We start from the raw sequence: 57,671 nt of genomic DNA, 5'->3' as shown, positions 1-57,671 counted from the left end.
TGCAACTTTAGAAGATGGTAAGTTTATAACAAAATTAGGAGTTAGTGAGGATAGATTAAATAAAGATTTTGATTTTATAAATTTAACTGATGATCAAAAAATTATAGCAACAAACAATTTAGACAAAATTTTGATTGATAAAATAGAGATTACAACTTCAAATCCAGTTGTTGCAGCTAGTTTAGTTGAAGATAAATTAGCAATTTTATACTCAAATAATAGTATTGAACTAGTTGATGTTAATACAAATAAAACACTATTTAAAGAGTATTTTCCTTTATCTTTAGCAAATGATACAAGAGTTACAAACCCTTATTTTATGGGAAGTTTGGTTCTTTTTCCGACTTTAAATGGAAGATTGGTAATAGTATCTTTAGTATCAAATGAGATTGTAAGAAATATAGCAATAGATCCAGATAATGAGTTTAATAATATTATAGCTTTAGGATTTGTTGATGGTGGAGAGAGTTTAGTAGTTGCAAGTTCAAATAAAATTGTATCTATATCTCCAAGAGAGGTATTTACAAAAGATTATAATATTAGAGATGTGATTTTTAAAGATAAATTTATTTATTTAGCAAATATTGAGGGTGAAATTTTTAAATTAAATAGTTCACTTGAGGAGTTATCAAGTGTTAAATTTAAGTATGCTAAATTTTTTACTTTAGCATTTGGAACATCTTTATATGCTCTTGAATCTCAAGGTTATTTAATTAAACTTGATGAGAATTTAGATAAAAATGAAGTTTATAAGTTTAAGTTTGATAATGAACAAAGAGTTATAGCTATTGAAAATAGACTATACTACGAAGATAGATATATAACTCTTCCTTAGTGTTTAGCCAAAATTTCTATTGGCTAAAGCTTCAATTAAAACTGTAGCATAAGAGCCTTTTGGAAGGATAAAATCCAAAAGAGCCTCTTTTCTCTCTTTATTATATTTTGTAGATAAAATTTCTGGAAATACAATAGCCTCTCTTCTATAACCTTTTTCTCTAATATCGCTATTATCATATTTTTGCTCTATTTTTAAAGCTTCGTCTCTTGCTCTAAAAACATCATTTCCAGGTAGAAGTCCTGTTGGAGTTATCTTTTTATCTTTAAAGTCATTTATAATCTTTTCATTTATAGATTTTGGTGTAAAAAGTTTAGAGCTTTCTATATCATAAAATATATCACCATTTAGAAGTTTAAACTCACTTTTGTTTAGTTTTAATCTTTCAACTAACCAAGCATTAAAATATGTGCTTTGGTAAGCACTAATAAGCATTTTAGCTACTTTTTTATCTTTTACTTTATAATCATCAAAAAGTAGTTGTTTTGCTTTTTCTAAATTCTCTTCAACCTCTTTTCCAAATCTTTGAAATCCAAAATAGTTTGGCATACCATATTTACTAATCTCTTTTAAAACTTTATCTATAGTGTAAAGCTCTTCAAGTTCAACATCTTTTAGATTTATCTTAAATCGATTCCCTTTTAGATCACCAATATTTAGTTTTTTATTGTGCAAACCAATTTCAAAAATCTCTATTTTTTTAGATTTATAATTTTTTATATCTTTTTGATATTTTTTAGGTATTGAAATATATTGAGTTGTTGTTGCATTTTTATCTTTTAATCCAGCATAACCAATCTCATTTGAAAATACTCTAAGATGTTTTGCAATTTTATCTATAAGTTCCCAAGTATCACAATTTTGTTTTACTATTTTTAGTATTAAAAAGTTTCCAAAACCTGAAAACTCTATGGGTTCTTCTTCAACTATAAAGTCTTCAATATTTTGGAAAAAATTGAAATTTAATTTTGTATCGTGTAAAAAATACTCTCTTTTTATCAAGCTTTTGCTCTTTTTTGTTCTTCTTGTTCAAAAACTGTTCTGCACTCTGTACAAAATCTAGCAAATGGTTTTGCTTTTAATCTTCCAATTGGAATATTAACTCCACACATATCACAAATTCCGTAGCTTCCATCTGATATTTTTTTTAGAGCAGTTTCAATCTGTTTTAACTCTTCTAGTTGATGATTAGCAATCATACCTTGTGTAAATGAATCACTAACAAAATCCGCATAATCTAAATCGTCGTTTAAGTCTTGATCTTTTAGTTGTTCTATACTATCTCTGCTATTTTTTACATTTGTAAAAATAGTATCTTTTCTTTGTAGCAATATCTCTTTTAACTCTTCAATTTGGCTTTTGTTTGCCATATTCCCCTCCAAAATTTTAAAAATAGTAGTATATCAAAAAAAATAGGAATAAAGCTTAAAATATTTATTTGAATTTTAAAGTAGTTTTGGAGGAGGTAGTCGGACTCGAACCAACGCATGTCGGATTTGCAATCCGAGGCATTACCAACTTTGCTATACCTCCAACAGTAAGTTATAAATTGGATTTATTTATTTGTATGTAAGCAAATGGAGGAGAGCGAGGGATTCGAACCCTCGGAGGCTTTCACCTCGCCGGTTTTCAAAACCGGTACATTCGACCAACTCTGTCAGCTCTCCATCATTTAAAAAAATGGTGCGAATGGTGAGAATCGAACTCACACTCCGAAACCGGAACGGGATTTTAAGTCCCGCGCGTCTACCTATTCCGCCACACTCGCATAATTTTAAGAACTCTATTTTAAGTTACTTCTTAAAATGGACTGGAATTATAGTAGCTTTTTTTTTATTTGTCAAGAGTTTTTAAAAAAAATTTAAAATATTTTTTATTTAATAAAATATGAAAAGTAATATATGTATAATCTATTAAATTTTTAAAATAATTCACAAAAGGATAGTTATGAGAAGTGATGAGATAAAAAAGGGTCATAATAGAACTCCACATAGATCTTTATTAAGAGCAACTGGATTAAAAGATGAAGATTTTAATAAACCATTTATTGGAGTTGCAAACTCATTTATTGAGATTATTCCAGGGCACTTTTTTTTAGATAAGGTTTCAAAGATTATAAAAGATGAGATAAGAGCAAATGGTTGTGTACCTTTTGAGTTTAATACAATTGGTGTTGATGATGGAATTGCTATGGGACATGATGGAATGTTATTTTCTCTTCCTAGTCGTGAGTTAATTGCAAACTCAATAGAAACTGTGATGAATGCACATAAACTAGATGCCATGATTGCTATTCCAAACTGCGATAAAATAGTACCTGGAATGATAATGGGAGCTTTAAGAGTAAATGTTCCAACTGTTTTTGTAAGTGGTGGAGCTATGCAAAAAGGTTATACAAAAGATGGAACACCAATAGATTTGGCAACTGCATTTGAAGCTGTTGGAAAGTTTGAAGCTGGAGAGATTAGTGAAGAGGAGCTAAAAGATATTGAGTGTAATGCATGTCCAGATGGAGGAAGCTGTTCGGGGATGTTTACTGCAAACTCTATGAATACTTTAATGGAAGCCATGGGAATTGCACTACCTGGAAATGGAACAATCTTAGCACTTACAAAAGAGAGAGAAGAGTTATACAAAAAAGCAGCAAGAAGAGTTTGTGAAATTGCTCTTGATAAAGCAAATATTGAAAAATTTAGATTAAAAAATATTTTAAACGAAAAAGCTGTAAGAAATGCTTTTGCTGTTGATATGGCAATGGGTGGAAGCTCAAACACTGTTTTACACATGCTTGCAATTGCAAAAGAAGCAGGTGTTGATTTTGAATTAAAAGATATAAATGCTATTTCAAAAAGAGTTTCACATATTGCAAAAATCTCTCCATCTTTAAGCACTGTTCATATGGAAGATATAAATAAAGCTGGTGGTGTAAATGCTGTTATGAAAGAGATGAGCAAAAGAGGAGATGATATTTTATTAGATAACCTTACAATTACAGGTGAAACAATACTAGAAAGAATTAAGGATGCAGATATAAAAGATACAAATATAATTCACACTATTGATAATCCTTATTCACAAGTTGGTGGATTGGCTATTCTTTATGGAAATCTGGCTCAACAAGGTGCTGTTATTAAAACAGCTGGAATTACAGGAGCTAGAGCTTTAAAAGGAAAAGCTGTTTGTTTTGATGGACAAGCTGAAGCTATTAAAGGAATAGTTGAAGGAAAGGTAAAAGCTGGTGATGTTGTAGTAATTAGATATGAAGGTCCAAAAGGAGGACCAGGTATGCAAGAGATGCTAGCACCAACTAGCCTTATTATGGGAATGGGACTTGGAGATAAGGTTGCGCTTATTACTGATGGAAGATTTAGTGGTGCTACAAGAGGAGCTTCTATTGGACATGTTAGTCCAGAAGCTGCTGAGGGTGGAATGATTGGATTATTAAAAGATGGAGATATTATAAATATTGATGTTGATAAATATATTTTAGAAGTTGAATTAAGCGACGAAGAGATTGCGAAAAGAAAAGCTGAATTTATACCTTTAAAAAAACCAATTAAATCGTCATGGTTGGGGCAATATAGAGCTTTAGTAACAAATGCAAGTAGTGGAGCTGTTTTAAGAACAGATTTATAACAAAATAATTAACTATATGTTAATTATTTATTGGAAAACAGTTTACATAGTAGCACTATAATTTTCTAATAATTTATCAAATAAGGATTAAAATGATTAAGAAGATAGTTGTTGTTTCTTTGGTTTTGTCAACTCTACTATTATCAAAAAACATAGAGTTTGAAGAGATGGATAAAAATCCAAATAGAGTAGCACCAAATTCACAAAGCGAGATTTTATCTTTTAATAGCAGTATAAACTCTTCTTTAAATTCAGTAGTTAATATATCTACAAAAAGAAGTGTAAATGCAGCTGTTAATGTTCCATTTCAGATGCTTGATGATCCATTTTTTAGGAAATTTTTTGGAGATGATTTTTCAAATCAATTTAAACAAAATCAAGTACAAAGATCTTTAGGTTCGGGTGTAATTGTTACAAAAGATGGTTATATTATTACAAATAATCATGTAATTGAAAATGCAGAAGAGATATCTGTAACTATTGCTAATGATCCAATTGAATATAGTGCAACTTTAATAGGAAGAGATAAAGATAGTGATATTGCAGTTATTAAAATTGATACAAAAAAGAGTTTAACACCAATAAAACTTGGTGATTCAAGCTCTTTATTGGTTGGTGATGTAACTTTTGCAATAGGCGATCCTTTTGGAGTTGGAACAACTGTTACAATGGGAATAATATCTGCTTTAAATAAAAACAAAGTAGGAATTAATAAATATGAAAACTATATTCAAACAGATGCATCTATAAATCCTGGGAATAGTGGAGGAGCTTTAGTTGATAGTAGAGGTGCTTTAATAGGAATTAATACAGCAATATTATCAAAAAGTGGTGGAAATGATGGAATAGGTTTTGCAATTCCTGTTGATATGGTAAGAGATGTTGTAACAAAACTTGTAACTGATGGTAAAGTAGTAAGAGGATATCTTGGAGTTATGATTGCTGATTTAGATAAGGATGCTCAGCAAGTTTATAAAAGAAAAGAGGGTGCTATTATTTTAGATATTTCAGCAGATACACCAGCTGCTCAATATGGTCTAAAAAGAGGAGATTTAATATACTCAATAGATGATAAAGTTATAAAAGATAGAACAACCTTACAAAATGTAATAGCATCTTTTAAACCAAATGAGAAAGTTGTATTTGGAGTAGAAAGAGATAGAAAAGATTTAAAAATAGAGGTTGTATTAGGCGATAGATCAACAATTGAAGGTGTATCTTCAAGCGATAGGAAAATATTAGATGGATTAAAAGTTAGCACAATAAATGCTGATATGATAAAAAAATATAGATTATCTTCAGATATAAATGGAATGCTAATAACTGAAGTTGAACCAAAATCAAAAGCTGAGAAAGTTGGATTTTTAGCTGGAGATATTATAATTCAAATAGAGGATATTGAAATTAAAAATTTTGAAAATATTCAAATAGCTTTAAAAAAGTATAAAAATGATTATAAAAGAGTTTATGTAAATAGATATGGTCAAACTTTAATGCTTGTAACTCAATAAAAAGGATAACACATAATAAAAGTACTTATGATAGAAGATGATTTAGAGTTAGCTCAAATCATCACAGATTATTTAAAATCGTTTGATATAGATGTTACAAACACAGATAGTCCATATATTGGACTATCTATGCTTGATATAAATAAAGATTTCCAGCTTATAATTTTGGATTTAACACTACCTGAAATTGATGGTTTGGAGCTTATTCCAAAAATTAGAGAAAAATCTCAAATTCCAATTATTATAAGTTCAGCTAGAGATGATATTTTGGATAAGGTTATGGGATTAGAAAGAGGTGCTGATGATTATTTGCCAAAACCTTATAATCCAAGAGAACTTCAAGCAAGAATTAAAACTATTTTAAAAAGAGTTGATGCTCAAGCAACTATAAAAAAAGATAAAAATGATTCACCTTTTGAGTTGAGAGAGAAAGATATGCAAATCAAATTTAAAGGTATCTCTCTCTCATTAACATTGGCAGAATATGATATTTTAAAACTGCTTATTCAAAGAAATAAAGGTGTTGTTTCAAGAGAAGATTTTATATATACAAGTGATAATATAGAAGATGATTCATCTTTAAAAAATATAGATGTAATTATCTCAAGAATTAGAACAAAGATATCAAAAATTGATGATTCTCAACAATATATTAAATCTGTTAGAGGTATTGGTTATCAACTAATATGATAAGAAATATCTCTATCTCTACATTTGTAAATATAATATTTGCATTTGCTTTTTTTGGAATTTTTATAACTTTTGCAATATTTATAAGATATGACAAACAAAGACACGATTTAAATTTACAAAATAGATATGAGCTAATAGCTGAAAACTTTTTGATTCTTTTTCAAGATCACCCAACTGCTTCAAAGTTAGATGAGCTATATAAAAAATTAAATGTAAAACCAATAAATAGTGTTGAGAGAAAACTTGAAATTATTAATAATGCTCAAGAGTTAACAATCAATAAGAACTATTCAGGAACTTATAGAGTCTATAAATTTGATAATATGTACTATATATATGTGCAACAGTATGGTTACAATGTGATGATAAAAGACTCCAAACAGTACAATTACAATGTTGCTTTTATAGTTGCTGGTTTGATACTCTCAATTGCTATTTTTTTACTTCTTTATGAGATTATAAATAGAAAACTAAGACCTTTAAAAGAGTTAAATAGAAAAATTATAGAGTTTTCAAATGGAAATAAAGATATTAAATTAGAGTATAAGAGTCGTGATGAGGTTGGAACTATTGCAAAAAACTTTAATGAAGCAATAAATATAATAAATAATCAATCAAAATCAAAAGATCTGTTTATGCGAAATATGATGCATGAGCTTAAAACTCCTATTACAAAAGCTATGTTTATTGCTGAAACTTTAGAAGATGATAAAACTAAAGAGAGTCTTCAAAAAGCTTTTAGAAGAATGGATGATATTATAAAAGAGTTAGCAACTGTTGAAAAATTAACTTCAAAAAATACAATGCTATATAAAGAGAGAATAAATTTTAATACAGTTTTTGAAAAATCAATTGAGCTTTTAATGATAAATCAAGATAAAATTGATAAAAAAATAGAGGATTTTGAGTTTGAAGTCGATATATATATGATATCAATTGCTCTTAAAAATTTAATTGATAATGCTATTAAATTTAGTACGGATAAAAAAGTTATAGTTGAAGCAGATTCAAATTCAATAAAAATTATTTCAAAAGGGGATGCTTTGAAAAATGATTTATCATTTTATACAGATGCTTTCTATCAAGAAGAGAAGAGAAGTAGTGGATTTGGATTGGGGCTTTATATTGTAAAAACAATTATAAACTTGCATAAATTTAAATTAGAGTATCTTCATAAAGATTCTTACAACTATTTTATAATAATCATATAAATTTTTAATAATTACTATCAATTTCAACTTATTTTAAGTTTTTCACAATATTATTCCACTTATCTTTTATTAATAATTAATAACGATTATTAATAATTATCTCAAATATAATTAGAATTAAAAGGAATAAATATGCGAATAAAATTAGCTCTAAGTGTCGCTACTTTAATTTTTGGTGGTGTTGCTTTAAATGCAAATGAGACAACAAAACTTGACTCTGTGCAAGTTGTAACAACGGCAAGTGGATATGAACAAAAAATAATAGATGCACCAGCATCTATTTCAGTTCTTACTCAGGAAGATTTAAAGCAAAAAAAATATTCTAATTTGGCTGAAGCTATAGAAGATGTAGAAGGTGTAGATGTTGATAGAACTTCAGTAGGAAAAACTGGTGGTTTAAACATCAGTATTAGGGGAATGGGTTCTGCTAATACTTTAATACTTATAGATGGAAGAAGACAAAATTCATCAGGTAATAATACTCCAAATGGTTTTGGCGAAACTAATAATAATTTTTTACCGCCACTATCTGCCATTGAAAGAATAGAAGTGATTCGTGGACCTATGAGTACACTTTATGGAAGTGATGCTATGGGAGGAGTTGTAAATATTATTACAAAAAAAGTATCAAATGAGTGGACTGGTTCTTTCAGTGTTGATAGAACATTTCAGGGAAATTCTGATTTTGGAAATAGCTATACAACAAATGGATATTTAAGTGGCCCATTAATAAAAGATAAATTAGGATTAGCTCTAAGAGGAAGTTATTACGATAGAAGTGCATCAAATATAAAATATGATGATGGAGATGATGTAAGTAAAAGAGGAAATTCGCCTGTTGAAGGAATAAATTGGTCTTTTGGAAGTAAATTGACATATACACCTACAGAATATCATGACATTTTTATTGATGCTTTTACATCTAAACAAAAATATAACAATGATAAAGCTCAATTAGGAACTCTTAATGCAGCAGCTAAATCTTCTGGTTATGATAAAGAGCTTAGATTTGAACGAAATCAAATTACTATAGGACATAGCTCAAGATTTGATATAGGTACTTTAGAATCAAGTATTATGAGAACTGAAACAGAAAAATTAGGAAGATTAATTCCAGGTAACTTAGGTGTTGCTTATAGTGGAATGCCAACAATTATAGGAGGAAATAAAAGAGAGTTAGAAAATATAGATACAGTTTTTGATACAAAATTTGTTACTGATATTTTAGATAAAAATATTATAACTATTGGTGGTCAACTTTGGAATTCAGAATTTAATGATGGTTTAGTAGAAGAGAAATTTAAGCAGGATATGTGGGCTTTGTTTTTGGAAGATGAAATATCTATAACAGATTCTTTTATTTTAACTTTAGGGGGAAGATATGATCATCATGATAAATTTGGTGGTAATTTTAGCCCTAGAGCTTATGCAGTATATACTGCAAATGATAATTGGACAATAAAAGGTGGAGTATCAAGAGGATTTAAAGCACCACAAGTTCAACAATTACATGATGGAATAAATGGAGCAACTGCTCAAGGTGCTACTTTGACAATAGGTAATCCTGAGTTAAAACCTGAAAAATCTACAAATTATGAAACAGGTATATATTATACTTCAGATAGTGGCTTTTCTGTAAATACAACAATTTTTTATAATCTATACGAAGATAAAATTGAACAAGATGGTAATGTTAATGTAACAGGGCATCCAACAATTCCAAATGGAATATATGCTAAAAATAGTAATATTGGAGAGGCTGAAACAAAAGGTTTAGAATTTGGAACAAAAATTCCATTTAATGATTATATAGATTTAAGTGCTAATTATACATATATGAAAACAGAGAAAAAAGAGGGTTCTGATAAAGGTGGAGCATTTGTTAATACTCCTGAGCATGCAGTTAATGCAAAATTAAATTGGAAAGCAACCAACAAATTAAATGTATGGTTAAAAGGTGAATACAAAGGTGAAAGAAAAAGATACACAAAATCATATGATAATTTAACTCCTTCTGAAAAAAATATTTATGATCAATTAGGAGATAAAAAAGCATATAGTTTATTTAGTTTAGGTGGAAATTATGAAGCTACTAAAAATTTAACTTTTAGTGCAACTATCTATAATCTATTTAATAAAGATTTTTATGAAAGAAGCTCTTATCAAGATGGTGGAGTTACAAAATATGTAGCAGATGAGCCTAACATTGAAGATAGAAGATTGTGGGTATCAATGAACTACACATTCTAAAACCTAAAAGACTCAAGAAGATTTTTCTTGAGTCTTTTAAAATCCTCTTAAAACAATCCCTAAATAAATCTCAATTAAACCTAAAAAGATATTAATAGGTATTAGATATTTTGAAATAGGTTCTAAAGTTTTTTTAGTTAAAACAAACTCATTTTTTTTAAAATATTTTTCTGCTTTTTCTCTTTTAATAAAAATAAATATAAAAATTAGAGTCATTGCTAGAAGTATAATCTCTTTAGTTATAGCAAAACCATTTGCTTTTAAATCAAAAGAGATATGCATAACAATAGCACTAAAATATATAAGTACAATTGAAGCAATAACCATATAAAAAAACTTTTTTAAGTTCTCTAAGGTTCTCTCTAACCTTACTTTTGCTTCATCAATTTTTAGGATAGAGTAGTGAACAGCAAATCTCATTACTATCATTCCACCAATCCAAATAGCAACAGAAATAAGATGTAAAAAGAGTATTAAAGATGGATATTTCCCAAAAAATTCAATCATAAATCTCCTTTTACTCTATTTTTATAATTTAGATTTTGCCCAAGAGATAGCTCTTTGTTTAGCCTCTTCAACTTTACTAACATCTTTTCCACCAGCAGTAGCAAAATCAGCTCTTCCACCACCATTTCCACCAAGGATTGTTGCAATCTCTTTTATCCAATCACCAGCTTTAATAGATGTATTTTTACTTCCAGCAACTATTGTTACCTTATCATCTTTTGTTTGAAGTAGTAAGATTGCTAATTTCTCATTTGCATTTTTACTATCATCAACAATTTTTTTCAAATCACCATTTTCAACTATGCTAACTATTAGTTTTACATCACCAATCAACTCTTCTTTTAAAGTTGTAGATGCTTGATTTTGTGAGTTTTTAAGCTCATTTTTAAGCTCTTTTATCTCATTTTTTAGTTTTTTTACACCAGCTATTAAATCGTTTGATTTAATCTCAGCTTGAAGCTCATTTAGTCTGTTTATCTGCTCTTTTGTGTATCTAAATGCACTAGCTCCAACAACAGCTTCAATTCTTCGTATCCCTGCACTAACACCTTGCTCTTTTACTATATAAAAGCTTCCAATTTCAGATGTATTTTTTACATGAGTTCCTCCACAAAACTCAATAGAAACATCCTCCCCAAAGCTTACAACTCTCACAACATCACCATATTTTTCACCAAACATAGCAATTGCACCTTTTTTCTTTGCTTCTTCAAGTGGAAGCTCTTCAACTTTTCCTTCTAATGCTCTTGTAATCATAGAGTTTACTAAATCTTCAACCTCATTTATCTGCTCACTTGTCATAGCTTTTGGGTATGTAAAGTCAAATCTTAGTTTTGATGAGTCATTAAATGAACCAGCTTGAGAAACGCTATCTGTTAAAACTATTTTTAAAGCAGCTTGAAGCAAGTGAGTAGCACTGTGATGTTTTGCAACTTCGTGTCTATTTATAACAACTGCTTCAATATTTTGGTTTTGAACTAGTTTTGCATCTTTAACATCAACTTTTGATAGGTTTAGATTATGGAATTTTGAAGTTTCTAAAACCATTGCATTTTTACCTTCAAACTCTATTGCTCCAATATCTCCATTTTGCCCACCACTTGTTGCATAAAATGGAGTTTTATCTAAAAGTACCCAACCGAGTTGATTCTCTAAACTATTTACCTCTTTAAAATTTTCATCTAATAAAGCTATGATTTTTGAGTTAAATGTTGTATTTGTATATCCTACAAACTCATTTTGTCCATATTTTTCAATTAAATCTTTAAAATCACCCTCATTTGCACTATCCCCACTACCTTTCCAAGCAGCTTTTGCCATAGCTTTTTGATTAGACATAAGTTCATCAAATTTTTCTAAATCAACTTTTAATTTCTTCTCTTTTAGCATATCTTGCGTTAAATCAAGTGGGAAACCATAAGTATCATATAGTTTAAATGCAACCTCTCCACTAAAAATATCTTTTGTATTTGCTAACTCATCATTAAATAGTGTAATTCCTGCATCAATAGTTTTGAAAAATCTCTCTTCTTCTAAAGTTAACTGCTCTTTAATATAATTTGAATTCTCTCTTAGCTCAATATAGTGTCCACCCATGATATCAACTAAAGTATCAACAAGTTTTCCCATAAATGGTTTTCTAAGACCTATTAAATATCCATGCCTAACTGCGCGTCTTAAAATTCTTCTTAAAACATAAGGTCTTCCTTCATTTCCAAATAAAATTCCTTGAGATAACATAAATGAAGTTGCTCTTAAGTGATCTGCAATAACCCTATAAGATCCAATATTCTCTTTAGTTGCTTTTTTATTTGCAACTTTTTCTAAAGTCTCAATAATTGGTTTGAAGTTTGAAGAGTCAAAGTTATTAAATACACCCTCTTTAATTGCAATAACTCTCTCTAAACCCATTCCTGTATCAATAGATGGTTTTGGAAGTGGAAGTAGTTCTCCATCTTTTGTTCTCTCATATTGCATAAATACAAGATTCCAAATCTCTAAAAATCTATCGCCATCTCCACCCATCTTATCTTCAGGGCTATTAAAATGCTCTTCACCTTGATCATAGAAAATTTCACTACAAGGACCACAAGCACCTGTATCTCCCATTGACCAGAAATTATCTTTATCTCCAAATCTCATAATTCTATTTGGATCTATATGTTTAGACCAAATCTCAAAAGCTTCATCATCGCTTTCGTGAACTGTAACCCAAAGTTTCTCTATTGGAAGATTTAAATTTACTGTTACAAACTCCCATGCATAAGCAATTGCTTCTTCTTTAAAATAATCCCCAAATGAGAAGTTCCCAAGCATTTCAAAAAGTGTATGATGACGCGCTGTATAACCTACATTTTCAAGGTCATTGTGTTTTCCACCAGCTCTTACGCAAAGCTGACAAGATGTTGCTTTTTTGTTTTGTGGAGCTGGAACACTTCCAGTAAAAATATCTTTAAATTGTACCATTCCAGCATTTGTAAACATAAGCGTTGGATCATCTGGAACCAGTGGCATTGAAGATACAACTTCGTGACCTTTACTTTTAAAAAACTCTAAATACTCTTTTCTTATATCCATTAATTTTTCCATATATTTAAATAAGTGCAAATATATCTAAATTTTGATTTAGCTTCTATTAGTAAAATAGAAAAATTATTAAAAAGCTTAGAATATAAAACAAAATTTAAGTTTTTTAAGGTTATAATCTTATGTTTTAGTTATAGGAATATAATTTTAACTTATGAATGAAATTAAAAATTAATAAAAAGGATAAAAAATGGCAAAATATATAGAATTAACAGCAGCAAATTTTGATGAAGTAACAAGTAAAGGTGTATCTATGGTAGATTTTTGGGCACCTTGGTGTGGACCTTGTAGAATGATTGCTCCAGTTATTGATGAATTAGCAGGAGATTTTGATGGAAAAGCAAATATCTGTAAAGTAAATACAGATGAAGAACAAGATTTAGCTGTAAAATACGGTGTTAGATCTATTCCTACAATTATATTTATGAAAGATGGAAAAGTTGTTGACCAATTAATTGGTGCATCTTCAAAACAAGCATTTACTGATAAAATTAACTCTTTATTATAATATTTAATTATATATTTGATAAAGAGAAAGGAAGGTGTTTTACATCTTCCTTTTTTTAATTCAAATCATTTAAGATGTATATAAAATATTAAATGATAAAATTTTTCCATTAAATTAAATAACAAAGGAGTTATCATGTTAGATTTAGCAATTATTGGTGGTGGACCAGCTGGACTTACAGCAGGATTATATGCAACAAGAGGTGGATTAAAAGATGTAGTTATGTTTGAAATGGGAATGCCTGGAGGACAAATTACAGGTTCATCTGAAATTGAAAACTATCCAGGACAAGGCTCTGTTATGACAGGTATGGATTTAATGGCAACTTGGCCAGAACAGTGCCAAAAGTTTGGATTAAAACATGAAATGGCAGAAGTTTCAAATGTAACAAAAATTGGAGATATCTTTAAAATTACAACTTCAGATAAAAAAGAGTTTGAAGCAAGAGCGGTTTTATTTGCAACTGGTTCAGTTCCAAGACGAGCTGGATTTAAAGGCGAAGATGAGTTTTTTGGAAGAGGAATTTCAACTTGTGCTACTTGTGATGGATTTTTTTACAAAGGAAAAGAGGTTGCAGTAATTGGTGGTGGAGATTCAGCTTTAGAAGAGGCTTACTTCTTATCAAAAATGTGTAAAAAAGTCTATTTAGTACACAGAAGAGATACATATAGAGCAGCTCCTAGCACAATAGCTCATGTTAAAAATGCTGAAAATATTGAAGAAGTTACAAATGTAAGCGTTGAAGAAGTTTATGGAGATATGAGTGGAGTTTTAGGATTAAAAGTAAAATCAAATGTTACAGGTGAAATTAGAGATTTACCAACTCCAGGTGTTTTTGTATTTGTTGGAAGAAATGTTTTAAATGCACCTTTAAAACAAGCTGATGGATCATTTTTATGTGAAATGAGCCAAAATGGTGAAGTTGTGGTAGATTTAAAAATGAGAACTAGTTTAAAAGGTCTTTGGGCAGCTGGAGATATAAGAATTGATGCAGCAAAACAAGTTGTTTGTGCAGCAGCAGATGGTGCAACTGCAGCTGTTGATATAATTGAATATTTAGGATAAATATATGGTTAAAATAGGTATTTTGGGAAGTTCAGGAAGAGTTGGAAGTTTATTAATCGATGATTTAAAAAATGATAAAGAGGCAAAATTAGCTTGTGTTCATGTTTTTAGTAAGATTGATAAGATTTTACCAGAAGATACAGTTGTAACAAATGATATAAATGTATTGTTTGATGAGAGTGATGTAATAATAGATTTTTCAATACCAATTGCAACTGAAGAGTTATTAAACGCTGTTGTAGAAGGTAAAAAAAGAAAACCTCTTGTAATTGCAACAACTGGATTAAATAAACACCAGCAAAACTTACTTCTTGAAGCTAGTAAGCTAGTACCTATTTTATATGCTACAAATATGAGTTTAGGAGTTGCTGTTTTAAATAAACTTGTAGCTCTTGCATCGAAAACTTTAAGAGATTTCGATATAGAAATAGTTGAACAACACCATAGAAATAAGATTGATTCACCATCAGGAACAGCCCTTACTCTAGGTGAATATGCAGCAAATGCTAGAGATTTAAATTTAGATGAAGTTAGAATTTCAGGGCGTGATGGACAAATTGGAGCTAGAACTAAAGATGAAATAGCAGTTATGGCTATAAGAGGTGGAGATATTGTTGGAAGACACACGGTTGGTTTTTATAATGATGGAGAGTTTTTAGAGTTAAATCATACAGCAACAGCTAGAAATACTTTTTCAAAAGGTGCATTAAAAGTTGCAAAATGGCTTGTGAATAAAGATGTAAATCTTTACTCTATAAATGATGCTTTAGGTTTATAAAAAGGATAATAAATGTGTGCGATAGTAGGAATTTATGGAAATGATAATGCTGCAAGATTAGCCTCAATGGCTCTTTTTGCAATGCAACATCGTGGTCAAGAGGCAACAGGTATTTCATCATCTTGTAATGGAAAGATATATACAAAAAAAGATAGAGGTTTGGTTTCTGAAGTATTTAATGATGAAGCTTTAGCATATTTAAAAGGTAATATGGCAATTGGTCACAATAGATATGCAACAGCTGGAAGTGATTCTGTTTTGGATGCACAGCCTGTTTATGCAAAATATAAATTGGGTCAAATATCAATTGTTCACAATGGAAATCTTATAAATAAAGATGAAGTTAGGCAAGATTTAATTGATAAGGGTGCAATATTTCAAACAGGAATGGATACTGAAAATCTTATTCATCTAATAGCAAAAAATACAAAAGATCATCTAAAAGATAGAATTATTGAAGCTTTAAATAGAACAATTGGAGCATACTGTTTTATAGTTCAAAGTAGAAGCAAACAGTTTGTAATAAGAGATAGATATGGAATTAGACCTCTGTCTTTAGGAAAATTAAAAAGTGGTGGATATATAGTTGCAAGCGAGACTTGCGCTTTTGATTTATTGGATGCTGAGTTTATAAGAGATGTAAGACCAGGTGAGATGTTAATATTTAGCGAAGAGTCTGATATAGAATCAATTCAACTTTTTGAACCTGAATTTAGACCATGTGCATTTGAGTATGTATATTTTGCAAGACCTGATAGCGTAATTGATGGTAAAAATGTATATACAACAAGAGAGAATATGGGTAAAGCATTAGCAAAAAATGATGCAAATAGCAAAATAAAATATGATATGGTTGTTCCAGTTCCAGATAGTGGAGTTCCAGCAGCTTTGGGTTATGCAGCACAAAGTGGAATACCATTTAAATATGGAATTATTAGAAATCACTATGTGGGAAGAACTTTTATTGAACCAACTCAAGAGATGAGAAATAGCAAGGTTAAAATGAAACTAAGCCCTATGAGTTCAATTATTGCTGGGAAATCTTTGCTTGTAATTGATGATTCAATTGTAAGAGGAACAACTTCAAAAAGAATAGTAAAAATGCTAAAAGAGGCAGGTGCTAAAGAGGTTCATTTTAGAGTGGCAAGTCCTGAGATTAAGTTCCCATGCTTTTATGGAATAGATACTCCAACAAAAGAGGAGTTAATCTCTACAAGAATGACTAAAGATGAGATTTGTAAATATATAGAGGCTGATAGCTTAGAGTATTTATCAATTGAAGATTTAGTTGAGGCTATTGGAGCTGATAGACACTATGCACTAGAGAGCTTTGATGGAGACTATTTCGTAAAAGCATAAAAAAAGGGCTTTTTGCTCTTTTTTACTAACTACAAAAAACCTTCCCATCTTTTATATAAATTTTACCCTCTAACTCATACTCTAAAATCTTATTTGAATATTTTAAAATAGCATCATCATATCTAGGAGATGTTTTACAATACTCTAAAACTTCATCTATACTATTTAAATTTTCATTTAATAATCCAATACCGACAAAATCTTCAATAAACTCATCAATGTCATAAATAGGCTTTGCTAAACCTTTTTTTAATAAGTTATTTGTTCCTAGACTATCATTTATTCTATGTGCCAATACATAAATATCTTTTTTCTGTTTTAGTGCAAACTCTACAGAAGTCATACTTCCACTATTTAAATCAGCCTCTGTTACAATTAATTTCTCACCTAAAGATACAACAATCTCATTTCTTAAAACAAATGTATAATTTCTAGCTTTTTCACCCTCTTTAAAACTAGAAAGAATAAGACCATTTTTTTCAATATCTACAATTTGATTTCTGTTTACACTAGGATATCTTATATCCAAACCATTTGCAACAACTGCAATAGTGTTGTTTGAACCAGCTGCACTATGAGCAATGCTATCAACTCCCATAGCAGCTCCACTAACAATACAAATATTATTTTGTGATAATTTTGAAGAGAGTTTATGTGTAAACTCTTTTGTATAAGAGTTTGGTCTTCTAGTGCCTACAATTGAAATTTTTCTTTTTTTCAAAAGCTCTAAATTTCCAATGTAATATAGCTCTTGTGGATATTTTCTCATCAAGTTTAATTCATCTATTTTAAAATTAACTAAATTTATCATAGTTACTTCCTAAAATTTTTTTAAAGTTTAACTAAAATTTTATAAATATGGAAGTTGATCTAAAAAAATTGGTTCAACATCTTCAAATAGATATTTTGATTCTTTTAATACCTTAAAAGTAACATCATAAGGGTGCCCAATAGCAACAGCAAATCCTTGTTTTTTTGCTATTTTTATCGCCTCTTTTAGTTGATTTTGAATTTTGGTAAAATCTCTTTCATTATCCAAAAATGTATCTCTTACAATATATGGCATTTTATATTTTACACTTAACTCTTTTGCAACAGAGTTTGGTGAAGTTTTGCTATCAACAAATATAAAATTATATTTTTTTAATGCACGAAAGAGCCTATCCATAGCTTCATAGTTTTCTGTAAAAACAGAACCTGTATGGTTATTTGTATAAATTGCATTTGGAAATAGTTTTCTTAACTCTTTTACTCTAGATTCAATTTTTTTATAAGTATCATCAATATTTAATGTCTTCACTTCTACACTTTTAAATGCGCTTGAAGCTTGAAGTGGGAAATGTATCATATAAAAATCTAATTTTGATGCAATTTTTGCAGAGTTTATATGTATTGGTGTTGGTGGCAGAAATGACATAGTTATTGGATAACCAATATCTAAAATCTTATTTATATGAGTTTGACTTACAACATCATCTATTACAATTACAATTTTAGCTTTACTGTTTTTATTTGGAATAAATTTATCTTTTTTTGTAACTATAGTTTTATCATCACTTGTTTTGATATGCTTTTTTTCTAATATCTCTTCTTGTGTTTCAATTATAGGCTCTTCATATAAAGTTTGCTCTTTTTGTTCTTGTATCTGTAAAGATTTTTCAAAAAGTAAAACATCATCTTTTAAACCTTTTGTCTCTAAAATCTCATTCATAACCTCGTCATTTGAATACTCTTTTTTATCTTGAAATACTTTTGGAATATCAATAACTAATGGTTTTTCAAGACTTTTATTTAATAAGAAATATGAAAAGGATAGTAAAGTTACAATTAAAAAAAGAGCTACTAAAAAGTTTCTAGCTAATACTTTTCGAGTTACATTTCTTTTAACTACAGCACTCTTTCTAGCTGTTTTAGTTCTTTTTTTAGTTGTATTTTTTTTTGGTTTTTGATTATTTTTATTCATTATAAAGCTTTATTTTAAGAGGAGAACCTCTTAAAATAATTAGTTTGTCTCTTGATTTACGATTTTTTTAGAAGCAATCCATGGCATCATATTTCTAAGTTTTACACCTGTTTGCTCAAGTAAAGATGCTCTTGTATTTGCTCTTTCAGCATTCATTCTTGGGTATCCAGCTTGTCCTTCAAGAATGAAATCTTTAGCAAATACTCCATTTTGAATCTCTTTAAGAATTTGTCTCATAGCTTTTTTAGACTCATCATTAATAACTCTAGGTCCACTTACATAATCTCCATATTCAGCTGTATTTGAAATAGAGTATCTCATATCAGCAATTCCACCCTCATACATTAAGTCAACAATTAGTTTTAACTCATGTAAACACTCAAAGTATGCCATTTCTGGCTCATAACCAGCTTCTGTTAATACTTCAAATCCAGCTTGAACAAGTGCAGTTGCTCCACCACAAAGAACAGCTTGCTCTCCAAATAGGTCAGTTTCAGTCTCATCTTTGAAAGTAGTTTCAATAATTCCAGTTCTTCCTCCACCAATTGCACTAGCGTATGCAAGAGCAACTTGTTTTGTATCACCAGATGCATCTTGGTGAACTGCGATTAAATCTGGAATTCCTCCACCTTTAACAAACTCACTTCTAACTGTATGTCCAGGAGCTTTTGGTGCAATCATCATAATATTCATGTTTGCAGATGGGATAATTCTTTTATAGTGAATGTTAAATCCGTGTCCAAATGCTAGGTAAGCACCAGCTTTTAAATTTGGTTTAATCTCTTTTTCGTAAATCTCAGATTGACTCTCATCTGGTAATAAAATCATTACAACATCAGCAATTTTTGTAGCTTCAGCAACTGTTAATACTTTAAAACCTTTAGCAACAGCTTTATTCCAAGAAGATCCACCCTCTCTTAATCCAACAACAACTTCAACACCGCTATCTCTTAAGTTTTCAGCGTGTGCATGACCTTGTGATCCAAATCCAATCATCGCAACTTTTTTTGATTTTATTAACTCAATATTACAATCTTTGTCGTAAAATACATTTACTGCCATTTCTAGTCCTCTATTTTTGAAAATTTTGTAAGATTATACAAAACCTTAACTAAATATAATATAATGATAGAATTAAAAAAGGATTTGAGTTGTTAAAAGAGATATTTATAAAAATAGAGAAAGAGATTTTTGAGTTTAAAAATAGTGAATTAGAGATTTTAGAAAAATATATAAAAGATAAAATAGTTATAAAAAATGATAATAGATATGAGATAAACTCTAAATATAAGATTGGAATCTTAAAAATAGAGAAGAATTTTGCAATATTAGAGGATTTAACTAATCCTATAAAAAATATAAAATTGGAGTTAGATAGTTTAAATGGAGCATTTAACAATGATTTAGTATTAGCAAAGCGTATATTTAATCCAAGAAGTAAAATAAAAGCAAAAATTGAAAAAGTATTAGATGGTAAAAAAGCAGAAATTTTAGTCTATGTAAAAGATAAAACATTTATTACTTTAAAAGAGAATATCTTTTTAAATAGTGCTAAAGCTTCAAAATATAAAGAGAGTGATGTTTTAATAGTAGATAATAAAGAGTTTGAAGAGATTGAGTTTATTGGAAATTTAAGTGATGCAAAAATAGATGAGTTTATCTCTTTGTATCTATATGAAGAGCTTTATAGAGATAAACAAATAGTTGAAGCTGATGATTTTATTGAAGATATAGAACAAAGAGTTGATTTAAGGGAATTACCATTTTGTACAATAGATCCAAATAGTGCAAAAGATCATGATGATGCTATATATTTTGATGAGAAAAATAGCACACTTTTTGTAGCAATTGCAGATGTTTCATATTTTGTAAAAGAGGGTAGTGCTTTAGATAATTTAGCTTTAAAAAAATCATCTACTATATATCTACCAAGTAGAACTTTACCAATGTTACCAGCAATGTTGAGTGAAAATCTATGTTCACTTAAAGAGGGCGAAGATAGATATGCCTATGTTTTTAAATTGAAATTAGATTTAAAAAAGTTAAGAGTTGAAAAGAGCGAACTTTTTACAGCAATAATTAAAAATCATAGAAACTTCTCATATGGACGAATTGATAGAGTTTTAGAAGGTAAATTTGATCAATATAATAGTTTAGAAAAAGAGATTTTTGATTATCTACTACCTTTATATAAAATTACAAAAAAGTTTAGAGCAGATAGATTAAAAATAGGTTATGACTTTAGAACTGTTGAGAATAGATTAAAATTAAAGAACTCTTTATTAGATTCAATTGAAGTTGAAAACTCTACACCATCTCATCAATTAATAGAGGAGTGTATGTTATTAGCAAATATTGAAGCTAGTAAAAAAGTTGGAAATTTAGGAATATTTAGAATTCATGAAGAGCCAAATTTTAAAGCTTTATCAAATTTAGTTGATGATGTAAATATTTTAGGTGTAAAAGTAAAACTTCAAGAAAATGTTCACAAAACTATTACGCATATTCAAGAAGAGGCTAGTAGAGCACTACTTAGAGATGAGGTTGATGAGCTTATTATTCAAAGTCTTACTCAAGCAAAATATAGTTCAAAAAATTTAGGTCACTTTGGTTTAGGATTTAAATCATACTCTCACTTTACAAGTCCTATTAGAAGATACTCAGATTTAGTTCTTCATCGTATTTTAAAAACTAAAAAATTACCAAAAGATATAGACGATATTTGTACTCATATATCAGATCAAGAGAGAAAGATAGACAAGCTTGTTTGGGATTTTGAAGATAGAAAATATGCAAGATGGGCACAAGATAATATTGATAGTGAAATTAAAGTAAAAATAGTTGATATAGAAAAAGCAAGAGCTGTTTGTTATGATAAGATAATTGGATTAAAAGTAGTTTTAGAAAATTATAAAGGTCAAAAACTTTTTTCAAAACATAAAGTAAAAATAGTTTCAAGCGATTTAGCAACTAAAATAATAGTTGCTAAAATATTATAAATTAATACACTTATTTAAAGATGCTAAATAGGGTTCAACTTTTTCACTTGTAATATATTGACCAACAAGTCTCTCTTTTTCATTTACAAAAATAGGAGCAACAAGGTTTATGATTGAGTGTTCAACTGGATTTTGTGATACTAAAACAAAATATGTAGAAAAATCATCTTTTGTTTTTATCTTTAGTTTATCTAAAGATGCTTGATCAATTTCAAAATCAAAAGATACTCTACTTAATATATTGATGTTTACAATAGAAATTTTTGAACCATCTTCAAGTTTTAAATAAGAAAAATGTTCATCAATTTTTTCTATATCCAGTTTTTCGTTATTCTCAAATCCTAAAATTGGTAAAACAATTTTATACATTCATGACTCCTTTTGTTAGAATAGAAAAAATTATATTGAAAGTAAACTTAGGATACTATTTTATTTATGTATAAAAGTGAATTTGATAAATATTTAAAAAGTGGCAAAAAATTTAGCTCATATATGTTTTATGGACAATCTACATTTATGGTGGAGTTTTATTCGTCTATTATTGCAAAAATAGTTGCAAAAAATGAGGATATTGAAAAAATATATTATGATGAATATAACTTTAAATATATTCAAAATAGACTTCTTCAATCATCACTTTTCTCATCATCAAATATACTCTTACTAAAAATAGCAAAGAAAATTCCTAAAAAAGAGCTAGATGCATTAGTTTTAGCTGCAAGTACAAATCAAGATAGCACATTAATAGTTGCATGTTTTGGAGATGATGCTGATTTTAAATCTATGGAGAGTAGTTTTAATGCTAAAACCAATTCAGCTTTTGTTCGATTTTTTCCTTTAAAAGATAGTGAAGCAATAACATATTTAGAGAATGAAGCAAAAATTATTGGACTTGATTTTGAAAAAAGTGCATTAAATCATCTATTTTTTATGCATAAAGGAGATTTAAATCTTTGTGTAAATGATTTGAGTAAATTGAAAATATTAGATGATAAAATAACTTCAAAAGATGTTGATATTCACTGTTTTGGGCTTGGAGTTGTAAACTTTGATAATTTTTTACATGAACTTTTAAGCTTCAAAGATGTAACTTCTGATTTAGATTTGCTTTTAGAAGAGGGAATGGATAGTGTTTTTATTGTAAATCAAATTACTCAATTTGTTCATCAACTTTTTTTAATAAGCTCTTACGCTAGAAGTTTTGGAGCGCCAAATGCTATTGAGATATTAGGATTTAATCCTCCAAAAGATATTTGGGAAAAAAAAGCAAGACTTGCAATAAACACAAATCCAAAAAAATTCTTAAAAATATATAATTTTTTATTAAATTTAGAACTTGATTTAAAAAGTTCTAAAAAAATTCCAAATCCATCTCTGTTTTTACAAGCAAGTATAAGAAAATTTACAGCTTTATTTAGATAAAATCTCACACTTTACAAAAAAATAATCCTTGCTGATAGGTCTAGGAAGTGTAAAGAAAATCGGCAGAATCTAAAAGGAGAACGAATGTCTAAATTAAAACATTATGAAACAATGTTTATTTTAAAGCCTACATTAACTGAAGAAGAGATTGTAGCGCAGCTTGAAGGAATCAAAGCTCTATTTGAAAAAAATGGTGCAGAAATTGTTTCTACAGATAATATTGGTATTAAAGAGTTGGCTTATGAAATAGCTAAACAAAAAAGAGGTTACTACTATGTAATCTATTTTAAAGCTCCAGCTGCTTCAATTGCAGAAATCGAGAGAAATTATAAAAATAATGAAAACTTAGTAAGATTTATTTTTATTAAATATGAGAGTAAAAAAGAGATTGCTTCTTGGACAAAAATGAGCGATGACGCTCTTAAAAAAGCAGCAAAATAATCTTAAAACAAGGAGCCTTTTATGTACAATAAAGTAATAATGGTAGGAAATCTTACAAGAGATATTGAGCTTAAATATCTTCCAAGTGGTGCAGCAGTTGCTAGAAGTTCTATTGCAACTTCATACAAATATAAAGCACAAGATGGAAGTCAAAAAGAGGAAGTTTGCTTTTTGGAGTTTAATATTTTTGGCAGAATTGCAGAAGTTGCTAATCAGTACTTAAGAAAAGGTTCAAAAGTTTTACTTGAAGGAAGACTAGTTTATGAATCTTGGACAGCTCAAGATGGTTCTACTAAAAATAGACACACTTTAAGAGTTGATGAGATGAAGATGCTAGATAGTAAAGGATCAAGTGAAGGCTCTGGATACAATAACCAGTCTCAATCTTATGGTAATTCAAACCAAAACAACTATGGTGCACAAGCGCCTAAAGATTATGAACAACCTTCTTATGATAACTATGGTGGTGGAGCTATGAAGCCAAATAAGGCTTCAAATATTCCTGAAATTGATATTGATGACGAAATACCGTTTTAGAAAAAGGAGATAATATGTCAGAAAAAAGAAAATATGGAAAAAAATCTTGTAAATATACAGAGATGAAAGTTGATTTTATTGATTATAAAAACATCGAGCTTTTAAAAATTTCTATGAGTGAAAGAGGTAAAATTATGCCTAGAAGACTTACAGGAAACTCAAAAAATGCTCAAGAGATGGTAGAGAAAGCAATTAAAAGAGCAAGACACATGGCACTTGTTCCTTATGTTGTTGATACTCAAAATCTTACAGATACAGCTTACTCAAAATCATTTTTATAATAAATGACTACAAACGAAACTTTTGTTTCGTTTGTAAAACTTAAAACCTTTAAATTAAAAAAGTTTTTTAAAATCTTATAATTTTTCCCAAACAGTTCCGTTTGTAGTATCCATTATAGATATTCCAACTCTATTTAGCTCATCTCTTATTGTATCAGCTTTTGTAAAATCTTTATCTATTTTTGCTTTGGCTCTTTGTTTTAAAAGTGAATCTATTTGATTTTTTAACTCTTCACTAACTCCAAATTGAAAATAAGCAAAAGCATCACTTCCACCAATTCCTAAAGCTTTTTCAATATAAGCTATATTTGAAACAATAGTTTGTTTTAGATTTTTATCTTTAGGGTTTGAATCTAATTTATCATTTGAACTATTTATAAACTCATCAATAATAGATAGTGCAACTGGAGTATTAATATCATCATTTAAAGCTTTTAATAAGCTATTTTCAAAAATTTTATCTTGTAGATTTGATTCTACTGCATAAACTCTCTTTTTAACTCTATAAAGCTTGTCTAATCTTCTTTTAGAAGTGATTAAATCCTCTTCATTAAAGTTTATATCAGCTTGATATTTTGCACTTAACAAATAGTATCTAACAACTTCTGCGCTATATGATTTTAAAACATCTTTTAAGAAAAATGAGTTTCCTAAGGATTTACTCATTTTTTCACCATTTATATTTACAAAACCATTATGAAGCCAATATTTAGCTAAATTTTGTCCACTATCACATCTTGTTTGACTAGCCTCATTTTCATGGTGAGGAAATAGTAAATCAGCACCACCACAGTGAATATCTATTTGATATGGTTCATCACTATATGCTAGATGTTTTTTAATCATGGCACTACACTCAATATGCCAACCAGGTCTTCCTTTTCCAAAACTTGATTCAAATGCTACATCATCGTTTTTTTCAAACTTCCAAAGTGCAAAATCTGCACTATTTCTTTTTTCACTATCGCCTTCAACTCTAGCTTTTGAATCTTCACTAATTTTATTTGATAAACTACCATATAACTTATCTTTTGAAACATCAAAATATATACTAGTTTGTGTTTTGTAAGCTATATCTTTTTTAATTAAGTTTTCAATCATCTCTTTCATAGCTTCAAGATTTAAAGTAGCTTTTGGCTCTAAAGAGTTTGGTAAAATATTTAGAGCTTCCATATCTTTTTTATATAAATCTATATAAAAATTTGTTATCTCTTCTAAACTTTTACCACTTTGATTCATCTTTTTTATAATTTTGTCATCAATATCAGTAAAGTTTTTTGTCATAACAACTTCATAAGCATTTAATTTTAAAACTCTATGAAGTAGATCAAAAGCGATAGCACTTCTAGCATGTCCTAGATGAGAGTTGTCATAAACAGTTGGACCACAAACATATATTTTTACAATACCATCTTTTAATGATTTAAATTCAACTTTCTCTTTTTTTGATGAATCAAATAAAAATATCTTTTCCATACTATTTAAACAGTGCCTCTAAAGATGAAACATCAGATTTATTCTCTTCTTTTTTTGTCTCATTATCATTTAAGTTTAAGTTTAAGTTTGTAGTACCAACTTCTTTAATCTCAATATCATATTTTGTAAGCATTGAAGCTAATCTAATATTAAGTCCCTCTTTTCCAATTGCTTTTGATTTTTGCTCACTATTTATTGTAACAATAGCTTTACCTTTTTCACCATTTTTAGGCTCAGTCTCAACAACTACACTATTTACAATTGCTGGACTTAAAGCTCTTGCAATAAATATTTCAGGTGTACTTGAATACTCAACACAATCAATATTTTCTCCATTTAGCTCTTTTGAAACAGAGTTTATTCTAACCCCTTTTACTCCAACAACAGCACCAATAGCATCAATTGTAGGACTTAAAGAGTTAAGTGCAATTTTAGATCTAGTCCCTGGAATTCTAGCACTTGCCTCTATTACAATTTTTTCATCTTTAAGTTCAGGAACTTCAACTGCCAATAGGTTTTCTAAAAATTTAGGACTAGTTCTTGAAAGATCAACTATTAAACCTAAGTTTTTATCAATATTTACACCTCTTACAACAGCTTTTAAAGTATCTCCTACTTTAAATTTTTCACCTTTTATTCTATTTTTTCTTTGTAAGATACCTTTAATTTCACCAATTTCTATAAAAGTATTATCAGCTTTATCAATTCTTGTAACTACAGCAGATACAGTTTTTCCTACTTTCTCTTTATATTTTGCCATAATATTCTCTTCAATAAATCTTTGAAGTCTATATTCAAAATTGCTTGAAAGAATAACAGCTGCATTTCTTCCCATATTTTCAAACTCTAATTCATAGCTTAAAAAATCTCCAATCTCTAAATCACTATTTATAGATTTAGCTTCATCTATTGATATAAAATTCTCTTTATTTAAAGGTTTTCCTTCACTATCAACACAAGCATCTTGTAGTTTTTTATCATCATTTGCAACTACTTCAATTTTTTGAAAAAGAATTAATTTTTTATTTGCTCTATCTATTTTTGCATCAAATATCAAAGAGTGGTCAACCATCTTTTGAGCAGTTTTTATTAAAGCCTCTTTTAAAGCTGCTTCAACATCAGTAATTTTAAGACCCTTTTCATAAGCAATAGAGTCTAAAATATCAATTATTTTATCCATAAATGTACCTTTATATGTTTTTAACATTGAAATGGTGAGTTTGATTTTCAATGCAAGTTTTAGAGCAATAGTATATCTAATTTACCTTTTATAGAAATTAAAGCAATTTTTGAATAAAATGTCCGATTAATTATAAAAAAAAGGTTTAATAAATGGAATTACTACTTGCTAGAAATGAATTAAATGAGAAGCCAAAAAAAGTTCAATTAGATAAGATTAAAGATGAACTAAAAAAAGAGGCTCAGAAGATTTTTTATTTTGATAGAGATAACTCACACAAAGATATGATGGCTTTAGTTGAAGCTTTAGAAAAAGAGGGTTTTAATATATACTTTAGAGAGATTAAGTATGGTTTAGCAGATGATGAGTATATGTATGAGGTTCATGCTCTTTAATTTTTTGAGTATATAAAATATGAGTAAAAAACTATTTATACAAACTTTGGGTTGTCAGATGAATGACACCGATAGTAAACATATACAAGCTGAACTTGAAAAACATAAAGGTTATACAGCTACACAAAATATTGAAGATGCAGATTTAATTATCATAAACACTTGCTCTGTTAGAGAAAAACCTGTTCAAAAACTTTTTTCTGAAATTGGACAATTTAACAAAAAGAAAAAAGAGGGTGCTAAAATTGGAGTTTGCGGATGTACTGCATCACATTTGGGTCAAGATATAATAAAAAGAGCTCCTTATGTAGATTTTGTACTAGGGGCTAGAAATATATCAAAAATAAAAGATGTAGTTGATATAAAAGGTGCTGTTGAAATTAGTATTGAAAATGATGATTCACAATATGATTTTGCAACACCAAAAACAAATAACTATAGAACAAGTGTTAATATCTCTGTTGGTTGTGACAAAGAGTGTACATATTGTATCGTGCCAAGTACAAGAGGAGAAGAGATCTCAATTCCTCCTTCTATGATAGTTTCACAAATACAAAAAGCTGTTGATAATGGTGCTGTTGAAGTTATGCTTTTGGGACAAAATGTAAACTCTTATGGAAAAAGATTTAGTAATAACGCAGATAAATATAGTTTTACAAAACTTCTTCAAGATATATCAAAAATAGAGAAACTTAAAAGAATAAGATTTACATCTCCTCATCCTCTTCATATGGATGATGAGTTTATAGAGGAGTTTGCAAAAAATCCAAAAATTTCAAAATGTATTCATATGCCACTTCAAAGTGGATCAAACTCTATTTTAAAAGCCATGAAAAGAGGATATACAAAAGAGTGGTTTTTAAATAGAGCATTTAGATTAAGAGAGCTTATTCCAGAACTTAGAATAACAACAGATATTATTGTTGCTTTCCCAGGAGAGAGTGATGAGGATTTTAGTGATACTTTAGATGTTGTAAATCAAGTTAAGTTTGATCAAATATTTAACTTTAAATATTCAGCAAGACCAAATACTAAAGCACTTGCTTTAAAAGATATTGAAGTTTCTGATGAGGTTGGAAGTGCAAGACTTGAAGAGTTAATAGAGCTTCATAAAAGACATTTAGAACAAAGTATGCCAAAAATGGTTGGAGAGACTGTAAATGTTTTAATTGAAAGTCTAAAACCAAATGGTGAAGTAAGTGGATATACAGATAACTACTTTTTAGTTTTTGCTAAAGGTAGTGATGAGTTGCTTGGAAAATTTGTGGATATAAAAATAACAGAGGCAACAAGAACATCACTAAAAGGAGAAGTTGTAGCATAATGTGGAAAAAATTTAAAAAAAGATTTGCTCCTAAAATTTTATATTACTTAGTAAAGTTTATATACGCTACGAACAAAAAAGTTTATCACCATCCAAATGATGATAAAGAGACTTTTATAATTTCAATGTGGCATGCAGATTTAATGTCACAACCATATAATTACTTTGCATTTAGAAAAGATGGTATTGTAAAGGCTATGATTAGTGAAAATAGAGATGGTGAAATTATTTCTAAATTGGTTGAAAACTTCAATATTGGTTCTATTAGAGGATCATCTTCAAAAGGTGCAGCTAAAGTTATGATTTCTGCACTAAAAGAGTTAAAAATTGGAAATGATATAGCAATTACTCCTGATGGTCCAAGAGGTCCTAGATACAGTATTGCAGATGGTATTGTTGCAATTGCACAAAAAAGTGGAAAAAAGATTAGATGTTTTAATGCAATTCCTACAAAGTATTGGCAATTTAACTCATGGGATAAATTTATTCTTCCAAAACCTTTTGGTAGGATTGATTTTTATATAAGTGAACCCTTTAGTGTAGATAATTTGGAGCTAGAAGAGGCAAAAAAAGTTATAAAAGATAAGATGTTAATTCACTCTTTAGATTAATTTAGGAAATAAAAATGTTTAAAAAAGATACTCTATTTATAAATCTTATAAAGCAAAATAATCAGCTAAAAATAGAACAAAAAAAGTTTAAAAAAGATGCTTCTATAAAAGTTTCAAGTTCAACTTACTTGGTAGATGAGGATATAATTCCTTCAAATATTTCACAAAAATTAAACTCTATTCAATTATCTCAAGACTCATATCTAAGCACTCTATTATTAAGTGATACTACAAAAATTGTTCCTAAAAAGAGTGCTAAAGTAAAAGATTGTACGATTATTGATTTTGATTTAAGACATGATATTGTTGTTCTTGATACTACTTTATTTGAGACAAAAAACTATTTTGCATCTTGTGGAATAGATTTTATATATTCAGCATTTCACATAATGAAACAACATATAATTAGACATACACCAAAAAGTGAACTAATAGTATTTATTTATAATAGTAGAGCTTATATTTTAATAGTTGATAAGCATAGTAATATTATCTACAACGAAGTTGTACCACTACTTAGTTTTGATACGGTTAAAAAGACACATTTTTATGAAAATGATATAGAGGGGCAAAAACTTTTTGATGAACTTTATTATCTTGAGTTAAATAATATTTTACAAAATGTTCTTTTAACATTTCACAAACAAAGAGATGATATTTTTGTACAGAAGATATCACTACTTTTACCTTTAAAAAATCTATCAAAAGAGCAGATAAATAGCCTAAGTCAAGAGTTGAAACTAAAAATTGATGATTTTACTGTTGATATTGATAAAGAGCTTGATATTTTAACTAAAGAGAATTTAGGAGTTAATAGTTTTATAAAACCAAGAGCTAAAAAAGTAAAAAATGATCCAAGATATATTATTTTAGTATTTTTATTTGCATTTTTGATTTATGGTGCATATTATGTATTCAAGGATATAAACTTTGTTAATCTTGCACAACAGCTAGACTTAATTAAAAAAGAGAAAAAAGTAGAGATTAATCTTCCAAATCATGTAGAAGCAAATGAGTTATTTGCTCAAAAGATTCAAAATATATTTCAAACAGTTCCTCAAAAAGTGATGATAAACTCAATGAAACTATATAAAAATAGTTTAGAGCTTGAAGTTTTGGTAAAAGATGATACAAATTTAAAACTATTTACAAGCTCACTTAGTGGAATTTATAAAAATTATAAGATGAATAGACTAGATAATAATCCTGAGGATTTTAGTGTAAATTTGAGCTTTGAAAATGAAATAGACTCTTTAGATTCTATGCAAAAATCTATAAAAATAGAGTACATGAGTGATGATATATTTACAATTGATGAGATAAAAGAGCATTTACAAATACTTTTAACTCAAAATAGTGAGATAGTTTTTGTAAAACAAGAGAGAGTAGATGAGTTAAATAAATTAACATTTAGTGCGAAAATGGATAATTCAAATCCTCAAGAGTTTTTTGATTTAATAGCTAAGTTAAATGAAGAGTTATACTCTATAAACTTAAGTTTTCCTATTTTTATGCAAAATAATCAAGAAGATGGGATAGAGATTAAATTTTATTTAGACTATTTTCAAAAGAGAGATTAAAATTTAATCTTCTCTTTTAATATGTTTTTAACTCATTATAAATACTATCTCTTTCAACTGGTATAAATCCAGAGTTCTTGATTAAATCAATAAACTCATTTTGAGAAACCCCATTTTTACTATTTGCTCCAGCTGCACTTTGAATTGACTCTTTTTCAATAGTTCCATCAACATCATTTGCACCAAACTCTTGAGCAATAAGTGCTAGTTTAACTGTAGAAGTAGCCCAGTATGCTTTTATATTTGGAATATTATCAAGAAGTAGTCTTGATATTGCATAAGTTTTTAGAATCTCATTTGCAGTTATTGGCTCTTTTACTTTTAAGTAGTTATTTTCTGTTTGAAATACAAGAGGAATAAATGCATTAAATCCACCTGTAATATCTTGAAGCTCTCTTAATCTTAAAATATGGTCAACTCTATGCTCTTTAGATTCTATATGACCAAAAAGCATTGTTGCATTACTTTTTTTGCCTCTTTTATGCCAAAGTTCATGAATTTTTAACCAGTCACTACTACTTACTTTCCCACCACAAATTCTTTTTCTAATCTTCTCATCAAAAATTTCAGCTCCACCACCTGGCATTGAGTCAACACCACTTTCACACATAGTATCAATAATCTCTTCATAACTTAAGTTATACTCACTACTTAAAAAGTGAATTTCAGCTGCTGTTAAAGCTTTTATATGAATTGATGGAAACTCTTTTTTTATTTTTTTAAAAATATCCATATACCACTGTAGTCCAGTGTGAGGATTGTGTGCTGAAACTATATGAACCTCTTTAATACCATTTTTTGATGAGTTTCTAACAGTTTCAATCATCTCTTCGTGAGTTAGAGTATATTGATTTGGATTTTTTCTTGTTGCACTATATGCACAAAATTGGCAAACATCTTTACAGATATTTGTTGGATTAATGTGCCTATTTATATTAAAATATGTCTTTTTTTGATGTTTTTGCTCTCTTATTTTATTTGCATAATATCCTAAAGTAATTACATCCAAATCGTATAATTTAACACCATCTTCAAAATCTAATCTAATATTTTTCTCTAATTTCTCTTCTAAAGTCATAATTTTCCTACTTACAATCTATATCTTTGATATAGTTTCCTTCTTTATCTCTATAAATAAATCCAATACAATTTTTATTTAAATCTAAATCATCAAAAACAACTTTATAAACAGTAGTTTTAAACTTTGTTTGCATATCTTCAACGCTTTGTTTATTTACAACTTTTAGATTTTTTATATTTTTATGATCAAGTGTATATAAAACTTCACTAAATTTTTCAACTTTTAAAGTTTGAAGAGTTACAAAAGTTAAGATTCCAAGAGTAACTATAATAGATATAGTTATTACAGTTTTTTTAGGTAGTTTTCTAGTTTGTTGATGATTCATTTGGATACTCTTGTATTGGTTTAAAAGAACAATCATTTCCGTCATAATACTCTATATTACCATCTTCTATTTTGTAATACCAACCATGAATTTGAAGTTTTCCCTCTTTTATTTTTTGTACAATATAAGGGAAAGTTAAAAGGTTTTCCATTTGATATACAATTGAAACTTTCTCTGTTGTTCTATAAATTTGCTCTTTATCATTTTTGTTTAAAGTTGCTAAAAGTGTGTACTCTTTAGCTTTTTTTCCAAGCTCTAACCACTTTTTAATATTTACTAAATCAGGAGAATCTCCTAAATCTTGATATAGATTTTTACAAGCTCCACAATGTGAGTGTCCACAAACTATAATATGTTTTACATTTAAAATATTTACAGCATACTCAATAACAGCACTTGTTCCGTGAAAATCCTCATCAGGATTATAAGGTGGTACAAAGTTTCCAACATTTCTTAAAATAAACATATCACCTGGTTTTGTATCAAGAACTAAATCAGGAGTTACTCTACTATCGCTACAACCAATAAATAAAATCTCTGGATGTTGTCCTGTGTCTGCAAGTTGTTTTAAATCTGCTTCATATTTAGAAAATCTAACCTCTCTAAACTTTTTGTTACCCTTTATTAAATCATTTATCTGCATTTAATTCCTTTATCAATTTACAAACTCTTTTTAGCTTATTGTTACTTATATCTATTTTTGCAATAAGTCTAATAATAGCACTTTTAACTGTTGGTTGCCGTATTGCTCCAACTAAAAATCCACTCTCTTTTAAGGTTTTTTGAATCTTCAAAACTTTTTTATTATCATTTACTAATATTGGAATAATAAGTGATTTTGAATCTACTCCTAAATAGCTTTGGATTATACTTAAGTTTTTATTAATTTTTTGTTTTAGTTTTTGCTTGTTATTTAAAATATATTTTAAAGATTCCAATCCAAGGGCTGTGTCAAAAAGTGAAGGAGCTGTTGAATAGATAATTGGTTTTGCTCTATTTTCTAAAAATTTTATAATATTTTTTGAAGCCAATATATATGCTCCATAAGAGCCATAAGCTTTTCCTAAAGTTCCCATTTTTATATGATTTTTTTCAATTTTTATGTTATAAAAATCAAAAATTCCTAAAAGATTATCTCCAATTACTCCAGAACTATGAGCTTCATCTACTACTAAAATTGCATCATATTTTTTAGCTATTTCAAAAATCTCTTTTTTTGCTAAATTACCACTCATAGAGTAAACACCCTCTATTGCAATAATCTTTCTTCCACTACTGCTTGATGATAAAATTTTATTCTCTAAATCTTTCTCATCATTGTGTAAAAATGTAACTACTTGATTTTTATCCAAAAGTTTTGATGCTAAAATACCACTTGCATGATACTCCTCATCAATAAAAAGTGTATCCCCTTTTCGAACCAGCGCTTCTAGTAAAGAGATATTTGCTAAAAAACCACTCCCAACAATAATTGCATCTTCAAAACCATTTGCTTCTATTAGCTTTTTTTCAAACTCTTGATGAATTTTTGAATAACCATTTACAAGCATTGATGCTTTTGGTGCAAAGTAGTTGTTTTTTAAAACTCTTTTATATGCTTTTTCAAAAAGTTTTCTGTTTTTTGCTAATCCTAAATAGTCATTTGATGCTAAATCTAATAATTGTTCATCAAATAGAACTCTATTTCTTGTTCTATTTGCTTTTTCTATTGCTTCAAGCTCTTTTTTATACAAATTCACTCCATTAGTTGATAGATATAATATCTAAAAATTAATTAAAATTTTTAAATGCTAGTTTTTTGCTACTACAAGATTGTAGAATCTTTTTTGTATTTTAAAGTACACTAAAACAAGCCAAAGATGTTTTGCGACCTTCATCTTTGGCTATTTTTTATAAAGTTATATTCTCTAAAAACTCTATTTTATCTTCATTTACAACTATTGCATCAATACAAAAAGTAACATCTAAATTTTTAATTTGTAAATAATAAAGAGCACTTCTTTTTACTTTTGATAACTTAAGATTTGTTAGATTTGATATTGCAGTTTCATAATCTTCACCTGATTTTACTTCACAAAAGTGATAAACACCATCTTTTATTGCAATAATATCAATTTCGCCTATTTTTTTTGCATAAAAATTTGTTTCTATAATTGTAAAGCCAAGCTCTTGCAGGAAAAAAACCGCCCTTTCTTCTGCAAAATCTCCCTTGACCCTACTCATATTTATGCACTTGTAGCGAAAGTTAAAAGTTCAATAGTGTCATTTTTTTGTGGTATATAGTTGCACCATTCATCTCTTTTTACAATATCCATATTAACTGCACAAGCCATAATTTCATCAATATTTTTTAAATTTTTTATTATCTCTTCTAGTGTTAAATTACTCTCTATTTTTTGTAATTTACCGTTTATTATTACTTCCAAACTCTCTTCCTTTAAAAAATGGGAAGAAATTATACTCATAAATTTCTTAATAGTTGGTTTATACCATCTGTAACTAAAGAGTAACAAATAAAAGAGTATAATGTCATATTTAAAGGAGATTAAATGCAAAAAAAGACAAAAATTTTAGCAACTTTAGGGCCTGCAAGTAATAGTTTAGAGATGATTGAAAGATTAATTGATGCTGGTGCTAATATGTTTAGACTGAATTTTTCACATGGTAGTCATGAGTATCATCAAGAGACAATTGATAATATTAGAACTGCAATGAAAAATAAAAATAAAATTGTAGGAATTCTACAAGATATTTCTGGACCAAAAATAAGAGTTGGAGAGCTAAAAGAGCCCTTTAACTTAAAAAGTAAAGATACTATAACTTTTGAAAAAGAGGAGATTGTTGGATATAAAAAATCTGAAAATGAGTATGTTGTATCTATAAACTATCCATATATTTTAGAGAAAATAAAAAAAGATGAGTATATTTATCTTTATGATGGAGTTATAAAAGCAAAAGTTATTGAGACTAAACCAAAGGTTGTTGCCCAAATTGAAAACTTTGGAACATTAAGTTCAAGAAAAGGTGTTAATTTTCCAAATACTGTTATAAATATTGAAGTTATTACAAAAAAAGATGAAGCTGATATTGCATGGGGAGTTAAAAATAGAGTTGACTATTTTGCAATCTCTTTTGTTCAAAATGCAAACGATATGAAAAGAGCAAGAAAACTTCTAGGAAGTTATAATGGAAAATTAATAGCAAAAATTGAGAAGTTTGATGCTGTTTCAAATATAGATGAGATTATGGATAATAGCGATGGAATAATGGTTGCAAGGGGAGATTTAGGAATTGAAGTTCCTTATTATGATGTTCCTACTATTCAAAAAATGTTGATTAAAAAATCAAACGAAAGAGGAATTCCTGTAATTACTGCAACTCAAATGCTTTTATCGATGACTCAAAATGAAAGAGCAACAAGAGCTGAAATCTCAGATGTTGCAAATGCTGTTTTAGATGGAACTGATATTGTAATGCTTTCTGAAGAGAGTGCGGTTGGAGATAATCCTACAAATGTTGTTGAGACTATGCAAAATATTATTAGTCAAACAGAGAAAATTTATGACCATACAAAAAGAGACTCTTTACCATATTTAGATGAGTTTGATGTAATTCAAGCAACAGTTACAAAACTTGCAGATGACTTAAATGCTTGTGGAATATTATCTTTAACAAGTACAGGAAACTCTGCTAGAAAGATGTCAAGATATAGACCAAAAACTCCTTTATATACATTCACACACAGTAAAGAGACTTTGACACAATTAACTGCAATTTGGGGAGTTGAACCAGTTGCTGTAATTAAAGAGGCACAAGCTTCAAAAATGATTCAAAAGATGTTAAGAACATTAGAGAAAAATGGTGTTTTAAATAGACAAGGATTATATATCTGTACAGTTGGATATCCAGTAGGACTTCCTGGAAGTACAAATACAATAAAAATTTTAACACCAAGTGAAATAGAGTACTATATGAACTTTAAAGAGAATAGACAAAAAGCTAAGAAGAGTAAAAAAGAGGCAAAGAACTAGAGATATCTAGTTCTTACCATAAATTTCTGAATAAGAGTGCATTCTAGCAGTTACTTTTTGTAGATAGTTTTTAGTCTCATCATAAGGTAAATCTTTTAAAAGCTTATTATAAACCTGTTTTGGAGTCATAGAGTTTATTATTGGTGCTGCATTTGCCATATTTGTTGTTTTTGAGAAAGTTCTAGCAACATTTCCAGCCCCTGTGTTGTAAGCTGCAATTGCACAATACAATCTACTCTCATCATTTGTAATTTTTGATAGATATCTATAATATAACATATGTAAATACGCTGTTCCCATTGTTATATTGTTTGTTGAGTTATAAAGATATGTATCGCTTACAAGTTTTTCCTCTTTATATAAGAAATTATAAACATCCCTTCCAGCAGAGCTTGGAACTATTTGCATAAGACCAAATGCTGGAATATGCGACCTTGCTTTTGGATTAAAACTACTCTCAGAGTGCATAATTGCAAATACTAAACTTTTTGGAATCTCTCGTATTTTTCCTTGTTTTGCAACCTCATTTTCATACTCTTTTGATTTTTTAATCATGGCATTATTTGGCATTGCTACAGCTACACTATAGACTTTTTGATTTGGTACTTTGGGATTATTTTGCACTTTTATTGTTTGATTGTTTATATTTTTGTTTGTATAAAGATTCAACTCTTTATTTGTTGGTTTTTTACCAAATATAACATTTGATAAAATAGACTCATTTTTAAAAGATGAGCTTACAATACTACTTTGTGGTTTTATATTTGATAGTTTTTTTTCAAATGGGTCTATACGATTAAACTCATCTGTATCGATACTTACAAGAAGGGCTAACTCTTTTTTTAAATTTTTAGTAGCCTCTTCATAAGAGCTCGCTATTGTTTCAACAACAATTCTTTCATTTTCAAAATCTATTTCCCCTCTAGTTTTTTTATCATCTGTATAATTTACTAAAGATTTTGCAGTTGGCATTTTTGCAACTTCCCAAAGTTTTGCTGCTTCGTTTTTAAACTCATCAAAAGCCTCTTGTTGAGCCTTTTTGTACTCTTCAAACTCTTTAAGAGAGTTCTCTTTATAAAGAGTAAATGAGTTTAAATCTCTATTTTTTTGTGCATTAAAAGAGTCTATTTTTTTTTGAAAATCACTCTCTTGCTCTTTTTTATACTCTTGAAAATTTTCTGCTTGTAACAAACCTAAAAATATGGCAAGAAGAGTTATTTTTCTCATTTTTTATTCCATAATATCTGCAGGTGCGTAAACTTCACCCTTCATAATTATTCTTGCACTTCGGCTCATTGTAGCTTTATCAACTATATATTTACCGTTCTCTTTTTTTATAACTGCTCCAACTTTTAGTGTTCCAGATGGGTGTCCAAACTCAACAGCAGTTTTCTCACCTCCACCAGCAGCTAAATTTACTAAAGTTCCTTCTATACAAGCTGCAACTCCAATAGCTACCGATGCTGTTCCCATCATTGCATGGTGAAGTTTTTGCATAGATAAAGCTCTTACATGAAGATCAATCTCGTGAGCTTTTACCTCTTTACCACTTGAAGTTGTAAAATCAGATTTTGGTGCAACAAAAGCAATTTTTGGAGTGTGTTGTCTTGTTTCTGCTTCACTTAAATCAGAAATTAAACCCATTTTTAAAGCACCATAGCTTCTTATCTTTTCAAATCTTGCTAAGGCTTGGGCATCACTATTAATATCAGCTTGAAGCTCTGTTCCTTTATATCCAATATCGCTAGCATTTAAAAATATTGTAGGAATTCCAGCTGTTATCATTGTAGCTTTAAATGTTCCAATTCCAGGAACTTCTAAATCATCTACTAAATTTCCAGTTGGAAATAGCTCTTCACTTGGATCAACTGGTTCTGCAAACTCTAAGTTTATCTCTTGGGCTGGAAAAGCAACACCATCAATATAATAATCTCCCATCTCTTTTACTTGTCCATCAACCATTGTCACATAACAAAGAATTGTTTTTTTGATATTTGCTTGCCAAATTCTTACACAACAAACACCGTTTTGTGGAACATTATCAACTAATCCTTCATGAATAGCAAAAGGTCCAACAGCTGAGCTTAGATTTCCACAATTCCCACTCCAATCCATAAAATCTTTATCAATTGCAACTTGTCCAAAATAGTAATCAACATCGTGATTTGGAACAGTTGATTTTCCTACAAGTATAGCTTTAGAAGTAGAAGAAGTTGCTCCTCCCATACCATCCATTTGTTGTTTATAAATATCAGGACTTCCAACTATTCTTTGAAGAAGTTTATCTCTTTTTACTTTGTCTTCTTGTGCCTCTTTTGGAAGGTCTGCTATATTAAAGAATGTTCCCTTTGAAGTTCCACCTCTCATATATGTTGCTTTTACTCTTATTTGTGGTCTATAACTACTCATATTTTCTCCTTTTAAAATTTTATAAAACAGTTCAAAAATTGCTTTATAAAATTTTAATATATTAAAAAGAGTTCTCTTACTTTTCTTTCTAAAAAGAAAAGTAACAAAAGAGAATCGGGACACCCGTTGCTTTTTTAGGGATTTTTTCAATAAATTTCTAAAACCTTTCTCCTAAAAAAACAAAGTGTCCCTTTTTTTCAATGTTAATAAATTAAAACTAAAATTAAATTTCTTGTTTTAAGTTTACTTATTTTCTGCAATAACATCTTTTGCGAATTTTTGTAAAATTCCACCAGCTTTGTAAACTTCAACCTCTGCAGTTGTATCCAATCTACAAGTTACTTTGAACTCTACTTTTTCACCATTTGCTCTAGTCATAGAAACTGTTAAATCACCTCTTGGTTCAATGTTTCCTAAAATATCAAATGTCTCTGTTCCATCAATATTGTAAGTGTGTCTTGTATCACCTTTTTTAAATTGTAGTGGTAAAACACCCATTCCAACAAGGTTTGTTCTATGAATTCTTTCAATTGATTCAGCAATTACAACTTCAACACCTGCAAGTCTTACACCTTTAGCTGCCCAGTCTCTAGAACTTCCTTGTCCATAGTTTGTTCCAGCAACAATAATTAATGGTTGTTTTCTTTCCATGTAAGTCTCTATTGCTTCCCACATTCTTGACTCAATACCTTCTGGCATGATTTTTGTTAGGCTGCCTTGTTTAACTTTACCATTCTCATCTTTAACCATCTCATTATATAGTTTTGGATTTGCTAAAGTTGCTCTTAAAGCTGTGTTATGGTCACCTCTATGTGTTGCATAAGAGTTTAAATCCTCAAGTGGTAACCCCATTTTTAAACAATACTCACCAGATGCACTATTTGCTTGAATAGCATTTGAAGGCGATAAGTGGTCTGTTGTAATATCATTTGGGAATACTCCAAGTGGTCTTAAGTTTTTAAGAGCTGGCATACTCATAAATGCATCTTCCCAATATGGTGGTTTTTGAATATATGTAGATTTAGCATCCCATTTATAGAATGGTTCAGCTTTTTCACCTTTGTCTGATTTTGCAAACATTGGGTCATATATTTTTGCAAACATCTCTGGTTTTACAGATTTGTAAACAATTGCATCAATCTCTTCATCACTTGGCCAAAGATCTTTAAGTCTTACTTCATTTCCATTTTTATCAATTCCTATAACACCTGTTTCAATATTAACTCTAATACTTCCAGCTAATGCATAAGCAACTACAAGTGGAGGTGATGCTAAAAATGCCTCTTTAATAAATGGGTGAATTCTTCCATCAAAGTTTCTATTTCCTGATAAAACAGCAGTTGTATAAACACCGCTAGCTGTTGCTTCTGCTTCGATTTTTGGATCAAGTGCACCACTCATTCCATTACATGTTGTACAAGCAAATCCTACAATTCCAAATCCTAATTTCTCTAATTCAGCTAAAAGACCTGAATCTTTTAAATATATTTCAGAAACTTTTGAACCAGGTGCTAGTGAAGATTTTACCCATCTTTTTCTACTTAATCCAAGCTCATTTGCTTTTTTAGCTAATAATCCAGCAGCAACAACATTTCTTGGATTTGAAGTATTTGTACATGATGTAATAGCAGCAATTAAAACTGCACCATCTGGCATAACATCATTTGAAACAGTAATTTTTTTAGCAATTCCTCTATCATCAAGAGCTGATACAGGAAGAAGTTTATGTGGTTGAGAAGGACCAGCTAGTGTTCTTGTAACAGTTGTTAAATCAAACTTAATTGTTCTTGCATAAGTAGCTTCTGCTAAAGTATCTGCCCATAAACCATTTGCTTTTGCATAAGTTTCAACTAATTTTACTTGCTTTGGACTTCTTCCAGTAATTCTTAGATAATCAATAGTTCTATCATCAATAGCAAACATTGCAGCACTTGCACCATACTCAGGTGTCATATTTGAAATAGTTGCTCTATCTCCTAAATCTAAATATTTAATTCCGCTTCCATAGAACTCTAAGTAAGCTGAAATAACATTATTTTCTCTTAAGAAAGATGTTAATGAAAGGGCAATATCAGTAGCAGTAATTCCTTCCCCTCTAGTACCAGTAATTTCAACTCCAATAACTTCAGGAACTCTCATATAAGATGGATTTCCAAGCATTACATTTTCAGCTTCTAATCCACCAACTCCAACAGCTATAACTCCAAGAGCATCAACATGAGGTGTGTGTGAGTCAGTTCCAACAAGTGTATCTGGAGATGCAATTCCATCAATATTGTGAATAACTGGAGACATTTTCTCAAGGTTAATTTGGTGCATAATACCATTTCCTGGAGGAATAACATCTACATTATCAAATGCTTTTTTAGTCCAGTTAATAAAGTCAAATCTATCTGCATTTCTTCTATCTTCAATATCTCTATTTTTTTGGAAAGCATCTGGATCAAATCCACCACACTCAACTGCTAGTGAGTGGTCAACGATTAATTGAGTTGGAACAACTGGATTAATTTTTTGTGGATCTACACCTTTAGCAGCAACTGCTTCTCTAAGACCTGCTAAATCAACGAAAGCTGTAAGTCCTAGAATATCGTGACAAATAACTCTTGAAGGATACCAAGGGAAATCTTTGTCTGTTCTTTTTTCTATTAATTGAATAAGTGAATCTTTTAAATCTTCACTTGGACATTTTCTAAGTAAGTTTTCTGCTAATACTCTTGATGTGTAGTTAAGTTTTGCAAAAGAACCAGGTGTGATATCTTCAACTGCACTTTTTACATCATAGTATTTAACATCTAAACCATTTAACTGTTTAAGATATTTTTCGTTTGTCATTTTATTTTCCGTATTTTTGAATTTGATTATAAAAAAAATTTAGGCTCTAAAGCCTAAATTTAAAGATTATTTTCTATCTTTTAGAGGAACAAAAGCTCTAGGCTCTGGTCCTGTGTACTCAGAACTTGGTCTGATGATTCTATTATTAGCTCTTTGTTCAAATGCATGTGCAGCCCATCCAGCAGCTCTTGACATAATGAATAAAGGTGTGTAGTAAAGTCTTTCAATTTCCATATAGTGGTAAATTAATCCACCAAAGAAGTCAATATTATCTGGTAAACCTTTTTCAGCTTTTACTTTGTCTCTAATTGCTGTTGCAATATCAAATAGTTTTGGATCTGAAGTTTCTAACTCTTTTAACTCTTTTGCTAACTCAAAACCAACTGGGCTTCTTGGATCTAGATTTCTATAAACTCTGTGTCCAAATCCCATGATTTTCTCTTTTTTAGCAAACAGTTCATCAACAGATTTAAGTGCATGTTCAACATTGTCAAATTGAAGTACAAATTTAATAGCAACTTCATTTGCTCCACCATGTAAGTGACCTTTTAATGTTCCAATTCCTGTAGTCATACAAGAGTAGATATCTGATAGTGTAGAAGCTGTAATTCTGTTTGCAAAAGTTGATGCATTGAACTCATGCTCTGCATATAATGTTAACATTGCATTCATAGCTTTTACTTCAACAGCTAGAGGTTTTTTCTCTTTAAGTCTTTCTAAAATGAATCCAGCAATTGTTGTCTCTTCAGATTTTAGGCAAATCTCTTTACCATTTTTATGCCAGTGGTGCCAGTAAACTAAAAATGATGGGAATGCTCCTAAAAGTCTAATAATTTTTGCCATTTGATCAGAAAAATCTTCAGCTTCTGGCTCAACGCATCCTAGTGCTGCTGTTGCAGTTTTCATAACATCCATTGGATGTGATGATGCTGGAATTGATTTTAAAACATTTTTAACTGAAATTGGTAACTCTCTACCTGCAATGATTTTTCTAGTGAAATCTTTTAATTGTGCTTTATTTGGTAATTCTCCAACAAGTAAAAGATAAGCTACTTCTTCAAAATCTGTGTTTAAAGCAAGGTCTGCAATATCATAACCTCTATAGTTTAAACCATTTCCTAAACCGCATGTACAAATAGCTGATTGTCCAGCTGTAACTCCTGCTAATCCGCTCATAAATTCTCCTTAGTAATATCTATATTAAATCTTTATTGTAAAAGCTAATTACTTAGCTTTTCCTTTTGAAAATAGTTCATCCATTTTTTGCTCATAAGAGTGGTAGTTTAACATATCATATAACTCCATTCTTGTTTGCATTGTACTAATAACACCCTCTTGAGTACCTTTATCTTTTAACTCTTGATAAACATTTAACGCAGCTTTATTCATTGCTCTAAACGCAGAAAGTGGGTAAAGAACCATAGCAATTCCAACACTTGCTAACTCTTCTGTTGTAAATAAAGGAGTTGCTCCAAACTCTGTAATATTTGCTAAAACAGGAACACTCATAGCTTCTGTAAACTCTTTGTACTCTTTTAAAGTGTGAACAGCTTCAGCAAAAATAGCATCCGCTCCAGCTTCAACATAAGCTTTAGCTCTAGCAATTGCAGCTGCTTGTCCTTCGCTTGCATGTGCATCAGTTCTAGCAATAATATAGAAATCTGGATCTAACTCTTTTTTAGCATCAACAGCAGCTCTAATTCTATCGCACATCTCTTCAGTAGATACTAACTCTTTATTTGGTCTATGTCCACATCTTTTAGCAGCAACTTGATCTTCAATATGCATACCAGCAGCACCACTTCTAATAAACTCTTTAACAGTTCTAGCCACATTAAATGCATGTCCCCAACCAGTATCTGCATCAACAATTAGTGGCGTATCACAAATAGAAGTAATTCTTCTAATATCAATACAAACATCTTCAATCATTGTCATACCTAAGTCTGGTAAACCATAAGAAGCATTTGCAATTCCTCCACCACTTAAGTAGATTGCTTTGTGTCCTACTTTTGTTGCTTGTAATGCTTGGTAAGCATTAATTGTTCCAACAATTTGTAGTGGACTTGAAGCTTTTAGGGCTTCTCTGAATTTTTTTCCTGCACTTATCATTTCTATATCCTTTAAAAATATTGTCCAAAAATTATATCGATTTTGATTTCTTTTGTATGTACTATTTTATAATCAAAAACTACAATTTTTATACAATATTTTTAAAATGTACAAAAGTTGTTTTTATGTATTATTTTTGTACAATATGCAAAAATAGTATTAAAGGGAGCTTATGGATTTTAAAAATTCAATAGATAAATTTATAGAGATTTATAATAGATCAAATCTTAGTATATCTAAATTTGCTAGTTTAATTGATAAAGATAGAAGAACAATTACATCATGGATTGATAGAGTTAGTGGTATTGAAATAAGCAGTGAAATTAAAGCAAAAATTTGTAAAGAGTTTAGATATCCTGAGTATATTTGGGAAGATGCTTGTTATGGTGAAGAGTTTTTAAAATCAATTACTTTAATTCCTCAAAAAGAGGTAAGAATTATTGATGAGGATTATAAAGGAAGACTTCAATATATAATAGAACATGAAAAAAATAGAAGATTTGTAATTCAAGCTCAGTTTCCAGGTCCTATGTATAGAGATAGTGCTGTTAGAAGAGTTTATAAAACATCTACAAGTCCTGATATTGAAGAGCTAAAGCAAGAGAGAATTGATCAAATGTTGAGATATGATTATGATACAACTGAGTGGTACTCTATAAAATCAGTTTTAAGTTTTTGTTTTGCAAGTATTGGAAATTTTTTTACAAAAGATGAAAAAATAAAGATTTTGGAGCTTATGTATGAGCTTTTTAATAATAACTATAATAAAAAACTTTTTCTTTTTGATTCATTCTCTAGAAAAATTTATGGAATGGAGACAACATATATATCTATAAATGTAAAAAATAAGATTCTATTTTTTAAATCACCAATAGAATCTGTTTTTATAGAGATAAGAAATAAAAATTTAGTAGAAAGAATGCATAAATATTATAGTTCACCAATAGAAGCTCCATCTCATGTAAATTTTTTGGATTCTGTGAAAATTTTAAAGATACTTCAAGATGCACTCAAATACAATAACACGATTACTCAAGCTTATGAGACAATCAATAGAGAGACAAATTATGGAGAGCTTTTCTATAATAATTTAAGTATAGATTTACAAAAACAGGTTAGTTTACCAAAAACTTCGCATAGAAGATAATGAAAGGATTAAATATGAAAATAGTAATTTTGGATAGAAAAACATTAGGATTTGATATAGATGTTTCAATTTTTAACAAATTTGGTAGTGTTACATCTTATGATGTTACAAAAAAAGATGAGACAAAAAGCAGAATAAAAGATGCTGATATTATCTTAACAAATAAGGTTTATGTAGGAAAAGATGAGTTAGAAAATTCTAAAGTAAAACTAATTTGCATAACAGCAACAGGTACAAATAATGTTGATTTAAATTATGCAAAAGATTCAAATATTGTTGTTAAAAATGTTGCTGGATACTCAACAAGCAGTGTTGTACAACTTGGATTTTCTATGATTTTATATTTTGTTCAAAAACTAAACTACTACAAAAATTATGTAGATGGTGGAAACTGGCAAAATAGTGATATTTTTACACACATAGATATGCCATTTTATGAACTTGATGGAAAAAGAGTTGGAATTATTGGGCTTGGAGAGATTGGAAGAGATTTTGCAAAAAAAGCAAAAGCTTTTAACTGTGAAGTTGTTTACTACTCTACAAGTGGTGAAAATAAAAATAGTGAGTATAAGAGTGTAAGTTTAGAAGAGTTATTAAAAACAAGCGATATTATCTCAATTCATGCACCTTTAAATGATAAAACAAAAAATTTATTAAAATATGAAGAGCTAAATATGCTAAAAGATGGAGCAATTTTACTAAATCTAGGACGAGGTGGAATTATAAATGAAGAGGATTTGGCAAAAATATTAGATCAAAGAGATATTTTATGTGGTTTAGATGTTTTAAGTTTAGAGCCAATATCAAAAGATAATCCACTTTTAAAAGTAATAAATAAACAAAGACTTCTTTTGACTCCTCATATAGCTTGGGCTAGTGTTGAAGCTAGAAAAAGATTGGTTGAGAAAGTTGCTTTAAATATTGAAGAGTTTTTAAAACAGAGTGGTTACTAGTAACCACTTTAAGATAGTATTACTTTTACCTTATCTAAGCCGTAAATAATAGAGAAATCCTCTATTAAATTTGCAAGTTCAACAACCTCTTCATTTTTCATTCTAATACAACCAGCACTAACACTATATCCAAGACTATTCTCATTTAAAGTTCCGTGAATTCTATAAGTAGAGTTTCCATCAACTATATGAGATAGATTTAATTTTGCTTCACCCATATAGTTATATTTATGATTTGGAGGAACAATATCTGGTAAGATAATCCCTCTTTTAGCAAAACTTTTTTTAGTATCAGGTGTTGGATACCAAATAGGATTTAAAGATATTGCTGTAATAAAACCAAGACCTTGAGGTTTTTTGATGTTATTTTTTCCAGTTGAGACAACATAGCTTCTTAGAAGTCTCTCTTCATTACTCTTTTTAGCAAAAAGTTCCATAATATTATTTTGTGAATCAACTTTTAAAATTAACTCATCAAAATCAAAACTGTTTACAGCTCGTTTTCTATTTTTTAGACTATTTTTTGAGTTGTTTTTTTGATTGTCAAACTCTTTTAAACTAACATTGTATAAATCTTCTAAAATATTATCTTTATCTAAATCTATAAAAAATTTATTATTGTTTAGCTCATTTAAAATATCTTCAGTTAACAATTTTGGATATGCTTTTTGCTCTTTTAAGTAAGAAGATCCATTTTCTAAAACCTCTTTTGCTTTTTCTAAACTATCAAAGATATTTAAATTTGTAAAGTATCTATTATTTTTTTTAACTATAAAAGCTTTTTCTTTCATACTTTTTTCAATTTTATTTTGACAAGATTTTGCATACTCAAAAGTAGATGTAACACAAACTCTAATTGTGTAGTTTGTTATATTTGCAAATAAAAAATTGATTGAAAGTATTGATAAAATTAATATTCTCATAAAGGTTCCCTATTTTTTAATATTTTATTTATTTATGATAAAATGCAGTCCATTTTAAAACTTTTAAGGAAAAAATATGTTTAAATCTGATGATTTGACTCTGTTAAACTCTAAATTTATTACAAAATGTAGCCCATTTATGAAAATATTTACACTATTTTTTACTCCAGCACTACTTTTTGCTTTGGTTTTATTGTGCTATTTTGCTTACTTACCTCTTAAAATTGAGATTCATACAGTTATTTTAATAGGATTTATATTTTTTATCTATCTATTTTTTATACCACACAACGCATATTTAGTATCATGTAAATTTAAAACAAAATATGAAGATATGAAAAATGAGCTACTTGAGTATGTTAATAACAATCTTTTAACAATTGATAATCAAACAAAAGCAAATGGGAGTGTTGATGACTTTTTAAAAGAGTACACAAGTAATTTAAGAAATAGTAATTTCTCAAATATTGCTGGTGGAATATTTCCTACATTAGGAATTTTGGGAACTTTTATATCTATTGCTATTACAATGCCAGATTTCAGTTCAAGAGATAGCCTTGCTTTGGATTTAGAGATTACAAAGCTTTTAGGTGGAGTTGCAACTGCATTTTATGTATCTATTTATGGAATTTTTCTATCTATTTGGTGGATATTTTTTGAAAAATTTGGAATAAGTAGATTTTCAAAAGATAGTTTTATAATCAAAGAGAGTACAAAAAACTTTTTTTGGACAAAGATTGATATTGAGTCAATTCATATAAAAAGCAATATCGATAATTTCTCAAAAATAAATGATATTTTTAAAGAGCTAACATCAAGCAAAGTTATGCAAACTCTAAATGATAGTATTGAAAATAGATTTGAAAATTTAAACAAAATTTTAGAAAAAGAGCTAGATTTATCACATAAAATTGATAAAAATATCTCAAATTTTGAAAGATTACTTAGTAGTGCAGAGAGTCTTAATTATAAAATAAAAAATCAAAATGATATTTTTATAGATATGTCAAATGATTTAAATAAAAATATTATTGAACTAAACTCTCATATGAATAATTTAAGTAGTGAAAATCTAAAAGCGATATATTCAAATATAGTAAAAAGTATTGAGACGATGAAAGGTGATATAGAGAAAATTGAGTGGAAATATAAAGAGGGATTAAAAGAGTCTTTAAAACAAATAGATGAACAAACTGTTGCTATTGTTCAGAATCTATCAATATTTAAAGATTTATCAAAGTAGAAAAATGTATAAAAATAGTAGTGAAAAAGAGGATAATTTTTGGGTTTCATATGCTGATTTAATGGCTGGATTACTATTTGTTTTTATTCTTTTAATTGCTTTAATTGTTGTTAAATATATCTACACTCAAAATACACTTGAAAATAGTGAAGATAAAAATAGTGAACTGGTTTTAAAACTTAAAACTACACAAGATTTATATAGTAAAAGTTTAGAAAAGATATCCCAACTTGAAAATAACTTAAATATTGTTCTAAATGAACTTGATACTTCAAGCTTGATTCAATTAGAGCTTGATGAAGAGATTCAAAAAATAAAAGAGGAAAAAGATAATCTTGAAGATGTTTTGCAAGAGCTTATCAAACAATTTCTTCAAAGCCAAGAGAGAGAAAAAAATAGTTTAGATGAGATTATTATAAAAGAGCAAGAGATTTTAAAGCTTCAAAATGATTTTCAAAACATAAAAGATAAATTAAACTCTCTAAGTGGAATAAAGTTTGAACTTATCTCAAAAATTAGCCAAAAACTAACTAATTCAATACAAATTGATAAAAAAAGTGGAGCTATAAAGTTCTCATCAAATATCTTATTTGATAAAAACTCTTTTACATTAAAAGAGATCTCTAAAAAAGAGTTAAAAGATGTTTTAAAAAATTACTTTGATCTGCTATTAAAAGATGAAGAGATTAATAGATATATTGAAAACATAATCATTGAAGGTTATACAGATAGTGATGGAAGCTATCTTACAAATCTATTTTTATCTCAAAGAAGAGCTTTGAGTGTTATGCAGTTTTTATATGAAGAGAAGATTGTTGAATCTGAGCTTTTAAATAGTTTTGTAAGTTCAAGTGGAAAATCATCTTCAAATCTGATTTATGATGAAAATGGTGTTGAAGATAAAGATGCTTCAAGAAGAATAGAGATTAAATTTACAATAAAAAATGAAGCTGCTATAAAAGAGCTTCAAAACTATTTACAAAGAGATTTAGATGAAAATAAGCAATAGTATCTATACTCCAAAAAATCTTGAGAACCTTTCAAGTGAGATAAAAAAACTTTTAGCTGAAAAAAAAGAGATTAAAAAAAGCTCTATTTTTAGTTTTTCAAAAAAGATTTTAAATAAAAAAGATGATAAGAAATGACATACGAAGAGTGGTTTTTAAAACAAGGTGAACTTCATAAAGCTATTTTAAAAAAGTTAGAAAATCTAAGTAGCGATGAGATTATAGAGTACTTTAAGTTTGAAAATATGGTTAAAAATGAACCAGATTTTTGTCCTTTATATAAAGATAATAAAAAGTGCCATGATATGGATGATTTAAACTGTTATTTATGTGCTTGTCCACACTTTAGATTTAATGATTTAGGTATTAAAATAGAAGATAATAAAACTTTATACTCAGTTTGTAGCATAAACTCTAAAAAAGGTAGCCAGTTTACTACAAATAGTGCTATTCATCAAAACTGTTCAGATTGTTTAATCCCTCATAAAAAGAAGTTTATAAAAACAAATTTTAGTAGGGATTGGTTTTTTATTATGAGAGAAGTTAGAGTTTAATCTCTAAAATCTCTTCTCATTTACATCATCAATAATAAGTTTTGCTATATTATTTGTTGATATTGCTATATCTTTTGTAGCACTTGTAACATTTGCATTCTCTTGAGTTTTTTGATCAAGTTGCGAAACAGCACTATTTATCTGCTCAATTCCTAATAGTTGCTCTTTACTTGCATTTTCAAAATCTTTTATTAAAGTTATAGTCTCTTGAATATCACTATTTAACTCTAAATAACCATCTATCATCTCATTTGCAACAGTTTTACCACTATTTGCTTTTTTTGTAGCTGATTCAACTAACTCTTTTATCTCTTTTGCAGCCTCTGCACTTCTACTTGCAAGATTTCGCACCTCTTGGGCAACAACGGCAAAACCTTTTCCAGCCTCTCCAGCAGTTGCTGCTTCAACAGCAGCATTTAGACTTAAAATATTTGTTTGAAATGCTATTTGATCAATTACTTCAATAGCTTCATTTATAGAAGTTACTTCTTTATTAATCTCTTCCATTGCCTGTGCTGTCTGTTTTGCTAAATTCTCACCAGAAGTTGCTTTTGATGTAACACTCATAGCTATATTTGACATCTTTTCAACATTTTGTGTACTACTTCTTAAATTTGAAGTCATCTCTTCAAGTGAAGCAGCTGTTTCTTCAAGATTTGCAGCTGTTGTTGTAGAACTTTCATTTAGTTTTTCAACATTCTCTAAAAGAGTATTTGAACTTTGAGATAGTGTTTCTCCATTGTTTTTATTCTCTATTAACATTTTTGTAATAGATGAGCCTAAAGTATTTACACCATTTGCAAGTTTCAAAATATGATTAGAGATTTTTGAAGTATCAACTTTATTAATATAGCTATATGTACTATACTCATCAATAACTTTTAAAATATTTACAATATTTTGTTCAAGCTCTTCTGCCATCTTATTAATAACAGATTTTAGTTTTATTAAGTTTTGATCTTCAACCTCTACATTTAATCTTTGAGATAGATCTCCTTTTTGAAACTTCCCTAAAATTTCTATACTATTGTCTATGAAAATATTATTATCTTCAATCTCTTTTCTAGCTATCTCTATGTTTTCATCAAGAGTTTTAGACATTTGACCAATCTCATCTTTTGAGTAGTTTTGTATTTTATTAACTGTTTTACTATCCCCATTTAAATATTTGAAAAAAGTTTCAAGTGTACTTTGAAAAATATCTAGTGGTTTTAGAATAATTTTGTTTATTGAAGGTATTATTATTACAATTAAAACAATATTTAAAACTATTGTTACAAAAAATGCTATCCAAAATAGTTTGTCTAAATCTTTTAGAACTCTATCTTGAACAAGATTTATCTCTCTTTTTATATCATCTGCATATATTCCTGTTACTAAAACCCAATTAAACTCTGGAATATATATAGAAGATGCCATTTTTAAGACAACCTCTTTTGTTGTAGGGTTTTCATAGTGATAATATACATATTTTGCATCTTTTGCATATTTAATTAAATCTTCTCTAAAAGCGTAACCTTTTATATCAGGAGCTTTAATATTTGTCTTTTGATTATTTAATTTTGGATTTGCTGGATGAAATGCAAAATAGTAATCTTCACCTCTTTTTTCATAAGCGAAAAAGTAACCACTTTTATCATCTAAATATCTAATTCCAGTTAAAAGTTCAATAACTCTCTCTTTTGCTATTTCTACATCTTTCTCTTTTTGAATAATTGTATTTATTAAAGTTTGTATAACTTCAAATTGATGTTTTATGAAAGACTCTTTTTCCCTTATTATACTCTTTTCGAATCTTTCTAAAGTTGTATCCAATGTTTTATGAGTTCCTTCAAAATTTATACCAAAAAGAATATAAACACCTATAGAAAAAGGTAAAATTATTATTGATAGAAGCTTTATTTTTAATGAATTTATCTGCATATTATCTCCTTTGATTACGATTAATTTTACTTTAAAAAATTGAAATATAATATTAAAATAAGATATTTTTATGATAATTATGAGTAGCTTGTTTCAAAGCTACTCATAAACTATTTTTTACAAATAAATATTAGTTTATCTGCTTTTTCATCTGTGTGCAAGAAAAACTCTTTAATATCAACTATAGTAAAACCAGACTTTTCTAAAAGCTCTTTTAAAAACTCTTTTGAGTGATACTCTTGAGTAATACTATCTTGCTCTTTTGAAAAAAGATTATTATCTTGTTTTTCAAAAAGTGTTATATCTGTTTTAAGTTTATTGTTTTCAAAAAACGCATCAATAGCTATAAATTTATCTTCAACATCAATATTTATTGACCCTTGTGCAATCTCATCAAAACCAAAAAAAGTATTGACATCAAATATAAAATATCCATCTTTATTTAAAATATTTTTTGTATTTAGGATAAAATCTTCAAGCTCATTTTTAGGAATGTAGTTTAAAACATCAAAAATAGCAGTTGCACAATCAAACTTCTCTTTTATATCTTTTAAATCAATTGCCTTTGCATTTAAACCTTTTTCTTGGCAAACTTTTATCTGCTCAATACTTAAATCCACTCCTAAATACTTTTTTCTATTTACTTCTAAATTGTTTAAAAAATATCCTTGACCACAACCTATATCTATAATATTATCAAGATTATTTACCATTATAAATTTTAAAAAATCTTTGTGAAGATGGTAAATCTCCTCTTCAAAATCTAAATATGGTTCAATTTTCGAGTATAGATCTAAACCCATTATAAAAATTTCTCTAAATTATCTTTTAGATTAAAAATCAACTCTTTTTTTGCATAAAATGAGTTTTTATTTGCTATTAGATGTGCGCTACTCTCCATAATTGTTGGTCCAACTTCTAAACCATTTTGTTTCATAGTTTCACCAGTTTCAACAATATCAACAATACAGTCACAAAGTCCAACCAAAGGTGCTAGTTCAATAGAGCCATAAAGTTTTATTATCTCTACTGCCATAGCTTTTTCTTCAAAGAATTTTTTAGCTATTTTTTCATGTTTTGTAGCTATTGTGATTTTACTTTTATCAAAGTTTAGTTTTTCACCAGCCCTAAGTCCAAATGCAACTTTACATCGTCCTAGTTTTAAATCCAAAAGCTTGATTAAATCGTACTCTTTCTCTTCTAAAACATCAAGTCCAACAACTCCTAAATCAGCAGCTCCATGCATAACATAAGTTGGTACATCTTGATTTCTTACATTTAAAAATTTAAAACCACTTTTTTCTAAGATTAGTTTTCTATCTTCAAAAACAAACTTCTCTCCAAAAGCTTTTTCAAATCTATCAAGAGTTTCATCTGCAATTCTTCCTTTAGGAAGGGCTATTGTTAGCATCTATTATCCTTTTCATATTTTCAAATATTAAATTTTTTTTATATATACTATTTTCAAAAAATTGGCTCAAAAACTCTCCATCTCCACCTGTAAATATTATATTTTTATCTTTACAAATCTCAATTATAGGTAAAATGATAGATTTTATTAAAGCAAAAAAAACAGCATCTTTTGTTTGAAGCGGTATTTTATCTAAATTAATATTTTTTTCAAAATCACCTCTTTCTATTTTTAAAACAGGTGAGATATTTTCATAAGCTCTTAAAAAACTATCAACTCCTAAAAATATATAACCACCTTTATGAACAAAGTTCTCTATAATATCAACTGTTATTGCACTTCCAGCATCAATTATAACTGCATCTTTTTCAAACATAGATGCTACAACTCTATCAATTCCCATGCCTTTATAAGAGCTTTTAAAATCTATAAAAGAGCTTAAATCTTTTGCATTTGGATTTTTCTCTAAAACTTTTTTCTTTGCTTTTTCATTTACACTTATATAAAAAATCTCATCATTAAAATTTGGAATCTCATCATCTTTAAAGTAGTTTTTTATCTCACCATTTATAAAAAATTTTGTGCTTGTATTTCCAATATCACTTAAAATCAACTCTTACGCTCCATTTTAAATCTTTTAAATACTCTTTTGCTTTTGAGCAAATTGGGCTTTTTATTAAAAGCTCTTTTACCTTAAAATTGTGACCAACAAAACTTGATAATATATTTGATAAATCGATTAACTCTTCAGCACTTTTTTTTATAAATCTACTTTTTGAATCAATAATAAAAATTGCATAATATTTTAAATCGGTTGTTGTTCCAACAAAAATTTTTATCTTTTTTCTACTATTTAGCTCTTTTGGTAAAATCTCTTTAAAATCTTTAAATAGTATATTTTTTTTTGCAAAAAACTCTGTAACTTCTCTCATTTATATCCTTAAAACATTTATTATAACAAACTTTAGTATAATTTCTAAAACTAATGAAGCAAGAAATAAAATGAAGAACTTAAGTTACGAAGAACAATCAATAATTACAAGAGGTATTATAAAAGCAGCTGTTTTAATGAGCGAATATGGAGCTGAGAGTATTTTAATAGAGCAAACAGCTCAAAGACTAGGACGAGCACTAGGTGCTGCTAGTGTTGAGTTATCACTAATTCCATCAGCAATTGTTTTAACAACTCTTTATGGTGAACAATCAGTTACAACAACAAGAAGAGTTCATCATAAACCTATAAATATGAGTATAGTTTGTGAGATTCAAAATATTGTTTTAAAAATGGAAAAAAATGATCACGATATAAACTATTTATATGATATTTTAAAAAATTTAGAGACAAAGTATTACAATAGATGGTTAGTTGTTTTTATGGTTGGACTTGCTTGTGCATCATTTGCATTTTTGCAAGGTGGAGATTATTTTGCAGTAGCAACTACTTTTGTTGCAGCTTTTGTTGCAATGTTTGTAAGACAAGAGCTTGCAAAAAGAAGATTCGTGATGATTATTACATTTGGAATAACAGCATTTGTAGCTACTTGTATTGCTGCAATGGCTAAAATATTTGCTATAACATCCACACCAAATATAGCCTTAGCAGCTAGTGTTTTACTACTAGCTCCTGGATTTGCCTTTGTTAACTCATTTTTGGACTCATTTAAAGGTTATATGATGATGGGTTGGGGGCGATGGATGGATGGAATGATTTTAACTTTAGCTTCAACAGTTGGAATAATATTAGCAATTGCAATTTTAGGTTTAGGGGCATAATATGGAGTTTATGATTCAACTTTGTGTTCAAGCAGTTTTTGCAGCCATTGCATCTTTGGGTTTTGCAATGGTATTTAATGTTCCAAAACATACACTAAAATATTGTGCTTTTGGTGGAGCGATTACTTACAGTTTTAGAACTATCTTTTTAGAACTATCTTTTGGAATAGAGTTAGCTACTTTTTTAGCAAGTGCGATTATTGGAGTAGTTGCTTTATATTGGTCAAGAAAATATAAAGTTCCAAGACCTGTTTATACAGTTGCATCTATTATTCCAGTTTTACCTGGGACTTATGCTTTTAATGCAATGGTTACATTAATAAGCATAAATAGATTTGGTGCAAAACCTGAATTAGTTGAGCTATTTATTCATGATGGATTAAAATCAATATCTATACTTTTTGCAATAACTTTTGGACTTGTTTTACCATCTTTATATTTTTTAAGATTAAATAGACCAGTTATATAAAGATATAATAGTTTCAAATCTACACATATTATAAGAAATAGTAATAAGAGAATAAATAATTTTAGAATAAAATAATATTTTTAATTTATATAAGATATAGTGATTCCTTGGTTTTAATTGAGTTATAAAATAAAATTTTTATAATTAATAAATAAATAATTAAAAAAGTTTATGTAATAATAAAAAATAAATAAGAAAATCAATACATAGATTTATACATTTTGGCAACAAGGAAAAAAATGAATAGGAACTTTCTTAGTAAAATTATTTCAGTACTCATAATAGGGCTTTGTTTTTTAGAAGCTAAAACTTATAAAATAGGATTCGCTCAAGATACTTTAGCAAATGATTGGAGAAAAGCTCAAGCTGAACAATTAATTTACTACTCTAAAAAATATGATTTTTTGGAAGTTACAGTAACAGATGCAAAAGGTTCTGTTGCCAATCAAATAGCATCTATAGAAAAATTTATAAAAGATGATTATGATTTTATTGTAACAAGTCCAATAAGTCCTAGCATAACTTCAAAAGTTTTAAAAAAAGCCATAGATAAAGGTATAAAAGTTATATTATTGAGTAGGGGAATTGATTCAGATAACTATACATCATTTATCGCTCCTGATAACTATAAAATAGCTCAAGAAGCGGCTAAATATCTTTTAAAAAAGTTGAATTATAAAGGGACAATTCTTATGTTACAAGGTTTAGAAGGAGTAACATCTACAACTTTAAGAGAAGAAGGGTTTGAAGATATTGCAAATAAATATAAAGATATAAAAATTATAAAAGCAAGAGCTAATTATCTTAGATACGATGCAATAAAAGTATTGGATGAAATTTATGATAAAAATATTCATTTTGATGCAATATATTCACAAAGTGATAGCATGGCAGCAGGAGCTAGAGTTGTAATTGATAAGAGAAATGATAAAAGAGATATTCCTATAGTTGGAATAGATTATATAAATGAGGCTAAAGATGCAATCTTAAATGATAAACAACTGGCTAGTTTTGTCTATCCAACTTGTGCAAAAAAAGGGATTGAAACAATTGTATCTTTAATTGAAGGTAAAGAAGTTCCCAAAAATTTAATAGTAGATGCCATTTTGGTAGATAAAGATAATGTTAAATTCCAAAAGCCAATTTTTTAAGAGTATTAAATGAAATTAAAAACAAAAAGTTTAATAAATATAACTATATCTACAGCTTTAGTATTTTTTCTATCAGGTTATTTTACATTTAACTATTTTGAGAGTATATTAAAACAACAGATAATTAAAGATATAGAAAATGATTCCAAAAAAATTCAAAACTTTTTAAGCACTATAGAAAAGAATCAGCTAGAAGTAATTGCTAGCATAGAAGATGATGATAAAATTTTGTCAATTTTAAATCTAGTATCAAATTATGAAGATAAAACATATTATAGTGATTTTATTTTTAACACAGAAAAAGAGTCTCTTATTCAATACTCTCAAAAATTTGCAAAAGATGGTGAAAATATTTTAATTGAATTTTTTGATAAAGATAATGGTTTAGTTGCAAAAAAATCTTTTGATAAAAGTGTTGATGAGAGTGTTTATGTAATCTATGATGATGGAAATGCTTTTATTAAAAATCTAAAAGATGGGGCATTAACTCCTTTAGAAAATAGTACAAATAAGTGTTTAGGAACAAATTATAACTATATAAACAACTACTATACTATTTGTCATAAAAAAGAGCTCAAGCAAGATAGTTCAATTTTAGGGTATGTAAAAATAAGTTATTTTTTAAATCAAGAAGAGCTTGAAAAATTAAATTTAAACCTTAATCATCCACTATTTTTAAGTCAAGGACACCAAGAGCATGAGTTTTATTTAAAATTAAATGGTAATAAAGATATCTATTTAATACACAATGTAGATATGAGTCCTTTTTATGATAAAAAAGAGGAGCTTATTTTAAATATGGTTATATCTATATTAGTATTAATAGTACTATTTTCAATTGTTTCAACAGCTTTTATAAATAAAAATATTATAAAGCCTCTTTTTAAATTAAAAAATACATTAGAGTCAGTGCTAAACAAAAAATATAAACCTATTGAAATAATCAATGATGATGAAATTGGAGAGATCTTCAAGGCAAGTAATAAAATATTTGAAAAACTTTGGTATAACTACTCAAATCTTCAAAGTTATGAAAAAAGTATAGATACTTCAAATTTAGTTACTAAATTTGATACTAATGGATATATAACTTATGCAAATGAGTTTTTTTGTGATATTACAGGATATGAAAAAAAAGATTTAATTGGAAAAACTCATGAAATAATAAGGCATTAT

At 28.4% G+C, this 57,671-nt stretch carries 57 protein-coding genes and 3 tRNA genes (2 of these 60 running past the window's edge); 30 read left to right on the top strand and 30 right to left on the bottom strand.

What is annotated here, in order from left to right; all coding sequences use genetic code 11:
* Nucleotides 1–835: the 3' portion of a hypothetical protein gene (locus tag CRU94_RS06740; protein WP_129106013.1), read on the top strand. The gene continues 149 nt to the left of window position 1, outside the view; 835 of the gene's 984 nt are visible here — the last part of the coding sequence; its start codon lies beyond the left edge, outside the window; it ends in the stop codon at nucleotides 833–835.
* A 3-nt stretch (nucleotides 836–838) separates the two neighbouring features.
* Here the strand turns inward: CRU94_RS06740 and CRU94_RS06735 are convergent, their stop codons facing one another.
* The 5 genes from CRU94_RS06735 to CRU94_RS06715 all read right to left on the bottom strand — a co-directional run bounded on the left by CRU94_RS06735 (nucleotide 839) and on the right by CRU94_RS06715 (nucleotide 2,603).
* Nucleotides 839–1,837 (bottom strand): tRNA pseudouridine(13) synthase TruD, encoded by a 999-nt coding sequence (locus CRU94_RS06735; protein ID WP_129106012.1) that lies wholly within the window; start codon nucleotides 1,835–1,837, stop codon nucleotides 839–841.
* A complete protein-coding gene (gene dksA, locus CRU94_RS06730) occupies nucleotides 1,834–2,205 on the bottom strand; it encodes an RNA polymerase-binding protein DksA (protein WP_129106011.1) in 372 nt (123 codons plus the stop codon). The genes CRU94_RS06735 and dksA overlap by 4 nt, the downstream gene beginning before the upstream one ends.
* Nucleotides 2,206–2,292: 87 nt before the next feature.
* A tRNA-Cys gene (locus CRU94_RS06725) sits at nucleotides 2,293–2,368 on the bottom strand.
* A gap of 45 nt (nucleotides 2,369–2,413) precedes the next feature.
* Nucleotides 2,414–2,502, bottom strand: a tRNA-Ser gene (locus tag CRU94_RS06720).
* 14 nt (nucleotides 2,503–2,516) lie between these two features.
* A tRNA-Leu gene (locus tag CRU94_RS06715) sits at nucleotides 2,517–2,603 on the bottom strand.
* A gap of 179 nt (nucleotides 2,604–2,782) precedes the next feature.
* Here CRU94_RS06715 and ilvD point away from each other — a divergent pair.
* The 5 genes from ilvD to CRU94_RS06690 all read left to right on the top strand — a co-directional run bounded on the left by ilvD (nucleotide 2,783) and on the right by CRU94_RS06690 (nucleotide 10,136).
* On the top strand, nucleotides 2,783–4,471 hold the full coding sequence (gene ilvD / locus CRU94_RS06710) for a dihydroxy-acid dehydratase (RefSeq protein WP_129106010.1): 1,689 nt from the start codon (nucleotides 2,783–2,785) through the stop codon (nucleotides 4,469–4,471).
* Nucleotides 4,472–4,563: 92 nt separating this feature from the next.
* Nucleotides 4,564–5,982 carry a Do family serine endopeptidase gene (locus CRU94_RS06705; protein ID WP_129106009.1) on the top strand — a complete coding sequence of 473 codons (1,419 nt, stop codon included), beginning with the start codon at nucleotides 4,564–4,566 and terminating at the stop codon, nucleotides 5,980–5,982.
* A 12-nt stretch (nucleotides 5,983–5,994) separates the two neighbouring features.
* On the top strand, nucleotides 5,995–6,672 hold the full coding sequence (locus tag CRU94_RS06700) for a response regulator transcription factor (RefSeq protein WP_258237424.1): 678 nt from the start codon (nucleotides 5,995–5,997) through the stop codon (nucleotides 6,670–6,672).
* Nucleotides 6,669–7,886, top strand: a complete 1,218-nt coding sequence (locus tag CRU94_RS06695) for an ArsS family sensor histidine kinase (protein ID WP_129106007.1) — start codon at nucleotides 6,669–6,671, stop codon at nucleotides 7,884–7,886. Before CRU94_RS06700 ends, CRU94_RS06695 begins: the two co-directional genes overlap by 4 nt.
* A 132-nt stretch (nucleotides 7,887–8,018) precedes the next feature.
* Entirely contained in the window at nucleotides 8,019–10,136 is a 2,118-nt protein-coding gene (locus tag CRU94_RS06690) for a TonB-dependent receptor domain-containing protein (protein ID WP_129106006.1), read from the top strand.
* A gap of 36 nt (nucleotides 10,137–10,172) precedes the next feature.
* Here the strand turns inward: CRU94_RS06690 and CRU94_RS06685 are convergent, their stop codons facing one another.
* Both CRU94_RS06685 and alaS read right to left on the bottom strand, forming a co-directional pair.
* Nucleotides 10,173–10,643, bottom strand: a complete 471-nt coding sequence (locus CRU94_RS06685) for a hypothetical protein (protein ID WP_129106005.1) — start codon at nucleotides 10,641–10,643, stop codon at nucleotides 10,173–10,175.
* A 21-nt stretch (nucleotides 10,644–10,664) separates the two neighbouring features.
* Nucleotides 10,665–13,220, bottom strand: a complete 2,556-nt coding sequence (gene alaS, locus CRU94_RS06680) for an alanine--tRNA ligase (RefSeq protein WP_129106004.1) — start codon at nucleotides 13,218–13,220, stop codon at nucleotides 10,665–10,667.
* Nucleotides 13,221–13,419: 199 nt separating this feature from the next.
* Here alaS and trxA point away from each other — a divergent pair, with 199 nt between their 5' ends.
* From trxA to purF, 4 genes are all read left to right on the top strand, one after another.
* The gene (gene trxA, locus CRU94_RS06675; RefSeq protein ID WP_066351435.1) at nucleotides 13,420–13,737 is read left to right on the top strand and encodes a thioredoxin; all 318 of its coding nucleotides are present in this window, start codon (nucleotides 13,420–13,422) and stop codon (nucleotides 13,735–13,737) included.
* A 135-nt stretch (nucleotides 13,738–13,872) separates the two neighbouring features.
* A complete protein-coding gene (gene trxB / locus CRU94_RS06670) occupies nucleotides 13,873–14,802 on the top strand; it encodes a thioredoxin-disulfide reductase (RefSeq protein WP_129106003.1) in 930 nt (309 codons plus the stop codon).
* Nucleotides 14,803–14,806: 4 nt separating this feature from the next.
* The gene (gene dapB, locus CRU94_RS06665) at nucleotides 14,807–15,580 is read left to right on the top strand and encodes a 4-hydroxy-tetrahydrodipicolinate reductase (protein ID WP_129106002.1); all 774 of its coding nucleotides are present in this window, start codon (nucleotides 14,807–14,809) and stop codon (nucleotides 15,578–15,580) included.
* 12 nt (nucleotides 15,581–15,592) lie between these two features.
* Complete coding sequence (gene purF, locus CRU94_RS06660; RefSeq protein WP_129106001.1) at nucleotides 15,593–16,939, top strand: amidophosphoribosyltransferase; 1,347 nt, start codon at nucleotides 15,593–15,595, stop codon at nucleotides 16,937–16,939.
* Between the two features lie 25 nt (nucleotides 16,940–16,964).
* Here the strand turns inward: purF and CRU94_RS06655 are convergent, their stop codons facing one another.
* The 3 genes from CRU94_RS06655 to ilvC are packed head-to-tail and all read right to left on the bottom strand — an operon-like array spanning nucleotide 16,965 to nucleotide 19,964.
* Nucleotides 16,965–17,750, bottom strand: coding sequence for a DNA-processing protein DprA (locus CRU94_RS06655; RefSeq protein ID WP_129106000.1), 786 nt, complete (start codon nucleotides 17,748–17,750; stop codon nucleotides 16,965–16,967).
* A 39-nt stretch (nucleotides 17,751–17,789) separates the two neighbouring features.
* Entirely contained in the window at nucleotides 17,790–18,902 is a 1,113-nt protein-coding gene (locus tag CRU94_RS06650) for a divergent polysaccharide deacetylase family protein (protein ID WP_129105999.1), read from the bottom strand.
* Nucleotides 18,903–18,941: 39 nt separating this feature from the next.
* Nucleotides 18,942–19,964: a ketol-acid reductoisomerase gene (ilvC, locus tag CRU94_RS06645; protein WP_066351408.1), complete on the bottom strand. Its 1,023-nt coding sequence runs from the start codon at nucleotides 19,962–19,964 to the stop codon at nucleotides 18,942–18,944.
* Between the two features lie 89 nt (nucleotides 19,965–20,053).
* Here ilvC and CRU94_RS06640 point away from each other — a divergent pair, with 89 nt between their 5' ends.
* Nucleotides 20,054–21,901 (top strand): RNB domain-containing ribonuclease, encoded by a 1,848-nt coding sequence (locus CRU94_RS06640; protein ID WP_129105998.1) that lies wholly within the window; start codon nucleotides 20,054–20,056, stop codon nucleotides 21,899–21,901.
* Here the strand turns inward: CRU94_RS06640 and fliW are convergent.
* Nucleotides 21,896–22,270, bottom strand: a complete 375-nt coding sequence (fliW, locus tag CRU94_RS06635; protein ID WP_129105997.1) for a flagellar assembly protein FliW — start codon at nucleotides 22,268–22,270, stop codon at nucleotides 21,896–21,898. The two genes, CRU94_RS06640 and fliW, sit on opposite strands and share 6 nt — an antisense overlap.
* Nucleotides 22,271–22,336: 66 nt before the next feature.
* On the opposite strand from fliW, the gene holA reads away from it, so the two are divergent.
* The 4 genes from holA (at nucleotide 22,337) to rpsR (ending at nucleotide 24,582) form a co-directional block, all read left to right on the top strand.
* On the top strand, nucleotides 22,337–23,323 hold the full coding sequence (gene holA / locus CRU94_RS06630) for a DNA polymerase III subunit delta (RefSeq protein ID WP_129105996.1): 987 nt from the start codon (nucleotides 22,337–22,339) through the stop codon (nucleotides 23,321–23,323).
* A gap of 84 nt (nucleotides 23,324–23,407) precedes the next feature.
* Nucleotides 23,408–23,764, top strand: a complete 357-nt coding sequence (rpsF, locus tag CRU94_RS06625; RefSeq protein ID WP_129105995.1) for a 30S ribosomal protein S6 — start codon at nucleotides 23,408–23,410, stop codon at nucleotides 23,762–23,764.
* Nucleotides 23,765–23,785: 21 nt separating this feature from the next.
* The gene (gene ssb / locus CRU94_RS06620; protein ID WP_129105994.1) at nucleotides 23,786–24,301 is read left to right on the top strand and encodes a single-stranded DNA-binding protein; all 516 of its coding nucleotides are present in this window, start codon (nucleotides 23,786–23,788) and stop codon (nucleotides 24,299–24,301) included.
* A 14-nt stretch (nucleotides 24,302–24,315) separates the two neighbouring features.
* A complete protein-coding gene (gene rpsR, locus CRU94_RS06615) occupies nucleotides 24,316–24,582 on the top strand; it encodes a 30S ribosomal protein S18 (protein WP_066161867.1) in 267 nt (88 codons plus the stop codon).
* Between the two features lie 75 nt (nucleotides 24,583–24,657).
* On the opposite strand, the gene cysS is transcribed toward rpsR, so the two are convergent.
* Complete coding sequence (gene cysS / locus CRU94_RS06610) at nucleotides 24,658–26,058, bottom strand: cysteine--tRNA ligase (protein WP_129105993.1); 1,401 nt, start codon at nucleotides 26,056–26,058, stop codon at nucleotides 24,658–24,660.
* A gap of 1 nt (nucleotide 26,059) precedes the next feature.
* Nucleotides 26,060–27,238: a transcription termination factor NusA gene (gene nusA / locus CRU94_RS06605; protein ID WP_129105992.1), complete on the bottom strand. Its 1,179-nt coding sequence runs from the start codon at nucleotides 27,236–27,238 to the stop codon at nucleotides 26,060–26,062.
* A gap of 152 nt (nucleotides 27,239–27,390) precedes the next feature.
* Between nusA and CRU94_RS06600 the strand changes: the two genes are divergently transcribed.
* The 4 genes from CRU94_RS06600 to CRU94_RS06585 are packed head-to-tail and all read left to right on the top strand — an operon-like array spanning nucleotide 27,391 to nucleotide 31,148.
* Nucleotides 27,391–27,633: an HP0268 family nuclease gene (locus CRU94_RS06600; protein WP_066356599.1), complete on the top strand. Its 243-nt coding sequence runs from the start codon at nucleotides 27,391–27,393 to the stop codon at nucleotides 27,631–27,633.
* 19 nt (nucleotides 27,634–27,652) lie between these two features.
* On the top strand, nucleotides 27,653–28,957 hold the full coding sequence (gene miaB / locus CRU94_RS06595; RefSeq protein ID WP_129105991.1) for a tRNA (N6-isopentenyl adenosine(37)-C2)-methylthiotransferase MiaB: 1,305 nt from the start codon (nucleotides 27,653–27,655) through the stop codon (nucleotides 28,955–28,957).
* A complete protein-coding gene (locus CRU94_RS06590) occupies nucleotides 28,957–29,568 on the top strand; it encodes a lysophospholipid acyltransferase family protein (RefSeq protein ID WP_129105990.1) in 612 nt (203 codons plus the stop codon). Before miaB ends, CRU94_RS06590 begins: the two co-directional genes overlap by 1 nt.
* Before the next feature lie 14 nt (nucleotides 29,569–29,582).
* On the top strand, nucleotides 29,583–31,148 hold the full coding sequence (locus CRU94_RS06585) for a hypothetical protein (RefSeq protein ID WP_129105989.1): 1,566 nt from the start codon (nucleotides 29,583–29,585) through the stop codon (nucleotides 31,146–31,148).
* Nucleotides 31,149–31,164: 16 nt separating this feature from the next.
* Here the strand turns inward: CRU94_RS06585 and mqnE are convergent, their stop codons facing one another.
* From mqnE to thiS, 6 genes are all read right to left on the bottom strand, one after another.
* Nucleotides 31,165–32,226, bottom strand: coding sequence for an aminofutalosine synthase MqnE (gene mqnE, locus CRU94_RS06580; protein ID WP_129105988.1), 1,062 nt, complete (start codon nucleotides 32,224–32,226; stop codon nucleotides 31,165–31,167).
* A gap of 7 nt (nucleotides 32,227–32,233) precedes the next feature.
* The gene (locus CRU94_RS06575; protein ID WP_129105987.1) at nucleotides 32,234–32,554 is read right to left on the bottom strand and encodes a hypothetical protein; all 321 of its coding nucleotides are present in this window, start codon (nucleotides 32,552–32,554) and stop codon (nucleotides 32,234–32,236) included.
* The gene (locus CRU94_RS06570; protein WP_129105986.1) at nucleotides 32,535–33,197 is read right to left on the bottom strand and encodes a carbonic anhydrase; all 663 of its coding nucleotides are present in this window, start codon (nucleotides 33,195–33,197) and stop codon (nucleotides 32,535–32,537) included. Before CRU94_RS06570 ends, CRU94_RS06575 begins: the two co-directional genes overlap by 20 nt.
* Nucleotides 33,184–34,287 (bottom strand): aminotransferase class I/II-fold pyridoxal phosphate-dependent enzyme, encoded by a 1,104-nt coding sequence (locus tag CRU94_RS06565; RefSeq protein WP_129105985.1) that lies wholly within the window; start codon nucleotides 34,285–34,287, stop codon nucleotides 33,184–33,186. The genes CRU94_RS06570 and CRU94_RS06565 overlap by 14 nt, the downstream gene beginning before the upstream one ends.
* 157 nt (nucleotides 34,288–34,444) lie before the next feature.
* Nucleotides 34,445–34,777 (bottom strand): YraN family protein, encoded by a 333-nt coding sequence (locus tag CRU94_RS06560; RefSeq protein ID WP_129105984.1) that lies wholly within the window; start codon nucleotides 34,775–34,777, stop codon nucleotides 34,445–34,447.
* A 2-nt stretch (nucleotides 34,778–34,779) separates the two neighbouring features.
* Nucleotides 34,780–34,980 carry a sulfur carrier protein ThiS gene (gene thiS / locus CRU94_RS06555; protein ID WP_129105983.1) on the bottom strand — a complete coding sequence of 67 codons (201 nt, stop codon included), beginning with the start codon at nucleotides 34,978–34,980 and terminating at the stop codon, nucleotides 34,780–34,782.
* Nucleotides 34,981–35,103: 123 nt separating this feature from the next.
* Between thiS and pyk the strand changes: the two genes are divergently transcribed.
* Entirely contained in the window at nucleotides 35,104–36,585 is a 1,482-nt protein-coding gene (pyk, locus tag CRU94_RS06550; protein WP_129105982.1) for a pyruvate kinase, read from the top strand.
* Nucleotides 36,586–36,591: 6 nt separating this feature from the next.
* Here pyk and CRU94_RS06545 read toward each other — a convergent pair whose 3' ends face one another.
* The 5 genes from CRU94_RS06545 to prpB all read right to left on the bottom strand — a co-directional run bounded on the left by CRU94_RS06545 (nucleotide 36,592) and on the right by prpB (nucleotide 43,938).
* Nucleotides 36,592–37,812, bottom strand: coding sequence for a murein transglycosylase domain-containing protein (locus CRU94_RS06545; protein ID WP_129105981.1), 1,221 nt, complete (start codon nucleotides 37,810–37,812; stop codon nucleotides 36,592–36,594).
* A 3-nt stretch (nucleotides 37,813–37,815) separates the two neighbouring features.
* The gene (gene prpF, locus CRU94_RS06540) at nucleotides 37,816–38,994 is read right to left on the bottom strand and encodes a 2-methylaconitate cis-trans isomerase PrpF (RefSeq protein ID WP_129105980.1); all 1,179 of its coding nucleotides are present in this window, start codon (nucleotides 38,992–38,994) and stop codon (nucleotides 37,816–37,818) included.
* 243 nt (nucleotides 38,995–39,237) lie between these two features.
* Nucleotides 39,238–41,829: a Fe/S-dependent 2-methylisocitrate dehydratase AcnD gene (acnD, locus tag CRU94_RS06535; protein WP_129105979.1), complete on the bottom strand. Its 2,592-nt coding sequence runs from the start codon at nucleotides 41,827–41,829 to the stop codon at nucleotides 39,238–39,240.
* A gap of 66 nt (nucleotides 41,830–41,895) precedes the next feature.
* Nucleotides 41,896–43,005, bottom strand: coding sequence for a citrate/2-methylcitrate synthase (locus tag CRU94_RS06530; RefSeq protein WP_129105978.1), 1,110 nt, complete (start codon nucleotides 43,003–43,005; stop codon nucleotides 41,896–41,898).
* Between the two features lie 48 nt (nucleotides 43,006–43,053).
* The gene (gene prpB / locus CRU94_RS06525; RefSeq protein WP_164966578.1) at nucleotides 43,054–43,938 is read right to left on the bottom strand and encodes a methylisocitrate lyase; all 885 of its coding nucleotides are present in this window, start codon (nucleotides 43,936–43,938) and stop codon (nucleotides 43,054–43,056) included.
* Nucleotides 43,939–44,113: 175 nt separating this feature from the next.
* On the opposite strand from prpB, the gene CRU94_RS06520 reads away from it, so the two are divergent.
* Nucleotides 44,114–45,088 carry a hypothetical protein gene (locus CRU94_RS06520; RefSeq protein ID WP_066158770.1) on the top strand — a complete coding sequence of 325 codons (975 nt, stop codon included), beginning with the start codon at nucleotides 44,114–44,116 and terminating at the stop codon, nucleotides 45,086–45,088.
* A gap of 14 nt (nucleotides 45,089–45,102) precedes the next feature.
* Entirely contained in the window at nucleotides 45,103–46,041 is a 939-nt protein-coding gene (locus CRU94_RS06515; RefSeq protein WP_129105976.1) for a D-2-hydroxyacid dehydrogenase, read from the top strand.
* A gap of 8 nt (nucleotides 46,042–46,049) precedes the next feature.
* Here the strand turns inward: CRU94_RS06515 and CRU94_RS06510 are convergent, their stop codons facing one another.
* The gene (locus CRU94_RS06510; RefSeq protein WP_129105975.1) at nucleotides 46,050–46,964 is read right to left on the bottom strand and encodes a L,D-transpeptidase; all 915 of its coding nucleotides are present in this window, start codon (nucleotides 46,962–46,964) and stop codon (nucleotides 46,050–46,052) included.
* Between the two features lie 76 nt (nucleotides 46,965–47,040).
* Here CRU94_RS06510 and CRU94_RS06505 point away from each other — a divergent pair, with 76 nt between their 5' ends.
* From CRU94_RS06505 to CRU94_RS06495, 4 genes are read left to right on the top strand one after another with little or no spacing between them, the layout of a single operon-like run.
* The gene (locus CRU94_RS06505; RefSeq protein WP_129105974.1) at nucleotides 47,041–48,207 is read left to right on the top strand and encodes a MotA/TolQ/ExbB proton channel family protein; all 1,167 of its coding nucleotides are present in this window, start codon (nucleotides 47,041–47,043) and stop codon (nucleotides 48,205–48,207) included.
* 4 nt (nucleotides 48,208–48,211) lie between these two features.
* Complete coding sequence (locus CRU94_RS06500; RefSeq protein ID WP_129105973.1) at nucleotides 48,212–49,216, top strand: OmpA family protein; 1,005 nt, start codon at nucleotides 48,212–48,214, stop codon at nucleotides 49,214–49,216.
* Entirely contained in the window at nucleotides 49,200–49,352 is a 153-nt protein-coding gene (locus tag CRU94_RS09610) for a hypothetical protein (protein WP_164966576.1), read from the top strand. The genes CRU94_RS06500 and CRU94_RS09610 overlap by 17 nt, the downstream gene beginning before the upstream one ends.
* Nucleotides 49,349–49,768, top strand: coding sequence for a hypothetical protein (locus CRU94_RS06495; RefSeq protein ID WP_129105972.1), 420 nt, complete (start codon nucleotides 49,349–49,351; stop codon nucleotides 49,766–49,768). The genes CRU94_RS09610 and CRU94_RS06495 overlap by 4 nt, the downstream gene beginning before the upstream one ends.
* 3 nt (nucleotides 49,769–49,771) lie before the next feature.
* On the opposite strand, the gene CRU94_RS06490 is transcribed toward CRU94_RS06495, so the two are convergent.
* From CRU94_RS06490 to CRU94_RS06470, 5 genes are all read right to left on the bottom strand, one after another.
* Nucleotides 49,772–51,691, bottom strand: coding sequence for a methyl-accepting chemotaxis protein (locus tag CRU94_RS06490; protein ID WP_129105971.1), 1,920 nt, complete (start codon nucleotides 51,689–51,691; stop codon nucleotides 49,772–49,774).
* A gap of 110 nt (nucleotides 51,692–51,801) precedes the next feature.
* Complete coding sequence (locus tag CRU94_RS06485; RefSeq protein ID WP_129105970.1) at nucleotides 51,802–52,494, bottom strand: class I SAM-dependent DNA methyltransferase; 693 nt, start codon at nucleotides 52,492–52,494, stop codon at nucleotides 51,802–51,804.
* Nucleotides 52,494–53,102: an ATP phosphoribosyltransferase gene (gene hisG / locus CRU94_RS06480; RefSeq protein WP_066356572.1), complete on the bottom strand. Its 609-nt coding sequence runs from the start codon at nucleotides 53,100–53,102 to the stop codon at nucleotides 52,494–52,496. The genes CRU94_RS06485 and hisG overlap by 1 nt, the downstream gene beginning before the upstream one ends.
* Entirely contained in the window at nucleotides 53,080–53,715 is a 636-nt protein-coding gene (locus tag CRU94_RS06475; RefSeq protein ID WP_129105969.1) for a type III pantothenate kinase, read from the bottom strand. The genes hisG and CRU94_RS06475 overlap by 23 nt, the downstream gene beginning before the upstream one ends.
* Nucleotides 53,702–54,034, bottom strand: coding sequence for a hypothetical protein (locus CRU94_RS06470; protein ID WP_129105968.1), 333 nt, complete (start codon nucleotides 54,032–54,034; stop codon nucleotides 53,702–53,704). Before CRU94_RS06470 ends, CRU94_RS06475 begins: the two co-directional genes overlap by 14 nt.
* A 70-nt stretch (nucleotides 54,035–54,104) precedes the next feature.
* Here CRU94_RS06470 and CRU94_RS06465 point away from each other — a divergent pair, with 70 nt between their 5' ends.
* The 4 genes from CRU94_RS06465 to CRU94_RS06450 all read left to right on the top strand — a co-directional run.
* Nucleotides 54,105–54,875 carry a threonine/serine exporter family protein gene (locus tag CRU94_RS06465; protein WP_129105967.1) on the top strand — a complete coding sequence of 257 codons (771 nt, stop codon included), beginning with the start codon at nucleotides 54,105–54,107 and terminating at the stop codon, nucleotides 54,873–54,875.
* Between the two features lies 1 nt (nucleotide 54,876).
* Nucleotides 54,877–55,344, top strand: a complete 468-nt coding sequence (locus tag CRU94_RS06460) for a threonine/serine exporter family protein (RefSeq protein WP_129105966.1) — start codon at nucleotides 54,877–54,879, stop codon at nucleotides 55,342–55,344.
* A gap of 239 nt (nucleotides 55,345–55,583) precedes the next feature.
* On the top strand, nucleotides 55,584–56,495 hold the full coding sequence (locus tag CRU94_RS06455; protein ID WP_129105965.1) for a substrate-binding domain-containing protein: 912 nt from the start codon (nucleotides 55,584–55,586) through the stop codon (nucleotides 56,493–56,495).
* A 9-nt stretch (nucleotides 56,496–56,504) separates the two neighbouring features.
* Nucleotides 56,505–57,671 carry the start of a bifunctional diguanylate cyclase/phosphodiesterase gene (locus CRU94_RS06450; RefSeq protein ID WP_129105964.1) on the top strand. The gene runs 1,428 nt beyond the window's last position, so the window shows 1,167 of its 2,595 coding nt (coding positions 1–1,167); the start codon lies at nucleotides 56,505–56,507; the stop codon falls past the right edge of the window.

The sequence above is a fragment of the Arcobacter sp. AHV-9/2010 genome, from assembly GCF_004116575.1.
In the GTDB taxonomy this organism is placed as follows: Bacteria; Campylobacterota; Campylobacteria; order Campylobacterales; family Arcobacteraceae; genus Aliarcobacter; species Aliarcobacter skirrowii.
This window is presented reverse-complemented; position numbering and strand designations above follow the sequence as displayed.

Bases quoted from the DNA above. Each gene is read 5' to 3' on its own strand.
- fliW (WP_129105997.1), bottom strand. From the start codon at position 22,270: ATGTATAAAATTGTTTTACCAATTTTAGGATTTGAGAATAACGAAAAA.
- CRU94_RS06585 (WP_129105989.1), top strand. From the start codon at position 29,583: ATGTTTAAAAAAGATACTCTATTTATAAATCTTATAAAGCAAAATAAT.
- nusA (WP_129105992.1), bottom strand. From the start codon at position 27,238: ATGGATAAAATAATTGATATTTTAGACTCTATTGCTTATGAAAAGGGT.
- CRU94_RS06560 (WP_129105984.1), bottom strand. From the start codon at position 34,777: ATGAGTAGGGTCAAGGGAGATTTTGCAGAAGAAAGGGCGGTTTTTTTC.
- ssb (WP_129105994.1), top strand. From the start codon at position 23,786: ATGTACAATAAAGTAATAATGGTAGGAAATCTTACAAGAGATATTGAG.
- CRU94_RS06705 (WP_129106009.1), top strand. From the start codon at position 4,564: ATGATTAAGAAGATAGTTGTTGTTTCTTTGGTTTTGTCAACTCTACTA.
- cysS (WP_129105993.1), bottom strand. From the start codon at position 26,058: ATGGAAAAGATATTTTTATTTGATTCATCAAAAAAAGAGAAAGTTGAA.
- CRU94_RS06695 (WP_129106007.1), top strand. From the start codon at position 6,669: ATGATAAGAAATATCTCTATCTCTACATTTGTAAATATAATATTTGCA.
- CRU94_RS06510 (WP_129105975.1), bottom strand. From the start codon at position 46,964: ATGAGAATATTAATTTTATCAATACTTTCAATCAATTTTTTATTTGCA.
- CRU94_RS06485 (WP_129105970.1), bottom strand. From the start codon at position 52,494: ATGGGTTTAGATCTATACTCGAAAATTGAACCATATTTAGATTTTGAA.
- trxB (WP_129106003.1), top strand. From the start codon at position 13,873: ATGTTAGATTTAGCAATTATTGGTGGTGGACCAGCTGGACTTACAGCA.
- CRU94_RS06690 (WP_129106006.1), top strand. From the start codon at position 8,019: ATGCGAATAAAATTAGCTCTAAGTGTCGCTACTTTAATTTTTGGTGGT.
- CRU94_RS06650 (WP_129105999.1), bottom strand. From the start codon at position 18,902: ATGAATAAAAATAATCAAAAACCAAAAAAAAATACAACTAAAAAAAGA.
- CRU94_RS06455 (WP_129105965.1), top strand. From the start codon at position 55,584: ATGAATAGGAACTTTCTTAGTAAAATTATTTCAGTACTCATAATAGGG.
- prpF (WP_129105980.1), bottom strand. From the start codon at position 38,994: ATGAGTAGTTATAGACCACAAATAAGAGTAAAAGCAACATATATGAGA.
- CRU94_RS06575 (WP_129105987.1), bottom strand. From the start codon at position 32,554: ATGAATCATCAACAAACTAGAAAACTACCTAAAAAAACTGTAATAACT.
- holA (WP_129105996.1), top strand. From the start codon at position 22,337: ATGTATAAAAGTGAATTTGATAAATATTTAAAAAGTGGCAAAAAATTT.
- CRU94_RS06505 (WP_129105974.1), top strand. From the start codon at position 47,041: ATGTTTAAATCTGATGATTTGACTCTGTTAAACTCTAAATTTATTACA.
- CRU94_RS06465 (WP_129105967.1), top strand. From the start codon at position 54,105: ATGAAGAACTTAAGTTACGAAGAACAATCAATAATTACAAGAGGTATT.
- CRU94_RS06515 (WP_129105976.1), top strand. From the start codon at position 45,103: ATGAAAATAGTAATTTTGGATAGAAAAACATTAGGATTTGATATAGAT.
- hisG (WP_066356572.1), bottom strand. From the start codon at position 53,102: ATGCTAACAATAGCCCTTCCTAAAGGAAGAATTGCAGATGAAACTCTT.
- CRU94_RS09610 (WP_164966576.1), top strand. From the start codon at position 49,200: ATGAAAATAAGCAATAGTATCTATACTCCAAAAAATCTTGAGAACCTT.
- CRU94_RS06545 (WP_129105981.1), bottom strand. From the start codon at position 37,812: ATGAGAAAAATAACTCTTCTTGCCATATTTTTAGGTTTGTTACAAGCA.
- trxA (WP_066351435.1), top strand. From the start codon at position 13,420: ATGGCAAAATATATAGAATTAACAGCAGCAAATTTTGATGAAGTAACA.
- ilvC (WP_066351408.1), bottom strand. From the start codon at position 19,964: ATGGCAGTAAATGTATTTTACGACAAAGATTGTAATATTGAGTTAATA.
- CRU94_RS06490 (WP_129105971.1), bottom strand. From the start codon at position 51,691: ATGCAGATAAATTCATTAAAAATAAAGCTTCTATCAATAATAATTTTA.
- rpsF (WP_129105995.1), top strand. From the start codon at position 23,408: ATGTCTAAATTAAAACATTATGAAACAATGTTTATTTTAAAGCCTACA.
- CRU94_RS06655 (WP_129106000.1), bottom strand. From the start codon at position 17,750: ATGATAAATTTAGTTAATTTTAAAATAGATGAATTAAACTTGATGAGA.
- ilvD (WP_129106010.1), top strand. From the start codon at position 2,783: ATGAGAAGTGATGAGATAAAAAAGGGTCATAATAGAACTCCACATAGA.
- miaB (WP_129105991.1), top strand. From the start codon at position 27,653: ATGAGTAAAAAACTATTTATACAAACTTTGGGTTGTCAGATGAATGAC.
- alaS (WP_129106004.1), bottom strand. From the start codon at position 13,220: ATGGATATAAGAAAAGAGTATTTAGAGTTTTTTAAAAGTAAAGGTCAC.
- CRU94_RS06590 (WP_129105990.1), top strand. From the start codon at position 28,957: ATGTGGAAAAAATTTAAAAAAAGATTTGCTCCTAAAATTTTATATTAC.
- CRU94_RS06570 (WP_129105986.1), bottom strand. From the start codon at position 33,197: ATGCAGATAAATGATTTAATAAAGGGTAACAAAAAGTTTAGAGAGGTT.
- CRU94_RS06460 (WP_129105966.1), top strand. From the start codon at position 54,877: ATGGAGTTTATGATTCAACTTTGTGTTCAAGCAGTTTTTGCAGCCATT.
- dapB (WP_129106002.1), top strand. From the start codon at position 14,807: ATGGTTAAAATAGGTATTTTGGGAAGTTCAGGAAGAGTTGGAAGTTTA.
- acnD (WP_129105979.1), bottom strand. From the start codon at position 41,829: ATGACAAACGAAAAATATCTTAAACAGTTAAATGGTTTAGATGTTAAA.
- mqnE (WP_129105988.1), bottom strand. From the start codon at position 32,226: ATGACTTTAGAAGAGAAATTAGAGAAAAATATTAGATTAGATTTTGAA.
- CRU94_RS06495 (WP_129105972.1), top strand. From the start codon at position 49,349: ATGACATACGAAGAGTGGTTTTTAAAACAAGGTGAACTTCATAAAGCT.
- rpsR (WP_066161867.1), top strand. From the start codon at position 24,316: ATGTCAGAAAAAAGAAAATATGGAAAAAAATCTTGTAAATATACAGAG.
- CRU94_RS06685 (WP_129106005.1), bottom strand. From the start codon at position 10,643: ATGATTGAATTTTTTGGGAAATATCCATCTTTAATACTCTTTTTACAT.
- pyk (WP_129105982.1), top strand. From the start codon at position 35,104: ATGCAAAAAAAGACAAAAATTTTAGCAACTTTAGGGCCTGCAAGTAAT.
- CRU94_RS06500 (WP_129105973.1), top strand. From the start codon at position 48,212: ATGTATAAAAATAGTAGTGAAAAAGAGGATAATTTTTGGGTTTCATAT.
- CRU94_RS06600 (WP_066356599.1), top strand. From the start codon at position 27,391: ATGGAATTACTACTTGCTAGAAATGAATTAAATGAGAAGCCAAAAAAA.
- CRU94_RS06470 (WP_129105968.1), bottom strand. From the start codon at position 54,034: ATGAGAGAAGTTACAGAGTTTTTTGCAAAAAAAAATATACTATTTAAA.
- CRU94_RS06530 (WP_129105978.1), bottom strand. From the start codon at position 43,005: ATGAGCGGATTAGCAGGAGTTACAGCTGGACAATCAGCTATTTGTACA.
- purF (WP_129106001.1), top strand. From the start codon at position 15,593: ATGTGTGCGATAGTAGGAATTTATGGAAATGATAATGCTGCAAGATTA.
- dksA (WP_129106011.1), bottom strand. From the start codon at position 2,205: ATGGCAAACAAAAGCCAAATTGAAGAGTTAAAAGAGATATTGCTACAA.
- CRU94_RS06520 (WP_066158770.1), top strand. From the start codon at position 44,114: ATGGATTTTAAAAATTCAATAGATAAATTTATAGAGATTTATAATAGA.